General features: G+C 67.0%; 51 protein-coding genes (2 of these 51 cut by a window edge). 28 read left to right on the plus strand and 23 right to left on the minus strand.

Annotated features, from left to right (window positions below):
- On the minus strand, positions 1-1,368 hold the beginning of the coding sequence (recB, locus tag J2X06_RS00285; protein ID WP_310056747.1) for an exodeoxyribonuclease V subunit beta. Its footprint begins 2,256 nt before the window's first position; the window shows 1,368 of its 3,624 coding nt (coding positions 1-1,368); the start codon lies at positions 1,366-1,368; its stop codon lies beyond the left edge, outside the window.
- Positions 1,365-4,673 (minus strand): exodeoxyribonuclease V subunit gamma, encoded by a 3,309-nt coding sequence (gene recC / locus J2X06_RS00290; protein ID WP_310056749.1) that lies wholly within the window; start codon positions 4,671-4,673, stop codon positions 1,365-1,367. Before recC ends, recB begins: the two co-directional genes overlap by 4 nt.
- Positions 4,674-4,914: 241 nt before the next feature.
- On the opposite strand from recC, the gene J2X06_RS00295 reads away from it, so the two are divergent.
- From J2X06_RS00295 to J2X06_RS00320, 6 genes are all read left to right on the plus strand, one after another.
- Positions 4,915-5,703 (plus strand): ABC transporter ATP-binding protein, encoded by a 789-nt coding sequence (locus J2X06_RS00295; protein ID WP_310056751.1) that lies wholly within the window; start codon positions 4,915-4,917, stop codon positions 5,701-5,703.
- Positions 5,703-6,452: an MlaE family lipid ABC transporter permease subunit gene (locus tag J2X06_RS00300; protein WP_310056753.1), complete on the plus strand. Its 750-nt coding sequence runs from the start codon at positions 5,703-5,705 to the stop codon at positions 6,450-6,452. Before J2X06_RS00295 ends, J2X06_RS00300 begins: the two co-directional genes overlap by 1 nt.
- Before the next feature lie 28 nt (positions 6,453-6,480).
- Complete coding sequence (mlaD, locus tag J2X06_RS00305; protein WP_310056756.1) at positions 6,481-7,032, plus strand: outer membrane lipid asymmetry maintenance protein MlaD; 552 nt, start codon at positions 6,481-6,483, stop codon at positions 7,030-7,032.
- Positions 7,029-7,703 (plus strand): MlaC/ttg2D family ABC transporter substrate-binding protein, encoded by a 675-nt coding sequence (locus J2X06_RS00310; protein WP_310056759.1) that lies wholly within the window; start codon positions 7,029-7,031, stop codon positions 7,701-7,703. The genes mlaD and J2X06_RS00310 overlap by 4 nt, the downstream gene beginning before the upstream one ends.
- A 2-nt stretch (positions 7,704-7,705) precedes the next feature.
- Positions 7,706-7,987, plus strand: coding sequence for an STAS domain-containing protein (locus J2X06_RS00315; RefSeq protein WP_310056762.1), 282 nt, complete (start codon positions 7,706-7,708; stop codon positions 7,985-7,987).
- Between the two features lie 242 nt (positions 7,988-8,229).
- A complete protein-coding gene (locus tag J2X06_RS00320) occupies positions 8,230-9,201 on the plus strand; it encodes an MlaA family lipoprotein (protein WP_430539528.1) in 972 nt (323 codons plus the stop codon).
- Between the two features lie 183 nt (positions 9,202-9,384).
- On the opposite strand, the gene rmuC is transcribed toward J2X06_RS00320, so the two are convergent.
- Together rmuC and J2X06_RS00330 are read right to left on the minus strand one after the other, a co-directional pair.
- Positions 9,385-10,755, minus strand: coding sequence for a DNA recombination protein RmuC (gene rmuC / locus J2X06_RS00325; protein WP_310056766.1), 1,371 nt, complete (start codon positions 10,753-10,755; stop codon positions 9,385-9,387).
- Positions 10,756-10,867: 112 nt separating this feature from the next.
- Positions 10,868-12,052, minus strand: coding sequence for a class I SAM-dependent rRNA methyltransferase (locus J2X06_RS00330; protein ID WP_310056768.1), 1,185 nt, complete (start codon positions 12,050-12,052; stop codon positions 10,868-10,870).
- Positions 12,053-12,177: 125 nt separating this feature from the next.
- On the opposite strand from J2X06_RS00330, the gene J2X06_RS00335 reads away from it, so the two are divergent.
- Positions 12,178-12,954 (plus strand): rhomboid family intramembrane serine protease, encoded by a 777-nt coding sequence (locus J2X06_RS00335; RefSeq protein ID WP_310056770.1) that lies wholly within the window; start codon positions 12,178-12,180, stop codon positions 12,952-12,954.
- A 245-nt stretch (positions 12,955-13,199) separates the two neighbouring features.
- On the plus strand, positions 13,200-15,434 hold the full coding sequence (locus J2X06_RS00340) for an NADP-dependent isocitrate dehydrogenase (protein WP_310056772.1): 2,235 nt from the start codon (positions 13,200-13,202) through the stop codon (positions 15,432-15,434).
- Between the two features lie 63 nt (positions 15,435-15,497).
- Here the strand turns inward: J2X06_RS00340 and J2X06_RS00345 are convergent, their stop codons facing one another.
- The 6 genes from J2X06_RS00345 to J2X06_RS00370 form a co-directional block, all read right to left on the minus strand.
- On the minus strand, positions 15,498-15,683 hold the full coding sequence (locus J2X06_RS00345) for a hypothetical protein (protein WP_310056775.1): 186 nt from the start codon (positions 15,681-15,683) through the stop codon (positions 15,498-15,500).
- A gap of 39 nt (positions 15,684-15,722) precedes the next feature.
- Positions 15,723-16,760, minus strand: a complete 1,038-nt coding sequence (locus tag J2X06_RS00350) for a DUF4344 domain-containing metallopeptidase (RefSeq protein WP_310056777.1) — start codon at positions 16,758-16,760, stop codon at positions 15,723-15,725.
- A gap of 96 nt (positions 16,761-16,856) precedes the next feature.
- The gene (locus J2X06_RS00355) at positions 16,857-17,825 is read right to left on the minus strand and encodes a DMT family transporter (protein ID WP_310056779.1); all 969 of its coding nucleotides are present in this window, start codon (positions 17,823-17,825) and stop codon (positions 16,857-16,859) included.
- 59 nt (positions 17,826-17,884) lie between these two features.
- Positions 17,885-18,709, minus strand: a complete 825-nt coding sequence (locus J2X06_RS00360; protein WP_310056782.1) for an AraC family transcriptional regulator — start codon at positions 18,707-18,709, stop codon at positions 17,885-17,887.
- A 135-nt stretch (positions 18,710-18,844) separates the two neighbouring features.
- Entirely contained in the window at positions 18,845-19,066 is a 222-nt protein-coding gene (locus tag J2X06_RS00365; protein ID WP_310056785.1) for a hypothetical protein, read from the minus strand.
- A 224-nt stretch (positions 19,067-19,290) separates the two neighbouring features.
- Positions 19,291-19,503 carry a hypothetical protein gene (locus J2X06_RS00370; RefSeq protein WP_310056788.1) on the minus strand — a complete coding sequence of 71 codons (213 nt, stop codon included), beginning with the start codon at positions 19,501-19,503 and terminating at the stop codon, positions 19,291-19,293.
- Positions 19,504-19,656: 153 nt separating this feature from the next.
- Between J2X06_RS00370 and J2X06_RS00375 the strand changes: the two genes are divergently transcribed.
- The 4 genes from J2X06_RS00375 to J2X06_RS00390 all read left to right on the plus strand — a co-directional run bounded on the left by J2X06_RS00375 (position 19,657) and on the right by J2X06_RS00390 (position 22,998).
- Positions 19,657-20,661 carry a LysR substrate-binding domain-containing protein gene (locus J2X06_RS00375; RefSeq protein WP_310056792.1) on the plus strand — a complete coding sequence of 335 codons (1,005 nt, stop codon included), beginning with the start codon at positions 19,657-19,659 and terminating at the stop codon, positions 20,659-20,661.
- 92 nt (positions 20,662-20,753) lie between these two features.
- The gene (locus tag J2X06_RS00380) at positions 20,754-21,626 is read left to right on the plus strand and encodes a class I SAM-dependent methyltransferase (protein WP_310056796.1); all 873 of its coding nucleotides are present in this window, start codon (positions 20,754-20,756) and stop codon (positions 21,624-21,626) included.
- 75 nt (positions 21,627-21,701) lie between these two features.
- Positions 21,702-22,235, plus strand: a complete 534-nt coding sequence (locus tag J2X06_RS00385; protein ID WP_310056799.1) for a pseudouridine synthase — start codon at positions 21,702-21,704, stop codon at positions 22,233-22,235.
- 187 nt (positions 22,236-22,422) lie between these two features.
- On the plus strand, positions 22,423-22,998 hold the full coding sequence (locus J2X06_RS00390; protein WP_310056802.1) for a DUF4136 domain-containing protein: 576 nt from the start codon (positions 22,423-22,425) through the stop codon (positions 22,996-22,998).
- A gap of 12 nt (positions 22,999-23,010) precedes the next feature.
- Here the strand turns inward: J2X06_RS00390 and J2X06_RS00395 are convergent, their stop codons facing one another.
- Positions 23,011-23,955: a DMT family transporter gene (locus J2X06_RS00395; protein WP_310056804.1), complete on the minus strand. Its 945-nt coding sequence runs from the start codon at positions 23,953-23,955 to the stop codon at positions 23,011-23,013.
- Between the two features lie 79 nt (positions 23,956-24,034).
- Positions 24,035-24,982, minus strand: coding sequence for an aldo/keto reductase (locus J2X06_RS00400; RefSeq protein WP_310056807.1), 948 nt, complete (start codon positions 24,980-24,982; stop codon positions 24,035-24,037).
- Between the two features lie 265 nt (positions 24,983-25,247).
- Here J2X06_RS00400 and J2X06_RS00405 point away from each other — a divergent pair, with 265 nt between their 5' ends.
- Positions 25,248-26,399: a hybrid sensor histidine kinase/response regulator gene (locus J2X06_RS00405; protein WP_310056810.1), complete on the plus strand. Its 1,152-nt coding sequence runs from the start codon at positions 25,248-25,250 to the stop codon at positions 26,397-26,399.
- Here the strand turns inward: J2X06_RS00405 and J2X06_RS00410 are convergent.
- Positions 26,396-26,755, minus strand: coding sequence for a hypothetical protein (locus tag J2X06_RS00410; RefSeq protein ID WP_310056812.1), 360 nt, complete (start codon positions 26,753-26,755; stop codon positions 26,396-26,398). The genes J2X06_RS00405 and J2X06_RS00410 overlap by 4 nt on opposite strands.
- Positions 26,756-26,882: 127 nt before the next feature.
- On the opposite strand from J2X06_RS00410, the gene J2X06_RS00415 reads away from it, so the two are divergent.
- Together J2X06_RS00415 and J2X06_RS00420 are read left to right on the plus strand one after the other, a co-directional pair.
- Positions 26,883-27,548 carry a Fe2+-dependent dioxygenase gene (locus tag J2X06_RS00415; protein ID WP_310056814.1) on the plus strand — a complete coding sequence of 222 codons (666 nt, stop codon included), beginning with the start codon at positions 26,883-26,885 and terminating at the stop codon, positions 27,546-27,548.
- 34 nt (positions 27,549-27,582) lie between these two features.
- The gene (locus tag J2X06_RS00420) at positions 27,583-28,026 is read left to right on the plus strand and encodes a methyltransferase family protein (protein WP_310056816.1); all 444 of its coding nucleotides are present in this window, start codon (positions 27,583-27,585) and stop codon (positions 28,024-28,026) included.
- Positions 28,027-28,065: 39 nt separating this feature from the next.
- Here J2X06_RS00420 and J2X06_RS00425 read toward each other — a convergent pair whose 3' ends face one another.
- Together J2X06_RS00425 and hrpB are read right to left on the minus strand one after the other, a co-directional pair.
- Positions 28,066-29,091 (minus strand): hypothetical protein, encoded by a 1,026-nt coding sequence (locus J2X06_RS00425; protein WP_310056819.1) that lies wholly within the window; start codon positions 29,089-29,091, stop codon positions 28,066-28,068.
- A gap of 192 nt (positions 29,092-29,283) precedes the next feature.
- Positions 29,284-31,833: an ATP-dependent helicase HrpB gene (gene hrpB / locus J2X06_RS00430; RefSeq protein WP_310056821.1), complete on the minus strand. Its 2,550-nt coding sequence runs from the start codon at positions 31,831-31,833 to the stop codon at positions 29,284-29,286.
- A gap of 40 nt (positions 31,834-31,873) precedes the next feature.
- Between hrpB and J2X06_RS00435 the strand changes: the two genes are divergently transcribed.
- Positions 31,874-32,668: a TatD family hydrolase gene (locus tag J2X06_RS00435; protein WP_310056824.1), complete on the plus strand. Its 795-nt coding sequence runs from the start codon at positions 31,874-31,876 to the stop codon at positions 32,666-32,668.
- Between the two features lie 40 nt (positions 32,669-32,708).
- Here J2X06_RS00435 and J2X06_RS00440 read toward each other — a convergent pair whose 3' ends face one another.
- A complete protein-coding gene (locus J2X06_RS00440; protein ID WP_310056828.1) occupies positions 32,709-32,996 on the minus strand; it encodes a hypothetical protein in 288 nt (95 codons plus the stop codon).
- A gap of 177 nt (positions 32,997-33,173) precedes the next feature.
- Between J2X06_RS00440 and J2X06_RS00445 the strand changes: the two genes are divergently transcribed.
- Positions 33,174-35,150: a winged helix-turn-helix domain-containing protein gene (locus tag J2X06_RS00445; protein WP_310056832.1), complete on the plus strand. Its 1,977-nt coding sequence runs from the start codon at positions 33,174-33,176 to the stop codon at positions 35,148-35,150.
- 4 nt (positions 35,151-35,154) lie between these two features.
- On the opposite strand, the gene J2X06_RS00450 is transcribed toward J2X06_RS00445, so the two are convergent.
- Both J2X06_RS00450 and J2X06_RS00455 read right to left on the minus strand, forming a co-directional pair.
- Positions 35,155-35,952 (minus strand): ABC transporter permease, encoded by a 798-nt coding sequence (locus J2X06_RS00450; protein WP_310056835.1) that lies wholly within the window; start codon positions 35,950-35,952, stop codon positions 35,155-35,157.
- Positions 35,953-36,097: 145 nt separating this feature from the next.
- The gene (locus tag J2X06_RS00455) at positions 36,098-37,090 is read right to left on the minus strand and encodes an ABC transporter ATP-binding protein (RefSeq protein ID WP_310056838.1); all 993 of its coding nucleotides are present in this window, start codon (positions 37,088-37,090) and stop codon (positions 36,098-36,100) included.
- An 81-nt stretch (positions 37,091-37,171) separates the two neighbouring features.
- Here J2X06_RS00455 and J2X06_RS00460 point away from each other — a divergent pair, with 81 nt between their 5' ends.
- The 4 genes from J2X06_RS00460 to J2X06_RS00475 all read left to right on the plus strand — a co-directional run bounded on the left by J2X06_RS00460 (position 37,172) and on the right by J2X06_RS00475 (position 41,606).
- Complete coding sequence (locus tag J2X06_RS00460) at positions 37,172-37,960, plus strand: ferredoxin--NADP reductase (RefSeq protein WP_430539469.1); 789 nt, start codon at positions 37,172-37,174, stop codon at positions 37,958-37,960.
- 145 nt (positions 37,961-38,105) lie between these two features.
- Positions 38,106-39,629: an alpha/beta hydrolase gene (locus tag J2X06_RS00465; RefSeq protein WP_310056844.1), complete on the plus strand. Its 1,524-nt coding sequence runs from the start codon at positions 38,106-38,108 to the stop codon at positions 39,627-39,629.
- 28 nt (positions 39,630-39,657) lie between these two features.
- Entirely contained in the window at positions 39,658-40,404 is a 747-nt protein-coding gene (locus J2X06_RS00470) for an ATP-binding cassette domain-containing protein (protein WP_310056847.1), read from the plus strand.
- A 5-nt stretch (positions 40,405-40,409) separates the two neighbouring features.
- Complete coding sequence (locus J2X06_RS00475) at positions 40,410-41,606, plus strand: ABC transporter permease (RefSeq protein ID WP_430539529.1); 1,197 nt, start codon at positions 40,410-40,412, stop codon at positions 41,604-41,606.
- Between the two features lie 230 nt (positions 41,607-41,836).
- Here the strand turns inward: J2X06_RS00475 and J2X06_RS00480 are convergent, their stop codons facing one another.
- The 5 genes from J2X06_RS00480 to rpmH form a co-directional block, all read right to left on the minus strand.
- On the minus strand, positions 41,837-42,874 hold the full coding sequence (locus J2X06_RS00480) for an energy transducer TonB (RefSeq protein ID WP_310056853.1): 1,038 nt from the start codon (positions 42,872-42,874) through the stop codon (positions 41,837-41,839).
- Between the two features lie 152 nt (positions 42,875-43,026).
- A complete protein-coding gene (mnmE, locus tag J2X06_RS00485) occupies positions 43,027-44,367 on the minus strand; it encodes a tRNA uridine-5-carboxymethylaminomethyl(34) synthesis GTPase MnmE (protein WP_310056855.1) in 1,341 nt (446 codons plus the stop codon).
- 112 nt (positions 44,368-44,479) lie between these two features.
- Positions 44,480-46,180, minus strand: a complete 1,701-nt coding sequence (gene yidC, locus J2X06_RS00490; protein WP_310056858.1) for a membrane protein insertase YidC — start codon at positions 46,178-46,180, stop codon at positions 44,480-44,482.
- 15 nt (positions 46,181-46,195) lie between these two features.
- The gene (gene rnpA, locus J2X06_RS00495; RefSeq protein WP_310056861.1) at positions 46,196-46,612 is read right to left on the minus strand and encodes a ribonuclease P protein component; all 417 of its coding nucleotides are present in this window, start codon (positions 46,610-46,612) and stop codon (positions 46,196-46,198) included.
- Positions 46,613-46,666: 54 nt separating this feature from the next.
- On the minus strand, positions 46,667-46,807 hold the full coding sequence (gene rpmH / locus J2X06_RS00500) for a 50S ribosomal protein L34 (RefSeq protein WP_031374044.1): 141 nt from the start codon (positions 46,805-46,807) through the stop codon (positions 46,667-46,669).
- 344 nt (positions 46,808-47,151) lie between these two features.
- On the opposite strand from rpmH, the gene dnaA reads away from it, so the two are divergent.
- The 7 genes from dnaA to J2X06_RS00535 all read left to right on the plus strand — a co-directional run.
- Positions 47,152-48,486 (plus strand): chromosomal replication initiator protein DnaA, encoded by a 1,335-nt coding sequence (gene dnaA, locus J2X06_RS00505; RefSeq protein ID WP_310056864.1) that lies wholly within the window; start codon positions 47,152-47,154, stop codon positions 48,484-48,486.
- A gap of 450 nt (positions 48,487-48,936) precedes the next feature.
- Positions 48,937-50,037 carry a DNA polymerase III subunit beta gene (gene dnaN / locus J2X06_RS00510; RefSeq protein WP_310056866.1) on the plus strand — a complete coding sequence of 367 codons (1,101 nt, stop codon included), beginning with the start codon at positions 48,937-48,939 and terminating at the stop codon, positions 50,035-50,037.
- 106 nt (positions 50,038-50,143) lie between these two features.
- Entirely contained in the window at positions 50,144-51,307 is a 1,164-nt protein-coding gene (recF, locus tag J2X06_RS00515; RefSeq protein WP_310056870.1) for a DNA replication/repair protein RecF, read from the plus strand.
- A gap of 133 nt (positions 51,308-51,440) precedes the next feature.
- A complete protein-coding gene (gene gyrB / locus J2X06_RS00520) occupies positions 51,441-53,933 on the plus strand; it encodes a DNA topoisomerase (ATP-hydrolyzing) subunit B (RefSeq protein ID WP_310056873.1) in 2,493 nt (830 codons plus the stop codon).
- A gap of 156 nt (positions 53,934-54,089) precedes the next feature.
- The gene (locus tag J2X06_RS00525; protein WP_310056876.1) at positions 54,090-54,893 is read left to right on the plus strand and encodes a M48 family metallopeptidase; all 804 of its coding nucleotides are present in this window, start codon (positions 54,090-54,092) and stop codon (positions 54,891-54,893) included.
- A gap of 119 nt (positions 54,894-55,012) precedes the next feature.
- Entirely contained in the window at positions 55,013-56,236 is a 1,224-nt protein-coding gene (locus J2X06_RS00530) for a tetratricopeptide repeat protein (protein ID WP_310056879.1), read from the plus strand.
- Positions 56,237-56,387: 151 nt separating this feature from the next.
- On the plus strand, positions 56,388-56,908 hold the 5' portion of the coding sequence (locus tag J2X06_RS00535; protein WP_310056882.1) for an energy transducer TonB. The gene runs 151 nt beyond the window's last position; the window shows 521 of its 672 coding nt (coding positions 1-521); the start codon lies at positions 56,388-56,390; its stop codon lies off the right edge, out of view.

A 56,908-nucleotide genomic window follows, 5' to 3' on the forward strand; every position in this document is an offset into this window, starting at 1 on the left:
GCGCAGCGCGCGTTCGGCGGCGCCGAGATAAGTGTGGACGTCGCCGCCGCGGAAGCGGTAGATCGCCTGCTTGGGATCGCCGATCAGGAACAGCGCCGGGGCGCCCGCTTCGTCCGCGCCGAACACGCGCTCGAAGATCGCCCACTGGCGCGGATCGGTGTCCTGGAATTCGTCGACCAGCGCGAAGGCGTACTGCGCACGCAGCCGCTGGGCCAGGCGGCCGCCGTGCGGCCCCTCCAGCGCCTGCGCCAGGTTGGCGATGAGATCGTCGAAGGTCTGCTCGCGGCGCAATCGCTTGAGCGCGGCGAGCCTGCGCGTCGCCTCCTCGCGCACGCGATGCACCAGCGCGAGGCGTTGCGCGCCCAGCCAGGACCCTCGCTCGTTCGCGACGGCCACGTAGTGCGCGACCGCGTCGAACAGCGGTGAGACCGGAGTCTTCAACGGCGGACCGCACTTCGCCTTGTTGGTTTTGTCCGCCAGCATCTGCGGCGTCAGGCGGTCGATGCGATCGTGAACCGGTGCCGCGGCAGCGCCAAGTTCGCACCATCGCGCGAGGGCGCACATCAGCTCGGCCGGCAGCCCCTTCTTGTACGTAGTCCCGTTGAGCACCTTCGATTCGATGGCGAAGTCCAGCGCTGCGCAGGCCTCATCGCCATGCAATGCGAAGGCGGCGCGCAGCGCATCGGCGGCGGCGCGCAATCGCGGCAATGGATCGGTCGAGAGCGCGGGCGGCGCAGGTTCTATTCGCGGCGCGTACAGCAGGCGACCGAGGTCGCCGGCCAGCCCTTGTGGCGTCCGCCATTGCGCCTGCAGCAGTTCGGCATCGACAGGATCGGCGCCGAGCGAACGCCACAGATCGGTTGCGATGGCGTCGATCAGTTCGCGTTCGCTGCCGGTCAGCTCGGGCGCGAGCAGCGGCTGCCCTGCTTCGACGGCATGTTCGGCCAGCGCACGCGCGCAGAAGCCGTGGATGGTGAACACCGCCGCCAGGTCCATCTCGCGTGCGGCCTGCCGCAAGCGCCGCGCCAGCGCCAGCGGGTCTTCGTGCCGGGCTTGCCGCGTAATCAGCTCGCGCGTGACGGCCGCTTCGCTGTCGTCGTCGGCGAGCGAGGTCGGCATCAGCGCGACTTCGTTCGCCAGCCGTGCGGCCAGTTCCAGGCGCAGGCGCAGGCGCTCCCGAAGCTCCTGCGTGGCCGCTTCGGTATAGGTCACCGCGAGGATCTGGCCAACCCGCAGGCCGCGCTCGATCACCAGGCGCGTCACCAGCGTCGCGAGGGTGAAGGTCTTGCCGGTGCCCGCGCTGGCCTCGATCAGGCGCACACCGTCCAGCGGCAGGTCGAGGAAGGCGTCCTGCGCGACGGCGCTCATGCGACCTCCCCGGCGTGCACGTCGCTCGCGCGTCCATGCACCACGGCCTCGAACAGGCGCGTCGACAACGTGCGGAAGCGTGCCCCGTCGAGTTCGTCGAGGAACGGATCGCGCCCACGCAGCGCCAGTTGCACGGCCGTCTGGTCCACCTCGCCCCAGCGGCGGTCGTCGCCGAACCATTGCTCACGCGCCGCCTTCCACGCCGCCGCTTCGCCGGATTCGTCGGCGCGCGGTGCGTCGTACCAGAGCCACGCCGACCGTGCCTGCATCGGCAACGGCTCGCGCATGCCTTCACGGTAGAGCGCCAGCAGTTCGCGCAGCGCGGCGCGTGCCTGCGCTTTGGGGATCGCTGGGCGCAGGCGGACGCCAGGGCCTTCGTCCCATTGCGCCAGTTGTGCCAGCGGGCGCGGGTCGCCCAACGCGGACAACACCAGCCAGTCGAGCCCATGCGCGATCTGCGCCGGCCCGTGGAGTGCGTCCAGCCGCATGCGCAGCGCGCCGTGCGGATAAAGGTGGTCGAGGTGCCCGTACAAGCGCACGCCATCGAGGCCGAGCTCGAACGGACGCGTCTCCGCCTCGCCCTGTCGCCACTGCCGCAAAGCCGCCGCGAACGGCTGCACGCCCGCCTTGAGTTCGGCGAGCTGACGCTCGCCCAGCGGGCCGGACGGCAGCACGGCGAGGGCTCGCAGCCGCGCGGCCAGGGCGAGGACATCGCCCTCGACGCACGCGTCGAATACGACCTGCTGCAGGCTCCATCGGTCGAGGCCGCTCGCCGGTGTCGTCAGCGGATCCAGATCGTCGCTGGCCGCGATCTCGTCGGGCAGGCGCAGGCCCATGCGCTGGCGCAGGAACTGTCCGGCCGGATCGGTGAGGAAACGGCGCAGCGCGATCAGCGGCAGCTCCTGCTCCGGTTCCGCTTCGGGCAGCACGTCGGTGAACCAGGGCGCCGGCACGCTGCGCGCGCCGCACAACGCATCGGCCGCGGGGTGCCAGGCTTTCTGGTAGCTGAAATGTCGCGGCTCGTCGGCCATGCCGAACGCGCGGGGCGCGAACGGCTGCAGCGGATGGTGCAGCACGAGTTCGCGGCGCGCTTTGGGCGCGCGATGGTAGTCGCCCGCGGCATCGAGCAGTTCCGACACCAGCACGGACGGTTCACGCGCACTGCCGTCGCGCGGATCGGCGCCGAGCCAACTGACGTAGAACACTTCGCCGGCAGAGGCGAACAACTGCAGGAACAGGAAGCGGTCGTCGTCGCGCAGCGAGCGGTCGCCGAAGCGTCGTGCTTTCGTGGTCAGTTCCAGCGCCATCTTGTTGAGGCCGCCGGCCGGGTCGCGGCGCGGGTAGTCGCCGTCGTTCATGCCGAGCAGGCAGATCACCCGGAACGGCAGCAGGCGCATCGGCACCATCCGCGCGAAGCTGACGCCACCGGTCAGCAGCGGGGCACGCGTGTCGGATTCGGCCAGGGCCTGCTGGAAATATGCGCGGACCACCTCCGCCGGCACGGCGCGTTCGAAGCCGGCTTCGTCGGCGCTGGCCGCGAACGCATCTATCTGGCGACGCAGGCGCTCGATCGCGCGCTGGTCGCCCATGGTGCGCGGATGCTCCGGCAACAGGGCATCGAGCAACGCGAACAACACGTCGCGCCATTGTGCTGGCGCCATCGCGCGGCCGAGCAGGCGTTCGTGGCGCGCGAGCGTGCGCAGCACGCGGATCAGCGCATCCAGCGCATCCAGAGCGCGACCTTCCAGTTCGATCCACGGCGCGACGCCGGCGATGTCGGCGTCATCGGCGCAGGCGTGACCGAGCAACAAGCGGTCCAGCGCGAAGCGCCAGGTGTAGGCGTCGTCCGCGGGCGCGTCGTGCCGCGCGCGGTGATCCGGATCCAGGCCCCAGCGCGCGCCGGCCTCGTGCAGCCACCTTCGCAGTCGTTCCAGGCCCGCAGCGTCCAATCCCGCCGCTTCGGCCAGCGCCGGCGTGGCAAGTAGATCCAGCACTTCGCTCACGCCGAACCGCGAAGTCGGCAAGGCGAGCAGGCGAATGAATACTTCGGCCAGCGGCTCGCCAGCGAGCGGGCTGAGGTCGGCCAGCGCGTACGGAATGTAGTCGCGACTGCCGCCCAGGCCACCGAACACGGCTTCGATGTGCGGACGGTACGGGTCGATGTCCGGCGCCATCACGGCGATCTCGCGCGCCTGCAACGGAGGATCGAAGCGAGGATCGTCCAGCAGCGCGCGCAGGCGGTCATGCAGCACCTGCACCTCGCGCAACCGCGTGTGGCAGGCATGCGCCTGCACGCTGGCGTCGTCGCGCTTTACCTCACTGCGCCAGGGCCGTGGCGCGCGACGGTGCAGCAGGTCGCGCTGCATGCGCCCGAGCAGGGTGTCGCGTTCGGGCGCATCGTCGTCCAGCGCTTCCGGATCGGCGTAGCGTTCGATTTCCTGGGAGGGATGCACGACTTCGTAACCGCCGAGCACCGCCATGAAGTCTCGGCCGGCCGCGCCCCAGTGGGCGAGCAGCGGATTGTCGTCGTCGCCGGTGGCGGCATCGTCGCGCAGGCGCTGCGCGTAGCCCGGCAGGTCGCCCCAATAGCGGTGCGACGGCGTGGGCACATAGAAATGCAACGTGCCCGCGCGCGCCTGCGTGGCGATCACCCGCAGCACGTCGGGCGAGATGTTGAGCGTGGCGAAGGCGAACATCCGCGCCGGCATTCCCGCCGGCAATGGGCCGTCGGGCGCGCCGAAGCGGGAGAGGTAATCGTCGAGGCGTCGCGCACGGTGGTGGCGGCCTGCGGCGACGCGGCGCCACAGTTCGGCCTGCGCATCGGCCGGCTCCTGCCCGGACTCCCAGGCCAGCAGCCAGTCGCGTCGCCAGGCCTGGTACTTCTCGAAAATACCGGCGAGCTCGCCCGACAATGCCCACGGCTTGAGCGGGTCTTCGCCCGACAGGTACTCGCGCAACGGTGCGAAGGCGCGGCCGGTCAGCGCGGACGGCTCGGACAATTGTGCGTACAGCCGCCATTGCAATGCCGCCGCGTCGAGGTCCTCGCTGGCGCCGGGCACGTTGGCGTCGAGCGCATCGCGCACGAACTCGCCGGGCGTCAGGAAGCGCAGGTTGGCGGCGATGCCATGACGCCGCGCCAGCGTCGATTGCAGCCAGCGCCGCATCGCGACCTGCGGGATCAGCACCGTGTCCGGGGTCAGCAGTGGCCGGCCGGGCACGGGCTCGCGCAGCTGCGCCGCGAGCAGCTCGGCCAGCACGTCCAGGGCATTGGAATGGTAGAGACGGAAGTCGGGGCGGCCGGGCATCGCGGCTATCTTGCCGGAGTGCTGTCGCATTCGCCGAGACGCACCTTGTTCCGGACATGCAGCGCACCGTTGCAGGACCGTGACCTCCGTCGTGTCGAGCATACGGGTCCGAACCTGCGACAATGCCGGCCTCGGTTCCCGTTCAGCCGTCCATGGCCAAGCTTCCGGACTTTGTATCCGGCGCCGCCACATACGCCTTGCACGCCCTGGAAGGGAACGCCTGGAAAAGCACGCCCTGCGAATGACGAACGAAAGCCCCATCGTCCGCATCAGCAACCTCCGCCTCGAACGTGGCGGACGCACCGTGCTGAGCGACATCAACCTGGAAGTGCCGCGCGGCCGCATCGTCGCCGTGCTGGGTCCTTCGGGCAGCGGCAAGTCGACGCTGCTGGCGGCATTGACCGGCGAACTGGCGCCGGCCGCGGGCACGGTGGAGGTGCTGGGCCAGTCGGTGCCGCAGCGCCGTCGCGACCTGCTCGAACTGCGCAAGGGCATCGGCGTGCTGCTGCAGGGCAATGGCCTGCTGACCGACCTGACCGCCGCCGAAAACGTCGCGCTGCCGCTGCGCGCCCATACCCGCCTGCCCGACGCGGTGATCCGCCAGCTGGTGCTGATGAAGCTGCACGCCGTCGGCCTGCGCGCCGCCGCCGATGCTTTCCCGCGCGAGTTGTCCGGCGGCATGGCGCGTCGCGTCGCCCTGGCGCGCGCGTTGGCGCTGGACCCGCCGCTGATGATTTACGACGAACCCCTCACCGGCCTGGACCCGATCGCCTCGGGCGTGGTCATGGACCTGATGCGCCGGCTCAACGACACCCTCGGCCTGACCAGCATCGTCGTGACCCACCACGTCCACGAAACACTGCCCGTCGCAGACCAGGCCATCGTCATCGCCAACGGCCGCATCGTCTTCTCGGGCACCCCGTCGCAACTGGAATCCAGTCAGGACCCGCTGGTACACCAGTTCCTGAAAGGCGAACCCGACGGTCCCATTGCCTTCGATGCCGCCCCCCGTGCCCCGGAGGCCGCCTGATGCCCTTTGTCGCCGCGACCCGCTCGCTCGGCCGTGCCGGCCTGTTCTCGCTGTCGGTGTTCCGCGCATCGAAACCGACCCCGGACTTCTTTCGGGAGCTGGTGCGCGAGATCTACAAGATTGGCGCACGTTCGCTGCCAATCATTGCCGTAGGCGGCGCGTTCGTCGGCCTTTCGGTGACGTTGCTGGGTTATCGGGCGCTCGATACCTACGGCGCCTCGGGCCAGGTCAGCGCCATGCTTGGCCTCGGCCTGTACCGCGAACTCGGCCCCGTGCTGACGGCCTTGTTGTTCATCGGCCGCGCCGGCTCCTCGATCGCCGCCGAACTGGGCCTGATGCGCGCCACCGACCAGATCACCGCGCTCGGCCTGATGGCGATCGACCCGGTCGGCAAGGCCGTCGCACCGCGCTTCTGGGCGGCTGTGATCAGCATGCCGCTGCTGACCGGCTTCTTCTGCAGCCTGGCCATCAGCGCCAGCTATTTCGAGTCCGTGCACGTGATAGGCCTGGACTCGGGCACGTTCTGGCAGGTATTGAAGGACAGCGTCGATTTCGTCGACGACTTTTTGATGTGCTTCGTCAAATCTGCCGTGTTCGGCGGCACCGCGGCGCTGGTCGCCGCCTATGTCGGCTTCCATGCCGAGCCGACCATCGAGGGCACCTCGGTCGCGACCACCCGTGCGGTGGTGAACGCGTCGCTGCTGGTGCTGATGTTCAATTTCGTGATGTCGGCCTTCCTGTTCCAGTGAAGCGCCGGCCTGATTCCATGGTGACCCGATGAGTATCCGCGCCCCCCGTATCGAATTCGCCGTCGGCGCCTTCCTGCTGCTGGCCTTGGCCTCGCTGCTGGTGCTGGCCCTGGCCTCCACCAACGGGCGCTGGGGAGTCTCCGGCGATACCTACGAATTGACGGCACGTTTCTCGACGATCGGCGCACTTCGGCCGAATGCTCCGATCAAAATCGGTGGCGTGGCGATCGGACATGTCGCCAAGATCGACGTGGATCCCGTCAAGTTCGATACCGTTGTCACCCTGGCGGTGAACAAACGCTACAACACGCTTCCTTCGGATACCGCCGCGGGCATCTTCACCAGCGGCCTGCTGGGCGAGAGCTATGTCGGCCTGACCCCCGGCGGCGACCCGGAAGCCCTCAAGCCCGGCGACGAGATCTACCTGACCCAATCAGCCGTCGACCTGATCCAGCTGGTCGGCAAATACATGTTCAGCGGCGGTGGCGCAAAGCCCGCCGACAATGCCGCCCAGCCCGCCGACGTCCCGGCTTACCTCCAGGACGAGGCTTCCCCCACGGACGAGACCAAGAAACCATGAAGCGCACCCTGAACAGCACGCTGTCCATCGTCATTGCTTCGGCCCTGCTGGTGGCTGCTCCGGCCGCCGTGCTGGCGCAGCAGGCCGCGCCGGCCGCCGCCACTACCCCCGCGGCGACGGGCACGCCGAGCCAGCTGGTGCTGAGCAACAGCACCCGCATCCTCGCCACGCTGGAATCGCGCCGCGCCGAGTTCACCAAGGACCGCGCCGCGCTGCGCCAGTTCGTCGCAAGCGAGTTCAACAACATCTTCGACCGCGATTATTCCGCCCGCCTTGTGCTGGGCGTGCATGGCCGCGGCGCCTCCGAGGCGGACATCAAGGTGTTCGCCGACGCGCTCGCCGACAGCCTGATGCAGCGTTACGGCTCCTCGCTGCTGGACCTCAACACCAAGCTCAAGGTGCGCGTGAAATCGGAAACCCCGCTTCGCGGCGGCGCCATCGTCAAGGTGTCCAGCGAGTACCTGCGCCAGGGCGCCGAGCCGGTGCCGGTCGACTACCTGATGCGCAAGGTCGGCACGCAGTGGAAGGTGTTCGACGTGATGGTCGAGGGCGTGAGCTTCGTGCAGACCTTCCGCAACCAGTTCGACACGCCGCTCAAGCAGAAGTCGATCCCGCAGGTGGCCGCCGACATCAAGGCCGGCAAGCTGCAGGCCCAGGCCAGCACCAACTGACCATGGCCAACGCGACGGTCCGCCAGGACGGTGACACCCTCGTGTTCGGTGGCGCGCTCGAGCGCGCCGCTGTCGCGGCCCTCTGGCCGCAATTGCGCTCGCCCGGCAACGGCCTGCGCCGGCTGGACCTGAGCGCGGTCAGCTCGGTCGACAGCGCCGGCCTGGCGTTGCTGGCCGAGTTGTGCGAGCGCGTCGGCATCACCGACGTCATCGGCACGCCTTCGGGCCTGGCCGAGCTGCGCACCGCCTACCGCCTCGATCCGCGCCTGGCTTTCGCCAGCTGATTGCGGACACAGCGTTCCGCGCGCGGCCATTCGCGCGCGGGCGCCCCATGCCCCGGGCACCTTAAACTGTGACGATGCGCCTTTACGCCCCCCTGCTCGCTTCCGTGCTCCTAGCGTTGCCCCTGGCCGGTCACGCGCAGATCCTCGTGCGTCCGTTGTCGGCGCAGCAGCGCATCGAGCTGGACAAATGCCTGAAGGAAGCCGGCGAGGACCGCGAAGCCGCGCGCGCCTGCTGGCGCAAGATGGAAGACGCCGAGCCGGACACGACCATCCCCGAGCAGCCTCAGGTGCCGCCGACGGAACAGCCGCCGGCCACCGAGCCCGCACCGGTAACCGAGCCACCGCCGGCCACGACGGAACCGAAGCAGGAGGGCGAGCCGACGCCCACCGAGTCCGGGACCCCGCCACCGCCGCAGGAAGACCAGCGCACGCAGGCCGAGCAGGACTTCGACGCACTCTACGGTGACGCCTACGGCGATCCGAACCTGCCGACGCCGGCTGCGGCATCGCCTGTCTACGATCCCTGGGAGCGCTACAACCGGCAGATGCACCGCTTCAACAACGCGATCGACCGTGGCGTCGCGCGTCCGCTCGCACGCGGCTACGTGAAGGTGGTGCCGCGTCCGCTCCGGTTGGGCGTCAGCAATTTCTTCAACAACCTCGGCCAGCCGGTGTCGGCGGTCAACGCGCTGTTGCAGGGCAAGCCGAAGCAGGCCGGGCAGTCGCTCGGCCGCTTCCTGTTGAACTCCACGCTGGGCATTGGCGGCATCTTTGATCCGGCCTCTGACGCCAAGCTGCCCAACAAGGGCGAGGACTTCGGCCAGACCCTGGGCTACTGGGGCTGGAAGAACTCGCGCTATTTCGAACTGCCGCTGTTCGGCCCGCGCACGTTGCGCGACACCTTCGGCATGGTCGGCGATGCGCCGCTGAGCCCGTTGCGTCAGGTCGAGTCCGACAGCACGCGCATCCCGCTGCAGGGCCTGCAGCTGGTCGACGTGCGCGCGCAGCTGCTGGCCACCGACAGCTTCCGCGAAGGTGCCGAGGACGATTACGCGCTGGTGCGCGATGCCTGGATCCAGCGCCGCGACTACCAGATCTTCGGCGATCGCATGAAGAACCAGGAAGAGATGCTGCCGGATTACCTGCAGGACGACAGCAACCCGCAGGTGCCGGTGGACGCGATGCCGGTGATGCCGCCGGAGGGCGGCCGCTAGGCACCGCGACGATAGAGAAGCCGCACGACGATCAGACGGCCATCTCTCTCTCCTGCCTCCGGGAGAGGGTTGGCGTGAGGGGGCAAGCGCCGAAGGCGTGAGTGCTTTTGCTGGTCTCCGCGTCGGGTAACCGCCCCTCTCCGACAACGCAAGAGCCCCGCCGGATGGCACAACAGCCGGCGATCAATCCTCGCCGACGTCCTCGAAGTCCGCTCCGAGCAGCCGCTGGCTGTCCTCGACCGGCAACGCCTCGACCTCACGCAGCTTGCGCGTCAGCACGCGCGTGCGCCGGCCGGTGTCCTCGAGCTTGTTGCTGGCCTCGTCGAGCTTCTTCTTGACGCCGTCGAGCGCGGTCCCGAACTTGGTGAACTCGGTCTTGACCGCGCCCAGCGTCTGCCAGACCTCGCTGGAACGCTGCTCGATGGCGAGCGTGCGGAAGCCCATCTGGAAACTGGTCATCAGCGCCAGCAGTGTCGTCGGCCCGGCCACGGCGATGCGCTGGTCGCGCTGCAGCGCCTCGACCAGACCCGGCCGGCGCAGCACCTCGGCGTACAGGCCTTCGGTCGGCAGGAACAGGATCGCGAACTCGGTGGTATGCGGTACCGCGACGTACTTCTCGCGGATGCGTGCTGCCTCCAGTCGCACCCGGCGTTCCAGCGCATCGCCGGCAGCGCGCGCCAGCTCCGGTTCGCCACGCTCCTGCGCGTCGAGCAGGCGCTCGTAGTCCTCGCGCGGGAACTTGGCGTCGATCGGCAGCCACACCGGCGCCTCGCCGGTGGAGCCGGGAAAGCGCACCGCGAATTCGACACGCTCGCTGCTGCCGGGCACCGTTGCCACGTTGGCCGCGTACTGGTCCGGCGCGAACACCTGCTCAAGCAGGCCCGCCAGCTGCACTTCGCCGAATATGCCGCGCGACTTCACGTTGGTCAGGACGCGCTGCAGGCCGCCGACATCGGACGCCAGCTTGTTCATGTCGCCCAGGCCCTGGTGCACCTGCGCCAGCATCTGGGTGACGTTGCCGAAACTCTCGGTCAGGCGCGTTTCCAGCGTGGCGTGCAGTTTCTCGTCGACGGTGGCGCGCATCTGTTCGAGCTTGGCCGCGTTGTCGGCCTGCAGTTCGCGCAGCTTGCTTTCGAGCGTGGCGCGCATCTCGCCCAGGCGCGTCTCGTTGTTGCGCGTCAGCTCGCCAATGCGGGTGTCCATGGCCGTGGCGAAGTCGCGCAGTGCCAGCACGGTCTCGCTGCGGGCCTTGCGCGCATCCTCGGTCAGCGCTTCGCGCAGGTCTTCCAGGCGCTGGTCGGTGCGCACCGCGGCTTCATTGAGGCGGGTGGCGAAGCCGTCAATGCGATGCTCCTGCTGCAACGACAACCCATCGATCTGCTGGCGCAGTTCGCTGCGTCCCTCGCGCTGTTCGTCGCGCAGGGCCTGCTCGATGCGCAGGCGAACTCCCTCCAGCGCGGATTCGGGCTTGCGCGAGAACAGCACGAGCAACAACGCGATCGCGATACCGACCGCGACGAGCAGGACGATGAGGAGCAGGGAAGAAAGGGCCATGCGACCAGTGTAACGGCGACGATCTCGCCCATTGCGACGGCTCGGTTGTCACTGCGGCCGGGCCGGGTTGCCCGGCGCAGGCCTGAAAGCCTGCGCCGGTTCTGGGCGACGATCAGTCCAGCACGCGGCAGAACGCGGCCTTCAGGTAGCGCGACTCCTGCACCTGCGCCAGCCACGGGTGGTCTGCGCCGGCGCCGGCGACCTTAAGCACCTGCACGGTGCGGCCGGCGTAGTAGGCGGCGCGGCGCAGCATGTCGAGGAACTGCTCCTCGCTGACCAGGCCGGTGCAGGAGAACGTCGCGAACAGCCCGCCCGGCTTGACCACGCCGAGCGCGAGCTTGTTCATGTCGAGGTACTTCTTCAGCGCGTTGATAACCTGCTCGCGGTCGCGCGTCATCTTGGCCGGGTCGAGGATGACCACGTCGTACTGGTCGCCGCGGATGCCGGCATCGCGCAGCCAAGGGAAGATGTCGGCCTGGATGAAACGCGGACGCACGTTGTTGAGGCGGGCGTTGCCCTTGGCGATCTCGATCACGTCGGCATCGATGTCCACGCCGATGACCTCTTCGGCACCGCGCATCGCCGAGTACACGGCAAAGCCGCCGGTGTTGCAGCACAGGTCGAGCACGCGCTTGCCTTCGACCTGCTGCGACAGCCACTGCCGGTTCTCGCGCTGGTCGGCGAAGAAGCCGGTCTTGTGCGCGCCGGCCGGATCGGCGCGGAACTTCACGCCATATTCGGTGATGACGGCCGGCTGCACGGGCTCGGTGCCGCGGAAGTCGAAGCTTTCCTGCTTCTGCACGTGCTCGTCGGCGAAGCTGTAGAAACGGCAGCCGGGGAACTGCGCCTTCAGCGCGTCGTAGATCCACTCGCGGTGGCGGAACGCACCGGCGCTGAAGAACTCCACCACCAGCAGGTCGCCGTAGCGGTCCACGACCAGGCCGGAAATGCCGTCGCCTTCGCTGTGCACGACGCGCCAGGCATCGGAGACCTCGTCGAGCTTGAGCACCTGCCGGCGCAGCGACACCGCCTCGGCGATCTTGCGCGCGAACCACGCGGCATCGACCTCGACGTCCGGATCGGTTTCCAGGATGCGCACGGCGATGCGCGAGTGGCCGTTGTAGAAGCCGCGACCGATCCAATCGCCCTCCACGCCGATGACGTCGACGATCGTGCCGGGCTTGGGCCGCTGCACGGGCTTGTCGACAAGGCGCTGGAAGATCCAGGGATGGGTGGATTTCCAGGCGTTCTTGAGGTGTACGGTGGGGTAGGGCGTGCTGGCAAAAGACGTATTCATCGCCGCATTTTACGCGGTACGGGTGTGCGGCAGGCCGCGATCGCCCTGCCAGGCCCATCCATGGGACGCATTGGCCCACGCGAAACCGCCTTGCAAAGCTCTTTCGGGGCAACAATGTCGGTCCCATGCACCTGCCCATTCCCGAAGCCGTCCCAGACACGCCGGAACAGCGCAAGGCGGACAAGCACCGCTGGTTGCGCGCCTTCAACCTCAGCCTGGCCTTCGTGCTGGTGATGACGGCCGTGTTCAGCGCACAGGGCCACTTCGACGTGGCGTCCTGGACCGTGCAGCCCTGGTCGGTGGCGGGCTTGCTCGGTGTGTTGGCCTCGCCCCTGCTGCACGGCTCCTTCGAGCACCTGGCCGCCAATGCCATCGCCCTGCTGATGCTCGGCACGCTGGCCGGCGGCCTGTACCCGCGCGCCACGCTGTGGGCGCTGCCGCTGTTGTGGCTCGGCTCGGGCCTGGGCGCCTGGCTGCTGGGCGACGAGGGTTCGCGTCATCTCGGCGCCAGCGGCGTCACCCATGGCCTGATGTTCCTGGTGTTCGTGCTCGGCGTTCTGCGCCGCGATCGCGCCTCGGTCGCGGCGGCGATGCTCGTATTCATGTTCTACGGCGGCATGCTGCTGACGATCCTGCCGCGCGAAGTCGGCGTGTCGTGGCAGGCGCACATGGGCGGCGCCATCGGCGCCGTGCTCGCGGCCTGGCTGTTCTGGCGAGCCGACCCGCTGCCGCCGCGCAAGCGCTACAGCTGGGAGGACGAGGAAGAATCGGTATCGCCCATCGACGACGAGTTGGAGCCCCCTGCGCCGCGCGAAGTGCCTGTGCTGTGGAATCGACCCAACCGCCCGGACAGCGGCGGACACGGCGTGGTGTTGCGATTCCCACCGCGACAGGACCGCTAGAGAATCGCTGCGGCCGACTCTCACTCGGAAAGTCTTCCGCCAGCTGCCCCCGTACCCCGAAACACCATGCGCCCGCGCACGGCCGCGCTTTTGCCCGCCCCGGCCGAAACCGCGACAATACCGAGGTTTCGTCCCCGCCCGACCTGCCATCGCGATAGCCGCGACGGCAAGACGGTGACGCCTCGAGCCGCGGGGCCAAATCGTCCCCGCCATTCCCAGCACCCGCCAAGCGAGTCCACGCCGAGATGTCCAACGCCCCCACGATCCTCTACACCCTGACCGACGAAGCGCCGTTCCTGGCCACGGCCTCGCTGCTGCCGATCGTCCAGGCCTACGCCGCCACTGCCGGCATCGCCGTGGATACGCGCGACATCTCGCTGGCCGGACGCATCCTGTCGCATTTCCCCGACTTCCTGCGCGATGACCAGAAAATCGGCGATCACCTGGCCGAGCTCGGCCAGCTGGCCACCACGCCCGACGCCAACATCATCAAGCTGCCCAACATCAGCGCTTCGGTGCCGCAGCTGAAGGCCGCCATTGCCGAACTGCAGGCCCAAGGCTTCGCGCTGCCGGACTACCCGGAAGAACCGCGCGGCGAGCGCGAGAACGAGATCAAGGCGCGCTACGACCGCACCAAGGGCAGCGCCGTGAACCCGGTGCTGCGCGAAGGCAACTCCGACCGTCGCGCGCCGGCATCGGTGAAGGCCTACGCCCGCAAGCATCCGCACAAGATGGGCGCGTGGAACCCCGACTCCAGGTCGAGCGTCGCCCACATGGACGGCGGCGACTTCTACGGAAGCGAGCAGTCGGCGCAGATCGCGCAGGCCGGCACCGTCTCCATCGAACTGGTCGGCGCCGACGGCCGTCGCAACATGCTCAAGACCGGCGTGAAAGTGAAGGCCGGCGAGCTGATCGACGCGGCGGTGATGAGCGCCAAGGCGCTGTCCGCCTTCGTCGATGCGCAGATCGATGACGCGCGCGCGCAGGGCGTGCTGTTCTCGCTGCACCTGAAGGCGACGATGATGAAGGTCTCCGACCCGATCATGTTCGGCCTAGTGGTGCGCCGCTTCTACCGCGACACCCTGGCCCGGCACGCAGCCGCGCTGGAACAGGCAGGCTTCGACGCCAACAACGGCATCGGCGACCTGTACGCCCGCCTGTCGTCGCTGCCGGCCGACGTCGCCGCACAGATCGAGGCCGACATCGTCCTGGAGTACACGCGCCGTCCGGGCGTGGCGATGGTCAATTCCGACAAGGGCATCACCAACCTGCACGTGCCCAGCGACGTCATCGTCGACGCGTCGATGCCGGCGATGATCCGCGACAGCGGCTGCATGTGGAACACCGATGGCAGGCTGCAGGACACCAAGGCGGTGATCCCGGACCGCTGCTATGCCGGCATCTACCAGGCGGTCATCGACGACTGCAAGGCAAACGGCGCGTTCGACCCGGCGACGATGGGCTCGGTGCCCAACGTCGGCCTGATGGCGCAGAAGGCCGAGGAATACGGTAGCCACGACAAGACCTTCCAGATTCCCGCCGCCGGCACCGTGCGCGTGATCGACGAGGCCGGCAACGTGCTGATGGAGCACGCGGTCGAAGCCGGCGACATCTGGCGCATGTGCCAGACCAAGGACGCGCCGATCCAGGACTGGGTCAAGCTCGCCGTGAACCGTGCGCGTCTGTCGCACACGCCGGCGGTGTTCTGGCTGGACAGCGCGCGCGCGCACGACCGTAACGTGATCGCCAAGGTCGAGCGTTACCTGAAGGACCACGATACCAACGGCCTGGACATCCGCATCCTCGCACCGGTCGAGGCGATGAAGTTCTCGCTGGAGCGCATCCGCCAGGGCCTGGACACGATCTCGGTCACCGGCAACGTATTGCGCGATTACCTGACCGACCTGTTCCCGATCATGGAGCTGGGCACCAGCGCCAAGATGCTGTCGGTCGTGCCGCTGATGAACGGCGGCGGTCTGTTCGAGACCGGCGCCGGCGGTTCGGCGCCCAAGCACGTGCAGCAGTTCGTGCAGGAGGACTACCTGCGCTGGGATTCGCTGGGCGAGTTCCTGGCGCTGGCGGCCTCGCTCGAGCACCTGTCCGAGTACACCGGCAACGCCCGCGCCAAGGTGCTGGCCGACACGCTGGACGCGGCCAATGCCAAGTTCCTGGACAACGACAAGTCGCCTTCGCGCAAGGTCGGCGGCATCGACAACCGCGGCAGCCACTTCTACCTCGCCATGTACTGGGCGCAGGCGCTGGCCGAGCAGATCGACGATGCGGCATTGAAGGCGAAGTTCGCGCCGCTCGCGCAGGCGCTGACCGCCAACGAGGCGAAGATCGTCGAGGAACTGAACGCGGTGCAGGGCAAGCCCGTCGATATCGGAGGCTACTACCACCCCGACCTGGGCCAGGTGTCGAAGGCGATGCGGCCGAGCGCGACGTTCAATGCGGCGCTGGCGGGTCTTTCGGCGGACTGATCGACGCGCAAGCGCAGAAACGAAAGGCCCGGCTGATGCAGGGCCTTTTTTAATCCGGATTTCCTATCTGGAGCGGAAGCCCCAGAGGCTCAGCCCGCCCGCCACGAGCAAGCCGACCCATGAAACCCACATGGGAACGGTGGTTGAACCAACCAGCACGGGAACATGGAGCGCCAGTCGTGCAACGTGGGCAAGCGCGACGATGCCGAAGATCGAAGCAGCGACTGTGCTGAAGGTCGTACGGGACATCTCACTTCTCCGGTTTAAAGAAGTTGGTCGTGCCTGGCATCAGCGCACGTAAGGAATCCCGGCGTTGCGCTCGCGATCCCGTTTGCGCTGTTCGAACAGGCGGTTGGCCTTTTCCTCGGTCATCTCGAACTTCGGCGCCACGTAGGGCAGTAGCAGGCGCAACCACGAGCGACTGATGCGACGCGCTTCCTCCGGACATCCCTTCGCCCGCGCTTCCGGCAGGTCGCCATCGGTGACGATGCTCAGGTAACGCGCCGGATCGCTGCCATAAAGCAGGCACTGCAGGTTGAAATAGCGCTGCTCGCCGAGCGCGTGCTGGTCGGCGTAGGCGTCGAGGTTGTACTCGCCAGTGCTGCGCGCCAGGAACCAGTTGGATGCCATGCGCAGGTTCTCCGTCACCACGCCGGTGGACTCGTCCATGCCGGCGAAACGCTGCATCAGCGTCGTGGCGAGCTGGTCGACCGCGTCTTCCTCGCGCCCGGTGATCGGGATCTCGAGCAGGTTGATCAGTGCATGCCCGGTTTCGTGCAGCACGATGAAGCGAACGTTGGCGTCCAGGTAGCGCTGCGCGTAGCCCTCGCCTTCGCCGTTCGACTTGGCCATCTCCTGGCCGCGCTCGAGCAGCGTCTGCATCGTCTCGTAGCACATCACCACTTCGCCGCGCTCCGGCGAGTAGAACGCATTGACCTCATCGCACTCGGCGGTCACGTACTTGATCGGCTTGGGCAACATCAGCATGCCGTCGATCGCATGGACTTCCGGCAACTTGCGCAGCAGGTCGCCGTCGTGGGCCATCGTGTAGAACGGCTCCAGCTCCGGCTTCTTCGGCTTCACGTACTCATAGCCGAACTGCACGCCGCCGGGCTTGCTCTCGGAATTGGCGACCTTGCTGAAGACGACGGGCTTCAGCGCCTCCAGCTCCGCCGCAACGGCTTTCTCGGCCTCCGCCCGGCCTTCAGCCCGGGCGATGGACAGCTCCACCGCACGACGCTTCTGCGCGATCAGCGAGTAGCCGAAGGCGCCGCTCACCGCACCCAGGGCCAGCGACAACAGGATGATCAGGACTCTCTGCGACATGCGCTTCCCCATGCGCTGACCGGACTCACCGGATGAAAGCCCGCGCCATGTGGGGATCGTAGCGGCTCCACCGTGAAGGCGGAACCGCCACCACATTCATGCGCCGTGGACCTCTACCGCGACCGGCTCCGGGCGGATTCGCATCGCCCACAGGACGCCGGCGATGAGCAGCGCGACGCCCAGCAGCGTCAGCGGCCCGGGCATGCGACCGCGCAGCATGAAGGCGTAGGTGAGCGCGGCCAGCGTTTCGAACACGATCAACTGGCCCACCAGCGCGGTCGGTAACCGCTGGCTGGATTCATTCCAGCACAAAGTGCCCAACCAGGACGCGAACAGACCGATGGTCGCCATCAGCGCGATGAAGAACCCGGGCCTGGGCCCGAACGGCATCGCGAAATCGGACCCGCTCGCCAGCATTCCGATCCACAACAAGGCGTAGCCGAGCAACGCCATCGGCAGCGTCGCCACGCCCTGTGCGGTCGCCCACGTGCGGGGGCTTCGGTCGGGATGGGCGCGCAACCAGTCGGCGTTGCGCAGCGGGTACCAGGTCCAGCATGCGACGGCGATCACCGCCAGCGCGGCGCCTTGCAGGTACCGGGTCGGATCGGACCCGGGAGCAGCGCGCAGCGCCTGCAATTCGACCTGATTGACGCAGCCGATGCCGGCGGCGATCAATAGCAGCGATGGCAGCAGCCGCAGCCAGGGCAGGCGCCCATCACGACGGTGGTTGCGCAGGTTTGCGGTCACCGCGATCACCACCGGCAGCGTGCCGATGATCATCGTCGGCAGCGGACCGCCCGCGCGCTGGATCGCGCCGGCCAGGCACAGGTAGTAGAGCAGGTTGCCGATCGCGGCGAGCTTGAGCGCCTCGATCCAGTCCGCGCGCCCGAGCCGGCGCAGCGCGGCGCGGTCCATCCATGCCAGCGGTAGTGCGATCAGCCCGAAAGCCAGATACCGGCCGACAGACTGAAGCGCCGCCGGATATTCCGGCAGCAGCAACGGTCCGACGAATACCAGGCCCCACATCAGGCCGGCGGCGAGCGCGTAAAGGGTTCCGATCCACATGCCCACAGCTTGAGCCGTCACGCGAGCTGCGTCTTGAACCAGATTGCGATCGCCCGGATTCAGCCGCGCAGTTGTCGCCGATATCGCGCCGGCGTCACCCCGTAGCGACGCGCGAAGGCGCGGGTGAGGTGCGCCTGGTCGCTCATTCCGGTCGCGGCGGCGACCTGCGCCGGCGCCTCGCCATCGGCCAACAGGCGCTTGGCTTCGAACAAGCGCAGCGCCATCAGCATCTGCTGCGGCGTGACGTGATGCTGCGCCTGGAAACTGCGCAGGAAGTGGAACGGACTGAGCCCCGCCACCTCCGCCAGTTGCTCCAGCGTCAGGCGCTGCGCCAGGTTCGTGCGCAGGTAGTCGATCACGCGTCCGAAACGCGGCATGCCTTCGCCCGCGGCTGGCATGGCCACGCGCGCCTGGCTGCGAAACTCCTGCAGCAACGTCAACAAAAGGCTGTCGAACGCAAGCGGTTCGTGCGCCAGCCACATGCGATCGAGCAGCGTGCTGACGCGCCGTGCACGGGCAATGTCGTGATGCACGGCGTCGCTGAACTGCCAACCGCGCCCCCCGGTAACGGCCTCGACGACGTCGGCGTCGATGTAGGCCATGCGATAGCGCCAGCCGCCCTCGGTTTCGGCACGTCCCGTGTGCAGCACATCGGGGTTCATCATCACCAGCGAATCCGGTGGCGCCAGATGCTCGCTGCCGCGATAGCGGAACCGCTCCACGCCGGATTCGATCGCGCCCAGGCCATAGGCTTCGTGGGTATGCGGGTCGAAGGCGTGGCGGACGATGTGCGCGCGGTACAACTCGATGCCGTCGCGGTGGGCAGGCCGCCGGAACTGCGCCACGTCCTGCGGATGCTCGAATTTTTCCGGAACGACTTGCATGGCGCGATCATGACATGGCGCCGCAGGCCGCCATGTGGAGGATGTCATGGTGCGAAGCGACGAAGGCCCGCCATCCGCGGACCCCCGTCACTCCCGCCTGCGACGCCACTTGATGGGAGGCGCCGAGGTAAAGCGTCATGCGGCGTAGGGCAGCGGGTACGGTGCGATGGCCAGGTACGCATCCGGGTCTTCGCCGGCGATCTCGTCGTCGCCGTGCAGCATCGCCGTGGAGAGGGCGAATGACCGCCTGGACTCGACGCGACGGCCATACCGCGGCGCGAACGATGGCTGACCGAAGGCGAAGTCGTGGGCCTGGCGGTCCGCCTCTTGCAGGAACTGGCTCTTGAACAACTGCATGACTGACTCCTGTGGGGGGATGGAGTCGCCGTCCTGGCGGTCACTGCGTCCTTAGGGTTGTGCACGTTAGTGGCGAGTTGTGACCACGGCATGGCAGCGCGCTGATCCGGCGTGCGCTATCGCGGTGTGGTTTTGCTTTCCCAACGCGGGCTTTCTCGAAGCGGGCTGCGTTCGCCGTCACGCGAACTTCGCGCTGCGCCTGCGATCAGGCGCAGCGCGTGAAATCAGACGCAACCACCCGCCGTGCACTCGGCATTGCGATTCGACGCAGAACCGGCGTCCTTCACCTCGCCCTTGGCATGGCCCAGATGAGGGAAGAACTCGTCCGACGCGGCGCGATTGCCGTAGCCGCGGGTGTAGCGGTCATCGTCCTCGTCGAACAGGTGCGGATCGGCCAGATAACCCTGCAGGAAAAGGAGATTGGTGAAGATGTTCATGGCTTGCTCCAGTGCGGTGGATGTCTATATCGCGTGGACAACTTCCTTGCGTGGGATGCAAGATAGACCCGCAGCCGAGGCTGAAAAAGCGACACTTTTGCAAGCCAGCGTTCAATCTGATTCAAGTCTTGGTCGTCGATCCAAGGACCCGCGATGAGCCGCCCGCCACTGCATGCCCTGCTTGGTTTCGCCACCGCCGCGCGGCTGGGCAACCTGACGCGCGCGGCCGAAGCGATGCACCTCACCGTCAGTGCGCTGAGCCATCAGATCCGCGCCATTGAAGAGCGGCTTGGCCAGTGCCTGTTCGAGCGCGGGGCGCGGGGCGTCAAGCTGACGGAGGAAGGCCGCGTGCTGTACGACAGCATCAAGCCTCACCTGGACGCGATCGAGCTGGCGCTTACGCCGCGCCAGCGACGCCGCGACGATGCGCTGGCGATCACGCTGATGCCTTCTTTCGCGTCCAGCTGGCTGGTGCCGCGGTTGCCGCGACTGCTGGCCGCGCATCCGCAACTGGAGATCAGCCTGCAATCCAATGTCGGCGTGATCGATTTCCAGCGCGAGGCCGCCCTCGATGCCGGCATCCGCTTCGGGCCGGGGCATTGGCCCGGACTGCAGGCCGTGCACCTGTTCGACGATTGGGTCATTCCCACCGCCAGTCCCGCGCTGATCGAACGGCTCGGCAAACCCACGCTGGCCAACCTCGGCGAATTCCCGTTGCTCGGCGCGCCCGGCGGCCGCTGGAGCGAGTGGTTCGCACGATTCGGCGGAACCACGCCGGAGCGTTTCGTCGCGATCTTCGATGATTCCGAGAACCTCCATCGCGCCGCCGCCGAAGGCATGGGCGTCGTGCTCGGTCGCATGACGCTGGCGCGTCCGTTGATCGACGCCGGTCACCTGGTGGCGCTGTTCGACGAAAAGCTCAAGGCCGAGTACGCGCATTACCTGGTCTATCCGCCGCGTTCGCAGCACCACCGCGGCCTGGCGGTGTTTCGCGAGTGGCTGTTGGAAGAAGCACACGCCTACCAGGCCGAGGCGGCCCAGGTCCCAACCGGCAAACCGGCGCGGCGAGCGACGCCGGCCAAGGGCAAGGCCATCACTCGCCAGACAAGCGCTCGCAAGACAAGCACTCGAAAGTCCAGCGCGCGCAAGCGACCGTGACCGCCGTCCGTGGTGGATGCCGTCAGTTGCGGTTAGGCTGGCGCCCCCGACTGCGGGCCCGCCGCCTGCCGCCATCGCCTGGAGACCGTCGAATGAAACGCCTGCTGCTCGTCGCCCTGGTTCCCGTCATGCTGGCTGCCTGCGTCAGCGCCCCGTCCAACGAAGAAGCCAGCACGGCTGCCTCCGCCCAGCCTGCCCCGGCTACCTCGGGCAGGATGGCCTCCGGACTCGAAACTTCGATACAGGGTGCGTGGCGCGACCCGAAGAACGTCGCGCGCGACCAGTACCGGCATCCGCGCGAGACGCTGTCGTTCTTCGGCATCGCACCGACCGATACGATCATCGAGATCACGCCCGGTGGCGGCTGGTATGCCGAGATCCTGGCGCCGTACGTGAAGGACCACGGCCACTACATCGCCGCGGTTCCGGATGATGCTATCGCCGGCCAGCCCCAATACCGCTACGACCTCAACAAGACGCTGCGCGCGAAGTTCGCCGGCAATGCCGCCGTGTACGGCACGCCGGAAGTGCGCGTGTTCAACCCGAAGGTGCCAGCCTTCGGCAAGCCCGGTTCGGCCAATGCGGTATTGACCTTCCGCAACGCCCACAACTGGGTCGACGAGGGCACCGCCGAGGCCTACTTCAAGGCGTTCTACGATGTGCTCACGCCCGGCGGCACGCTCGGCGTGGTCGATCACCGCGCCAAGCCCGGCACCGACCTGGAGAAGATGAAGGAGTCGGGCTATCTGACCGAGGAGCTGGTGATCCGCCTCGCCAAGGGCGCCGGCTTCCTGCTGGAGGCCAAGAGCGAGGTCAATGCCAACCCGAAGGACACGGCCGATCATCCCAACGGCGTGTGGACGCTGCCGCCGGTGAACCGTCACGACGCGGCCGACGATGCCAAGTACAAGGCGATCGGCGAGAGCGACCGCATGACGCTGCGGTTCCGCAAGCCGGCTGCCTGATCGGCTCGCCTGACTGGCTACGGGACCGGCGCCACGCTGCGCCGGTCCTACCGGCACCGTCCGACGCAACTACCGATGCTCGTTGCTTTCAACAAGCCCTATGGCGTGCTCTGCCAGTTCACCGACCGCAGCACGCCGCCACGGCGCACGCTGGCCGGTTTCGGGCTGCCACCGGATGTATATGCGGCCGGCCGGCTCGACTACGACAGCGAAGGCCTGTTGCTGCTGACCGACGACGGCGCGATGGCGCATCGACTGACCGATCCGCGCCACAAGCAGCCCAAGACCTACTGGGTGCAGGTCGAAGGCGATCCCGATGACGGACAAGTCGCGGCACTGCGCCGCGGGGTCACGCTCAACGATGGACCGACGCGACCGGCCAAGGTGCAGCGCATCGACACACCGGCTTTGTGGCCGCGCGATCCGCCGGTGCGCTTTCGCAAGACCGTGCCGGACGCCTGGCTGGAAGTGATCATCAGCGAAGGCCGCAACCGCCAGGTGCGGCGCATGACGGCGGCCGTCGGCTTGCCTACGCTGCGGCTGGTGCGCGTGGCAGTGGGCGGCCATCGCCTCGATGAACTGCCGCCGGGGCAATGGCGGGTGGTCTAGTTCGCCAGGCCCCAAACAGTGGTGGATGCCGTTGAACGTCGTTGAGGTTCACCCGTACGGAGCAGGCCGGGTCATCGGCCTGACCAGACTGAATGTTTCAGTAAGCCCTTCATCGCTTTCCCCTCACCCCGTGAACCCAGGCGTATGCGGGCGTATGCTTACGGTGCTGCCATTGCGGGAGCCGGCCATGAAGCACTCACTATTGGTCCTTGTCGCAGCCACGGTACTGACCGGCTGTGCCACTACGCCCGCGGTTTTCACCGACTTCGATCCCGGCGTAAGTTTCGATCAATACCGCACCTATCGCTGGACGCAGAAGCCGACGGGCTTCTCGCCGCTGGCGGAGCAGCGCCTGGTCGACGCCGTGGATGCCAAGCTGCGCGAGCGCGGCTGGACTCAGTCGACCAATCCCCAGGTCAACCTGACCGGCAGCATCCTCACCGAAACCCGTTATCGGATGGACACCTACAACGATCCGATGTGGGGTGGCTGGGGTTGGGGTGGCTGGGGCGGCGGCTGTTGCTGGGGCCCGGGCTGGGGCTGGGGTGGTGGCTACTACTCCACGACCACCATGCGCAGCTACACCTACGGCACCCTCGTGCTCGACATGTTCGACGCGCAGACACAGCGCCCGATCTGGCGCGGCATCGCCATGGGCACGGTCCCCGATTCGCCCATCGCCCAGACCAACAACATGCAGGTCAGCATCGACAAGATGTTTGCCCAGTTTCCGCCGACGGCTGTAGCGGCGCAGGTTCCCTGACTGACGTCGGCGTTACTTTGCTTCCGCCGTAGCCGCCACCGGCACCGAGTTCGCTCCCGGCCGCGTCAGCAGCAGCACGCCGCCCAGCACTACCGAAGTGCCGATCAGCTGCACCGGCGTGATCGCCTCGCCCAGCAGCCACGCGCCGAGGAACACCAGCGATACCGGCCCGACCACCGACATCTGCGCCGCCATGCCCGCACCGAGGCGGGCCACCGCGCCCATCGTGAACGTCACCGGCAGGAACGTGCAGAACACGGCGTTGATCAGCGCCAGCCAGTACACCGGCGCAGGCAACTCCAGAAGCCGCGCCGGTTCGCGTAACAGCAGGTAGTGGATGACGGTCGCCGCCGTCGACACGCACATGGCGTACGCGACCAGGCGCAACGAGCCGATGCGCTTGATCAGATGTCCCGACATCGCCAGGTACAGCGCATAGCTCAGTGCCGCCAGCAGCACCAGGGCGCTGCCGAACAGCACGTGGTCGCCCTGCACGCGCAGGTTCTCGACGAACACCAGCGCGACGCCCGAGTAGCTCACCGCCAGCGCGATCCATTCACGCCGCGCCACCTTGCGGCCGAACGCGAACACACCGATCAGCAGCACGAAGGTGGGATTGAGGAACAGGATCAGCCGCTCCAGCGATACCGGCACGTATTCCAGGCCCCAGAAATCGAACAGGCTCGACAGGTAGTAGCCGAGCACGCCCAGTATCAGGATCAGGCCGAAATCACGGCGGGTCATCGGTTCGCGCCCCGGCCGCCTGGATTCGTGGATGCCCAGCGCCACGAACAATGGCAGCGACAACAGCATCCGCAAAGCCAGCACGTCGAGTGCATCGATGCCGTGGCGATATTGGAACTTGGCGAGGATCGCCTTGGCCGAAAACATCACCGCACCGGTCGCGGCCAGGGTGAAGCCGAGCCGCCGCGCGGCGGTATCGTGGGGATGGGTCACGGGCACAGGATGTAAGGCGAGTGCGCTCAATGATAGCGACGGCCGACGCGACGCCCTGTGCGGATGTCAGCTGCAACGTTCATTCGGCGCTGGCGGCGTCGAGCTGCTGCAGGTCAGGCGCGGACAAGGACAGGCGCGCTGCGAGGAGGAGTTCCTGCAGTTGCGCCACGCTGGTCGCACTGGCGATCGGTGCGGTGACCGACGGGCGCGCCATCAGCCAGGCCAGCGCCACCTGCGCAGGCGTTGCGCGGTGGGTGGCGGCGATATCGTCCAGCGCCTGCAGGATCCGCATCCCGCGCGGGTTGAGGTAGCGGCCGATGGCGCCGGCGCGCGCCGCGCTCTTGCCGACGTCCCCGGCGCTGCGGTATTTGCCGCTGAGATAGCCGCTGGCCAACGAGTAATAGCCAATCACGCCGACTTCGCGGGCACGCACCAGTGGCTCGAGCGCGGTCTCGAAACCGGCGCGGTCGCAGAGGTTGTATTCCGGCTGCAGGCTCTCGTAGCGCGGCAGGCCCAGCCGCTCGGACGTGTCCAGCGCCTCGGCCAGCCGATCGGCGCTGTAGTTGGAGGCGCCGATCACGCGGACCTTGCCCTGCTCGATGAGCCGCGCGAACGCGCCCAGGCTATCGGCCAACGGCACAGCCGGATCGTCCGCATGCGCCTGGTACAGGTCGATCACGTCTGTCTGCAGGCGTTGCAGCGACTCCTCCACTGCCAACCGGATATTGGCCGGCGCCAGGCCGGGGCGCTGCGCCCACTTGCCGACCTTGGTCGCCAAAGTGACCCGGTCGCGTTTGCCGCTGCGCCGGAACCACCGGCCGAGGATGCTCTCCGACTCGCCGCCCCGATTGCCCGGCACCCAATGTGAATAGGAATCCGCTGTGTCGACGAGATCGAAACCGGCGTCGACAAACGCATCGAGCAGGGCGAACGACGTGGACTCGTCCGCGCTCCAGCCGAACACGTTGCCGCCGAAGGCCAGTGGCGCGACGGTGATAGAGGAGCGGCCCAGGGGTTTGCGATTCATGCGGACATCCTTATGCGGTTTGCAGTAGCGGCAGGGGACGGCGTGGCCTGGTCGCTGAATGCGCGCATCGCGTCGCGAATCCATTACTTCCGGCCTAATTCGCATGCTCCTGGATGTGGTCATTTCCAACCAGACCCCACCACCCGTCGCATTCATGCGAAAACCGGTGCCCGCGGAAGTGCGATTCTGTTAACGTTTTCACGACGGCAGCAGGCCGCCGGGACGCCACAGGGTGGGTGACGTCCTCACGGGGACTACAGGACGTATGAGCGCAACGGCACCCTCGACATTGTCGGGCAGGATCCTCCTCGTCGACGACCAGTCGGCCAACCTGCGTGTGGTCGGCACTTTGCTGACGCGCCAGGGCTACGAGGTGATCACCGCGGCCAACGGCGACGAGGCGCTGCAGCGCTACGCCGAAATCCTTCCCGACCTGATTCTGCTCGACATGATGATGCCGGGCATGGATGGCTTTGAAGTGCTGGCGGCGCTCCGGGCCCACGAGATCCCGCTACGCGCGCCGGTGGTGTTCGTCACCGCCGCGCAGGACCGCGATCTGCTGCTGCGGGCCTTCGATGCCGGCGTGGTCGACTACGTGACCAAGCCCTTCCTGCCCGAGGAGCTGCTGGCGCGCGTCAACACCCACATAGGCCTGAAGCTCACCCGCGACCGGCTCGAACGCGTCGCGCGCGAGCGCGAGCAACTGGTCAGTCTGGTCGCGCACGACCTCAAGAACCCGTTGAGCAGCGTGCTGTTCGCCAGCGAGTTGCTGCGCAGTGACAACTGCAAGCGCGAGCGGGTGCCGCGCTACCTGGAAATGATTCACGAGAGCGCGACCGACGCGCTCGGTTATATCCGCCACTACCTGGAGACCCGCGCCGGCCTGGCCAACGGCAATGGCAAGCGCGCCAGCGCCAGTCTTGGCGACACCATCGACTGGCTGGTACAGCGTTACGAGTACCAGCTCGATGCACGCGGCATTTCCGTGCGTCTGGCCCCGCCGCCGGCCGGGGCGCAGGTGGCGATCGACCCGCGCGTCCTGCGCCAGGTTTCCGAGAACCTGGTGACCAATGCCATCAAGTACGCCCCCGGTTGCGAACTGCTGATCGCCGGTCGCAGCGGTGGTCCAGGCTACTGGCAGCTGATCTTCGCCGACCGCGGTCCGGGCATCCCCGGCAACCGCCAGCGCGAACTGTTCAAGCCATTCGTGCGCCTGCACGACGGCGACCCCGATGGGCTGTCGAATGGGCTGGGCCTGTCGCTGGCCAAGCAGATCATCGTCAATTCCGGCGGCCAACTTTGGTACGAGCAGCGCAAGCACGGCGGCTCACGCTTCATTATCGAACTTCCCGAAGCGGCGTCCGATGCGATGGCCGGAACGTCGGAAACGGACGAGCCGGCCAAAACCGGAGGCTAGTCGCTGGCCTGCGTCGTGCGGTGACGCGGCTGCCGGGGCGCCCGGGTGGCGCGGCGGGCTTCCACGCGCCGGGCGTTGCCTTCGATCGCCTCTCCGTTTTCGCGTTGGACCTTTTTGCGGTGGGCGGCGTACCAGAGCAGTCCGGCGCCGGCCACGGAGGCGGCTACCAGCACCGGGTGACGACGCAGCAAACCACCGGCGACGCGCACGCCGCCTTTGATTGCGCCCAACTTGACCCCGGTCTCCAGCCATTTGCCGGCGCTATGCCCCACCGTCGGCACGGCATGCCTGAGGTTGTCTCCCATCACGCTGGCCAGTTCCAGGGCGCGCTCGGGCAGCGAAGTCAGTCTGGTCATCGTGTCGGATCCTCGCGGTGGGAATGCAGGTCAGTGTCGACTCGGCGGTGTTGAGCCGGTGTGAGCGGTTGCCCGCTCGCGCCTGAATGCCGATCATGACCACATCGCCTTTGCCCTGCGTGCCGACATGATCCGCGTGCTGCCCAATGTGCTCACCGCTTCCGAACTGCAGGCGGTCCGCGAACTGCTGCCGCAGGTGCGCTTCGGCGACGGCCGCATCACCAACCCAGATTCTTCGGTCAAACAGAACCTGCAGGCGCCGCAGGAGGACCCGGCCAACGCCCGCATCGCCCAGATCGCGCGCGAGGCGCTGGTCCGTTATGCCGACGTGCGCACGTTCGCGCATCCGCGCAGCATGGCGCGCACGACGGTGGTGCGCTACGAACCGGGCATGAACTACGGATGGCACGTCGACGAAGCCATGTTTCCATCGACGCCGCCGATGCGCAGCGATCTGTCGTGCACGGTGTTCCTCAATTCGCCGGCCGATTACGACGGTGGCGAGCTGACCATCCAGCTCGGAGCGCAGGAGCTGTCGTACAAGCTGGAAGCCGGCAGTGCGATCCTGTACCCGTCGACCACCATCCACCGCGTCAGCCCGGTCACGCGTGGCGTGCGCCTGGCTGCGATCACGTGGCTGCAAAGCTGGGTAGCCGATTCCAACCAGCGCGAACTGCTGGTGCAGATCGAGGAAGCCCGTGCACTGGCGGCCAGCGGCGGCGACCCGGCGCGGTTGCAAGTGTTGCTGGAGTCGCTGCGGACCAATCTGTTCCGGATGTGGGCCGATACCTGAGTCCCGAAAGCGAGTGAGCGAGCCAGCCGGTCGCATGTTCGCCCGCGCCGTCTTCGCGTTTCTCGCCTTGCCCGGGGTCGTGGCCTTCCTCGTTCCCGTCGCCTGGCTCTGGATGGCGGATCGGCCGGCCGCGCAGCCCATCGGGTTGCTGCCGCTGGTGCTCGGCATGGCGGGACTGCTGTGCTGCGTGCGCGACTTCTACGTGTCCGGCGAGGGGACCTTGGCGCCCTGGGCCCCGCCCAAGCGGCTGGTCGTGAGCGGCCTCTATCGATTCAGTCGTAACCCGATGTATGTCTCGGTCGCGCTGATCCTGCTCGGATGGGCGATCACGTTCGCCTCCGGGGGACTGCTGGCCTACGCATTGGTCGTGATGGTGGCGTTCCACGTGCGGGTCGTGCGCGGCGAAGAGCCCTGGCTTGCGCGAACCTTCGGCGAAGATTGGGTGCGGTACGCCCGCCGCGTTCGTCGCTGGTTGTAGCGCGCGGGTGTTCCTCAGGCGTTCGCGATCGGGTCGGCGTTATGCGAAGACCGCAGCCCGCAACCCAGGATGGCGATGCACAAACGCCTCCACGAACTCTTCGCCTTCGGCGACTTCCTTTCCGTAGCGTTGCGTGGCCAGTTCCAGATCGTGGGCCCGGTCCTGGCGGCCGTATCCGTGCGTCTGCGCTTTCGAATATCGGCCCCATGCCGATGACGCCAGCGCGTCGGTCACGCCGGCCGGATCGAGCTGCAGATGTGCCGCTGCGCGCCGCAGCTCCCGCTCTGGATCGGCCAGCAGCTCCTCGAAATCCATGCGCAGTACGCGCGCTCCGTGCTCGCCCTGTGCGATCGCGCCGAAACGCAGGCGCTCGGCCAGCCAACCCATTGCGCACTGTTGCGGCAATGTCAGGCCATGCAATGCAATGCCGTCGGCGCATCCGCGCGCATGCAGGTCGCGCAGGCGTTCGGCGGCGGCATTGGCCGCGTCGTGCACCGAACCCGGGGACTTCAGCAAGGTCGCCAGGTAAGGCCGCAACGGCATGTCGAGCAGGATCGCGCGCATCGTCGGCTGTTGCGAAAGCAGTGGATCGATCAAACCGTTGCAGCTGCTGGTGGCCTTGACCACGCTGCGCCTGTGCGGGGCCAGCGGTTGCGACCAGCGCGACCACAGCGCCAGCAGCAGGCGCGGTGCCTCGGTCGGCGACAGTCGCGATTCCGGCAGATCCAACCATGGCCAGGCTTCGGCCAGCGAGCGCAGCGGCAAAGGCTCGCGCAGCCCCTGCACTTCAGTCCAACTGTCGAGCAGACGGCTGAGCAGGGTCGAGCCGCAATGGCCGATATGGAAGATCGCATCGGCCGCGACAGAAGCGCCCGTCGGGTTGGTTGCCGGCAACGAGTCCCACGGCATCCAGCCACCCTCGGCTTGCGGCGGCAGCGCGCGGTCGTCGAGGAACGCGGCCTCGTGCCGCTGCGCGGCGTCCAGGCGCAGCCACAGGATGCGTCGCCCGACCGTGTCGAGCTTGAAGGGCAGGAACTGCGGGTCTTCGGGCGGCGAGAGGGTCATGCAAGGCGTGGATGCTGACGCAGGCTGGAGTGTACCGGCTGATTTCGCCGCTTCGCTCTTGTAGCCGGTAGCCTCAAGTTCCTCGCGGCTTCGCCTGATGCGTAGCGGAGGCGCTCCGCGCCGCGGCATGGTGTCCGCCGATGGTATGTCGCTGCCGCCGCCGCGCGTGGTGTCGCATGAGAGCCATGGACCTCAAGTCCCCCGCGGCTTCGCCCGATGCGTGGCTGAGGCCGTCCAAGGGTCATCGGGCCAGGGATGCTTGGGATACCGCCCCTTCATTTCCTTCTTCACTTCCGGATAGGTGCGGTCCCAGAAGCCCTTGAGGTCCTGGGTGATCTGCAGTGGCTTTCCACCCGGCGACAACAGATGCAGCGTCAATGGCACGCGACCGTCGGCAATGCGCGGCGTGTCGGCCAGGCCGAACAGTTCCTGCAGCTTCACCGCCAGCACCGGCGCGACCGGCGTGTCGGCCTCCTCGTCGAAGGCATAGTCGATGCGCCGCTCCATTCCAGACGGGACGGTGATGCGCGTTGGCGCCAGAGCGTCGATCTTCTGCCGCATCGACCAGTCCAGGGTCATGCGGATGGCCTCGCCGAGTTCCTGCTCGCCCAGCGCGTCCAGTCGGGTCTTGCCGGTCAGCGCCGGCTTCAGCCAATCGTCCAGCGTCGCCATCAGCGCACTGTCCGACAGGTCCGGCAAGGCCCTGTCGCCCTGCGCCAGCTCCGGCATCCACGCGCGCAGGCAGCGCACACGGGCGCGCCACTGCACCAGCGATTCGGTCCAGGGCAACGCATCCAGCCCCAGTTGCCGCAACGCATCGACCAGCGCGTCGGCGAAGCGGGCCGGGTCGGGCTTGGCCAGCGACCGGCTGTCGATGACGATGCGGTCGTAACGGGTTTCGCGCACGGCCGCGATGCCACGAGCCTGCATGTCCCAGACCACGCGATCTTCGGTGACGAATCTTCCGGGGAATTCGCGGCGCAGGCGCTGCTCGTCGAGTGGCGCCGCGCGCAGCACGCGCGCGTCGCGCGGGTCGTCGCGCAGTTCGCTGATGACGATCCACGGCTCGCCGTACAGCGCGCTGTCGTCGAACAGTTTCGCGCTGCGTCCGTTGGCCAGCTGGTAGCGGTAAGGATCGCTTGGATGCTGGCGCGCGATGCGATCGGGGAATGCGTGCAGCAGCACGTCGCCGAGCAGGTGCGGCGGCGCGTCGGACGGCGGCGCGCCATCCAGGCGCAGGCGACGGCGCCATTGCCGCGCCGCCTGATCGACCGCGGCCAGCGACGAGCGCGAGGCGTCCGGCGCAACGCGACCGACGCGGAATACGGCGAGCGCCTGCCAGCGCTCGGACAGTGCATCGCTGCGAGAGCGCAGTGGATCACGCGCTTCCACCAAAGCCGCCAGATCGCAGGCCAACGCGCGCTCGGCGACGTTGTCCGGCGCCAGCAGCATCGCTGCCAGCCGTGGGTGCGTGCCCAGCGCCAGCATCCTGCGACCGAGCGTCGTGATATCCCAATGCCGCGTGCCGCCAGCCTGTCGCAGGGTCAGAGCTCCCAGCCGTTGCAACAACTCCCGCGCCGCCGCCAGCGCCCCCGGCGGCGGGGCGTCGACGAAACGCAGATTGGCGTCGCCCCACGCCGCCAATTCCAGCGCCAGGGCGGCCAGTTCGACCTGCGCGATCTCGGGGCGACGTTGCGGTTCCAGCCGCTGCGACTCCGGCCACAGGCGGTATGCCGCCCCTTCGGCGACGCGACCGGCACGGCCGGCGCGCTGATCGGCCGACGCCTGCGCGATTCCGACAACGTCGAGCCGTGCGAAACCACTGTTGGGGTCGTAGCGCGGCTCGCGCGCCAGACCCGAGTCGATCACCACACGCACGCCGGGCAACGTCACGCTCGACTCGGCGACGTTGGTAGAGAGCACGACGCGGCGATGGCCGTCGGGATCGGGCTGCAGCACGCGCGACTGCTGCTCGACGGGTAACTCGCCGTGCAGCATTAATACGTCGACGGCGCGGGCGGCCTCGCTGTTGTCCAGCACCGATTGCGTGCGGGCGATTTCGCGTTGGCCCGGCAGGAACACCAGCACATCGCCGGGATGCTGCGTCAGCGCCTGTTCCACCGCGCGACGTGTCTGGTGCTCCAGCGCTTCGTCCCGTCGCGACGGGAAGTGGGAGATCGACACCGGGTAGCTACGCCCGGCGCTGCTCAGGCGCGGCGCGTCGAGAAACGCGGCCAGGCGCTCGCCGTCCAGCGTGGCCGACATCACCACGATGCGCAGGTCTTCGCGCAGTCCGGCCTGCACGTCCAGTGCCAGCGCCAGGCCAAGGTCCGCCGCCAGGTGGCGTTCGTGGAACTCGTCGAACAGCAGCGCACCGACGCCCTCCAGCATCGGATCGTCCTGCAGCATGCGGGTGAGGATGCCTTCGGTGACGACCTCGACGCGCGTGGCCGCCGATACCTTGTTCTCGAACCGGATGCGGTAGCCGATGGTTTCGCCGACGTTTTCGCCGCGTTGGCGCGCCATGAAGTGGGCGGCCGCGCGCGCGGCCACGCGTCGCGGCTCGAGCATCACGATCTTCTGCCCGGCCAGCCAGGGCTCGTCCAGCAAGGCCGGCGGCACCTGCGTGGTCTTGCCGGCGCCGGGCGGCGCTTCCAGCACCAGGCGCGGATGCGTGGCGAGGCTGGCGCGGATCTGCGGCAGCAGCGGATCGATGGGAAAGGTGTCGGCGGGGCGGTTCACGCGCGACAGTCTAAAGCCCTCGCTCGGCTAAACTTCACCGATGCAACTGATCGACATCGGCGCCAACCTCACCCACGACTCCTTCGACCACGACCGCGACGCGGTGCTTGCGCGTGCGCGCGACGCCGGCGTCGCGCAGATGGTGATCACCGGCGCCAGCCGCGAGCACTCGCCGATGGCGCTGAAGCTCGCCAGCAAGCACCCGGGCGAATTGTTCGCCACCGCCGGCGTGCATCCGCACCACGCCAGCGAGTACACCGCCGAGTGCGACGCCGAGATGCGGGAGCTGCACCGGCACGCCGAAGTGGTGGCGGTCGGCGAGTGCGGGCTGGACTACTTCCGCGACTTCTCGCCGCGACCGGCGCAGCGCCGCGCCTTCGAACTGCAACTGCAGATCGCGGTCGACACCAGGAAGCCGCTGTTCCTGCACCAGCGCGACGCGCACGCCGACTTCATGGCGATGATGAACAACTTCGACGGCCGGCTCGGCCCGGCGGTGGTGCACTGCTTCACCGGCACGCGCCAGGAGCTGTTCGACTACCTCGACCGCGACTGGTACATCGGCATCACCGGCTGGCTGTGCGACGAGCGGCGCGGACAGCACCTGCGCGAACTGGTGCCGCACATCCCCGCCAACCGCCTGATGATAGAGACCGACGCGCCGTACCTGCTGCCGCGCACGATCAAGCCGGCGCCGGCGCACCGTCGCAACGAGCCGATGTTCCTGGCCCACATCGTCGAGGAACTGGCGCGCGACCGCGGCGAGGACGCGGCAACCGCGGCGGCCAACAGCACCGACGCCGCGCGCACGTTCTTCCGCCTGCCGACGCGCTGACGGGCTGCTCGCTCGCGTCTGCCGGCCTTCGCGGCAGCATTCAGCGCTTGGCGATGCGGTCGCTGTCCTGATCCGGGGACGGCTCGATCACGAGCTGGAACTGCCCTCCGCGTTGCTCGCACAGACGCTGGACCTCCACCATCAGTCGCGTGCGCCTGTCGTAGGCCTGGCTGAAGTTGTCCGCGCCGGTGAGGCCTGCGACCTCCTGCTGACTGGGCATTTGCAGATGGTTGCAGTCCACGTAGACGGTGGCCTGGTGCGGTGGCGATGCGAGTGCCGCCGCGGGCAACAGCGCGGCTAAGGCAATCAGGGAAATCCTGGCGTTCATGATCCGGCTCCTGGCGTTTCGGGTCGTTCCCGGTAACGCCAGATTCGCGCCGTGCCCGCGACTCAGTCTTGAGGCTCTTCTGATGGGTCGATGAGGGCTGTGTCGAAAGCTTGGGAAAACCTTAGGCCGCGTCATCGGCCGGCCCGCGTTTTCGTTAATGGCCCCTACCGCCAAATGATGAACCCGCCCCCTACCACCGTGCTCAGCTTCGACGATATCGTCCTCGACCTCGCCGGCCGACGGCTTCTGCGCGCCGGCCAGCCGCAACCCCTGGAGCCCAAGGCGTTCGCCGTGCTGAGCCTGCTCGCAGGCTCGCCCGGTCGCGTGTTTTCGCGCGACGAGATCCTCGACGCCGTGTGGGGCCACCGCCATGTCACGCCGGGCGTGCTGAACCGGATCATGACCCTGCTGCGTCACGCGCTGGGCGAGGATGCGCACACACCGCGCTACCTGCACACGGTGCATGGGGTTGGCTACCGGTTCGACCTGCCGCAAGCGGGTTCGGACGCCGTGCCCGGCGAGGTCATGGAACCCGTCACGCAAGCGCCCTCGCCCGTCACCGGGGAATCCGGCATCGACGCTCCAGTGCGGCCACGCGCCGAGCGCGATGCTGCATTTCCGCGACCGGGGCGGTCATGGCTGCTGTTTGGCGCCCTGGCGTTGGCAGTGCTGGTCGCGTTCGCCGGCTGGCGGCTTCTGATTCGCAATGAAGATGCCCGGTCGCCTGCCGCGACCGCGGCGTCGGCTGCGCCGGTGCTGGCGGTATTGCCGCTGCGCGCCACCGGCGACGACCCGCGCGGACAAGCCTTTGCCGATGGCCTGAGCGAGGAGCTGATCGGCCAGCTCTCGCGCATCGACGGCCTGCGCGTGAATTCGCGCACCTCATCGTTCCAGTTCCGGGATACGAAACTTTCGCTGGGCGAGATCGCCCAGCGCCTTCACGCGACCCACGTGCTCGAAGGCGGCGTGCGCCAGGAGGGCGATCGCCTGCGCGTCAACCTGCGCCTGGTCGAGGCAGGCAGCGACCGCACCTTGTGGGCGCAGGATTTCGATCGCGAGCTGCGCGACATCTTCGTCCTGCAACAGAACATCGCCTACGCCATCGCCAACGCGCTGCAGTTGCACCTGGGGCGCTCGATTGCGCCGACGCGCGAGGATCCGGCGCTATACCGGCGCTATCTGCTCGCGCGCAATCCCATCCGCAACAATCTCGACGCCGGCTCGATGCTGGCGGCCGAAGCCGAGTTGCGTGAGCTGCTGCGGGAGCATCCCGACTACGCCCGGGCCTGGGGCGGTCTGGCGACGATGCTGTGGGCGCGATCGCTGGCGCCGGCGCTCGGTCGCGATGAAGCGCGTGCCGAGGCGGAGGCGGCGGCCGCGCGCGCTCTGAAGCTCGATCCGCAGCAACCCGATGCGCACGCGGTGCTCGCACGTCGAGCATGTCGTCTGCAGCAATGGAACGAGTGCGTGACACTGTCACGACGCGCCATCGAACTGGCACCGTCGGACCCGCTGTTCCGTGGCTGGCACGCGCACACCCTTGCGACGATGGGTTATGTCGACCGGGCGTTGAGTGAAGTCGACGAGGCGCTGGTCGTGGCTCCGTTCGACCCCGGCCTGCATTTCTGGCGCGGTCGCCTGCTCGATACGCTGGGTCGCCACGACCAGGCCCTGCAGCATCTGAAGCTGGCCGATCCCGGGCGCGCGCAGACCGCGCTGTTTTTCAATGCGGTATGGCGCAGGGACTACGACGAAGCCCGTCGGCTCGTCCTGTCGCTTCCCAACGAAGTGCCGTGGCGCGCGTCCGAACTTGCCGCGGTCGCCGCGCTTCAGGACCCACGCAAGTGGCCGGCCGTGATGCCGGCGATCGAAGTCTCCGAACGCCACCCGCTGTACGGACAGGTGCGCTACGACTTCACGCGCCTGCTGTTGCCGGTACGCGACTACCCGCGCGACATCGAAGGACTCGATGGCGTGCAGCGCGCCGGCTATGCCTCGTACCAGTGGGTGTTCTGGCAACCCGAATCACGCGCGTTGCGCCAGGATCCCGCGTTCCAGGCCTATCTGCGGCGCAGCGGCCTGATGGCCTACTGGCAGGAGCACGGCTGGCCGCCGCCATGCCGCGCCGACAACGGCGCGGCGCGCTGCGACTGAGGTCTCAGCTGCGCAGCCCGACCCCGCGCTTGAGCAGCCACAGACCGAGCGATCCCAGCGCCACCACGAACGCGAGCATCAATCCGTACGCCACCCACAGCGGCACGTCGCTGATGCCAAGCAGCCCGTAGCGGAACGCGTTGACCATGTAGAAGATCGGGTTCGCGTGGGTCATCGCCTCCGCCCACGGCGGCAGCAACTTCACCGAATAGAACACGCCGCCCAGGTAGGTCAGCGGCGTCAGGATGAAGGTCGGCACGATCGCGATGTCGTCGAACTTCTTTGCGTATACCGCGTTGACGAACCCGGCCAGCGAGAAGATCGTCGCGCCCAGCAGCACAGTGGTCAGCGTCACCAGCGGATGCGGCATGCTCACCCGGGTGAACAGCATCGAGATCAGCAGCACTATGGTGCCGACCATCAGGCCGCGCAGCACGGCGCCGGCGACATAGCCGGTCAGGATCACCCAGTGCGGCATCGGGCTGACCAGCAGCTCCTCGACGTGGCGGCCGAACTTGGCGCCGAAGAAGCTCGAGGAGATGTTGCCGTAGCTGTTCTGGATCACGCTCATCATCACCAGGCCCGGCACGATGAAGTCCATGTAGGCGATGCCGTCCATCGAGCCGACGCGCGAGCCGATCAGGCCGCCGAAGATCAGGAAGTACAGCGACATCGTGATCGCCGGCGGCACCAGGGTCTGCCCCCAGATGCGCAGGATGCGGGTGATCTCGCGGCGCACGATGGTGCCCAGCGCGACCAAGTTGCGCTGCAGGTCGGTCTGTTCGTTGGCGATGACGCTCATGTGCTCTTGCCTTTTCTTGCTCCTCCCCTTGCGCGCAGCGCATGGGAGGTTGGGAGGGGATTGCTCTGGCTTTCACTCACTTGTGGAGGAGCGGTAGCACCCCTCCCCAGCCCTCCCTGCGCTGCGCGCAAGGAGGGGTTAACTGCTACGCGACCTGCTCGGGCGGCGTCTGCGCGGTGCTGTCCTGCGCGTTCTCGCCGGTCAGGCGCACGAACAGCTCCTCGAGCCGGTTGGACTTGGTGCGCATCGAACGCACGCGGATGCCGGCATCGTTGAGGCTGGCGAAGACGCGGTTGAGGTCCATCGCGCGTGGCATTTCGATGTCGAGCGTATGGTCGTCGTTGGCCACCAGCGTGGTGCCTTCGATCACGGGCAGCGTCGCAGGCAACTGGCCGTCGATGTCGAGCAGGAATCCTTCGACGTCGAGCTTGGCCAGCAGCGCCTTCATCGGGCCCTGCTCGACGATGCGGCCGCGGTCGATGATCGCCAGGTTGCGGCACAGGCTCTCGGCTTCTTCCAGGTAGTGCGTGGTCAGGATGATCGTGGTGCCGGCTGCGTTGATCTCCTTGAGCGTCTTCCACATGCCACGGCGGATCTCGATGTCCACGCCCGCCGTGGGCTCGTCGAGGATCAGCAGGCGCGGTTGGGTCATCATCGCCCGCGCGATCATCAGCCGGCGCTTCATCCCGCCCGAGAGCGTGCGGCTCATCATCGCGGCCTTCTCCCACAGCTGCGCGCGCTTGAGCTCGACCTCGGCCCGGCGCAGCGCCTCTTCGCGCGGCACGCCGTAGAAGCCGGCGTAGTTGACCAGGATGTCGAGCGGCTTCTCGAACATGTTGAAGTTCAGCTCCTGCGGCACCAGGCCGATCAGGCGCATGGCGGCCTCGCGCTGGCGCGCCAGGTCGACGCCGAAGATCGACACCGACCCTGCCGACAGGTTGACCAGCGAGCTGACGATGCCGATCAGGGTCGACTTGCCGGCGCCGTTGGGTCCGAGCAGCGCGAAGAAGTCGCCGGGCGCGACATCGAGCGAGACGCCCTTGAGCGCCTGCACGCGGGTGTCGTAGGTCTTGCGCAGATCGCGCACGGACAGGGCGGGGATGGGGGCGGCTACGGGAGCCGCGGCGGTCTGATTCATGTCGGGGAAGCCTGGCGCCGCGGGCCGCGCGGCCATCATCGGGTCGATACCGTTAGTATAGGCGGCCTCGTGGCGGCACTTGTGGCCACGCACTGTTGCAGCCTTGTCGGTACTCCCGTGGCCATCCAGCACTTCCCCCTCAAACTCGTTTCCCGTCGCATGCTCGCCCCGACCGTGGGCCACTACACCTTCGTGCGCGACGACGGCCAGCCGCTGGACTACATCCCGGGCCAGTTCATCCAGGTCCATTTCCAGTACGGCGATGGCACCGCGACCAAGCGCAGCTATTCGTTGGCGACGATCCACGACCACGCGCTGGGCCCGGGCGAAGCCGTCGAGATCGCCGTCAGCTACGTGCCCGGCGGCGCGGCAACAGCGTTGTTCGAGGGCCTGGATATCGGCGGTACGGTCGACGCCAGCGGTCCGTTCGGCCGCTTTTGCCTGATGCCCGCCGATTCGAACAAGCGCTATCTGCTGATCGGCACCGGCACCGGCGTGACGCCTTACCGCGCCATGCTGCCGCAGCTGGAGACGCTGATGCGCCAGCGCGGCGTCGAGGTGGTGCTGCTGTTCGGTTCGCGCACACCCACGGAACTGCTGTACGGCGACGAATTCCGCGCTTTCGCGGACAAGCACTCCAACTTCCGCTTCGTGCCGTGCTTCTCGCGCGAGCTGCCCGACAATCCGCACCAGGACGTCCGCCAGGGGTACGTGCAACAGCACCTGGCCGAGTTCGCACCTGACCTGGCGCACGACATCGCCTACCTGTGCGGCAACCCGAACATGGTCGACGCCTGTTTCGACACGCTCAAGGGCTTCGGCCTGCCGGTGCCGCAGATCCGCCGCGAGAAGTACGTCAGCAGCAAGTAAGTCGTGCCCATGACCGCGCTTCCTGCGCGTGGCGCCCCGCTTCCGAAGCGGGGCCGCTGACCACGCCCCCTCATCGGTCACGTTTTTCCCGACGCTCCCGTCTGTCATGCTTGAAGGCGCTTTGCCTTATGGACGAGAGGAAGTCATGCGCAATACCCGTTTATGGATCACCGCACTGGCGGCGGCCTGCCTGCTGTCGTCCTGCAAGGACGATGGCACCCGCGCTGCAGCGGATGGCGATGCAGCTGTGCGCAAGTTCGGCGCGATCGCGTTCGAACCGTGCACGCTGGCGAGCCCGATGGCGCCGACGAGCATCGACGCACAGTGCGCCAAGTTCGACGTCGCCGAAAATCCGGCGCAACCCACGGGCCGCAAGATCAAGCTGAGCATCGCCTGGTTGCCCGCCAGGGACCAGGGCGGCGGCACGACCGATCCGGTCTTCTTCCTCGCCGGTGGTCCCGGCCAGGCGGCGACCGAGTACGCCGCCCAAGTCGACATGGCGCTGCGTGATGTCCGCAAGCAGCGCGACATCGTGCTGATCGACCAGCGCGGCACCGGCAAGCTGAGCCCGCTGCTGTGTCGCGACCATGCGGGCAAGGAGCTGTCCTTGCCCGAGACCGTCGAGGCCGACGCCGAGGCGATCGCCGGGTTTGCCGGCCGCTGCGCGCAGGCCCTGACCGGAAAGGCCGATCCGCGTTTCTATACGACCACCGAGGCGGTGCACGACCTGGAGACGGTGCGGCGCGCATTGGGCGTCGACCAGATCAACCTGGTCGGCGTGTCGTACGGCACCCGCGTCGCCCAGCAGTACGCGGCCCGGCATCCGCAGCACACGCGTGCAATCGTGCTGGACGGCGTCGCGCCCAATACGCTGGTGGTCGGCGCCGAGTTCGCCCGCACTTTCGAGCGAGCCCTGGACCTGCAGGTTGCCCAATGCCAGCAACTGCCCAGTTGCCGCAAGCGCTATCCGCAGGACCTGCGCGCGCAACTGCGTGGGTTGAAGACGCGGCTGAAAGCATCGCCGGTCGAAGTGGAGTACCGCGATCCGTCCTCGGGCGTGATCCGGCGCGACACGCTCACCGGCGACACCGTCGTCGGCCTCACGCAGATCTTTTCGTATATGCCGCAGATGGCGTCGCTGCTTCCGGTCGTGATCGACGAAGCGGACCACGGCCGTTATGCACCGCTGATGGCCCTGGCACAGATGATGACGCGCGAGATGGGCGGGCAGATGAATCGTGCCATGCAATGGTCGGTGATCTGCAGCGAGGACGCCGACCGTTATCGCGCCGATCCGGCCGATGCCGATACCGTCCTGGGCGCGGACGTGGCCGACGCGTTCTTTGCCGCATGCCGGAACTGGCCACACGGCCAGCGCCCGATCGATTTCAACAAGCCACTGCAGTCGCAGGTGCCAGCTCTGCTGCTGTCAGGCGAGATCGATCCGGTGACGCCGCCTCCGTACGGCGAATCGGTGCTGAAGGGTTTGCCGAACGGGCGCCACCTGGTGCTGCGTGGACAGGGCCACAACGTCAGCGGCGTGGGCTGCCTGCCCAAGCTGGTCGGCCAGTTCCTCGAGACGACCGACGCTCGCAAGCTCGACGCCAAATGCCTGGACGCAATCGGCTACGTGCCGCCGTTCACCGGCTTCAACGGATGGGAACCGTGAGCCTCGCGCTCCGACAAGGACAGATTCCATGATCATCGCGAACGACTTGCACAAGAGCTTCAAAACCAAGAGCGGCACCGTACGCGCCGTCGACGGCGTCAACTTCGAGGCGCGCGACGGCGAGATCACCGGACTGCTCGGTCCCAACGGCGCCGGCAAGACCACCACGTTGCGCATGCTCTACACGCTGATGAAACCCGATGCCGGCCAGATACTGGTCGACGGCGTCGATGCATCGCGCGATCCCGCCGCGGTGCGTCGCGCCCTCGGCGTGTTGCCCGACGCGCGCGGTGTGTACAAGCGCCTGACCGCGCGCGAGAACATCGCCTACTTCGGCGAGCTGCATGGGTTGTCGAGCGACGTCATCGCACAACGCACATCGGTGCTTTCGACCGCGCTGCAGATGGACGACATCCTCGATCGCCAGACCGAGGGATTCTCGCAGGGACAGCGCACCAAGACTGCGATCGCACGCGCCCTGGTGCATGACCCGAAGAACGTCATCCTCGACGAGCCCACCAACGGTCTCGACGTGATGACCACGCGCGCGATGCGCGGCTTCCTTCAGCAGCTGCGCTCGGAGGGGCGCTGCGTGATCTTCTCCAGCCACATCATGCAGGAGGTCGCCGCGCTGTGTGACCGCATCGTGATCATCGCCCAGGGACGCGTGGTCGCTGCCGGCACCGCCGACGAACTGCGCGCGCAGACCGGAGAGACCAACCTGGAGGATGCCTTCGTGAAGGCCATCGGCTCCGAGGAGGGCCTGCAGGCATGACGCACATGAACTACAAGCATCCCAATGCGTTCGCGACCGCCTGGTCGGTGTTGCGCAAGGAACTGCGCGACATCTCGCGCGATCGCCGCACGTTGGCTCTGGCATTGCTGCTGGGCCCGCTGCTGTACCCGGTCCTGATGATCGGCATCGGCAAGCTGGCCGAAAGTCGCGCCAGGACGCAGCTCGACCAGGTGCTGGACGTTCCGACGATCGGGATCGAACGCGCACCGAACCTGGTGGCGTTCCTGGCGACGCAGGGCATCAAGGCCACGGCCGCGCCAGCCAATCTCGACGCGGCTATCGCCAGCCAGGACGTCGATGTCGGCCTGCGTATCGATGCGAATTACGCCAGGGATTGGCGCGAAGGGCGACCGGCCCTGGTCGAGGTCGTGCAGGACAGCACGCGTCGCAACACCGATATTCCCAGTGCACGCGTGCGAGCAGCGCTGTCGGCGTATCGCGATCAGGTCGGCGCGTTGCGGTTGCTCGCACGCGGCATCGACCCTTCGGTGACGCGCGCACTCAATGTCGGCAGTCGCGACCTGGCCACCGAGGATGCCAAGCGCGGCCTGATGATGTCGTCGATCCTGCCGTACCTGCTGATCCTGATGTCGTTCCTCGGCGGCGCCTACCTGATCATGGACGCCACTGCCGGTGAACGCGAACGCCAATCGCTGGAGCCGTTGCTGGCCACGCCGGCGAAGCGCGGCGCGATAGTCAGCGGCAAGATCGCGGCGGCGTGCGTGCTGGGACTGACGTCGCTGCTGCTGACGTTGCTGGCGTTCAAGCTCAGCGCGCAGATGGCCGGTGGCACCGCGAAGATGATGGACGTGCGCTTCGCGGCGATCGGCAGGATGCTGCTGATCCTCCTGCCGATGCTGTTCATCGGCACGACACTGCTGACGTACCTGTCAGCCGCCGCCAAGAGCATGAAGGAGGCGCAGAGCCACATGACATGGCTGATGTTGCTGCCGATGCTCCCGACCATCGCGCTGGCGGTGAATCCGATCAAGACGCAGCTGTGGCAGTTCGCGGTGCCGTTCCTGGCGCAGAACCAACTGCTGCTGAAGGTGATCCGAGGCGAGGCGATCACCCCGCAGGTGTGGGCGATCTACCTGGCGGCAGGCTTCGGCGTGGCGGCGTTGCTGTGGTACGCGGCGGTGCGGCGTTATCACCAGGAGCGGTTGGCGATTTCGGGGTGAATCATTTTTTGGTCAGTGTCGTTGCCTTGAGCGTTCGACAGCAACAGCAACGGCGACCGCAAAATGGATCCCGGCTTTCGCTGGGATGACGGTCCGGCGGTAGCGTGATAAGCCTGGCCATCCGATCTTAAATATCCAATACCGCGTAAAACAAAAAGCCCGGCAGTGCCGGGCTTTTTGCGTTCAGTGCGAACGGTTCAATCGATACGAGCCGATGGCTCGGCTGAGGCTTAACCGCCCGGATTGAAGCTGATCGTGCGACGCGTGGTGACCGGCGCAGGCACTGGCTGGAAGCGCCACTTGCGCACAGCGTTGACGGCTTCGCGATCGAAGATGCGCGCCGGGTTGGACCGCACCACACGCGCCGCCGTGACCGAGCCGTCGCTGGCGACGGTGAACTCGACCTGCACCTCGCCCGACTGGTTCGCACGCAGCGCTTCCGGCGGGTAACGCGGAGCCGGCGTCGACACCGCACGCAGGTCAGCGCTGGACGCGGCGGAAGCCGGAACGGCTGCGGCCTGCTGGCGCTGGGCCGCTGCACGCTGGTCGGCGGCGGCCTTGTCGGCGGCCGCCTTGTCCGATGCGACCTTGTCCGCAGCGGCCTTGTCGGCAGCCTGCTTGTCAGCCGACTCCTTGGCTGCCAGCTGCTTGGCGGCCTGGTCCTGCTGCTTCTTCTGGTCTTCCAGGCGCTTCTTTTCGAGCTCGGCCTGCTTCTTGGCCTGTTCCTCGGCAGTGAGCGCCTGCTGCTCGGCACGCTTGGTGACGGCCGCCTGCTGGGCGGTGATGCTCGCCTTCAGGCGCGCCAGCGCCGGATGCTGCGCATCGGCCTTCTCGAGCAGGGCCGCCAGGCGCTGCGCTTCGGCGAAGTCCTCGCGATTGACGCTCTGCTCGGTGGCGATGACGGTCATCGGCAGAAGGTCGGTCAGTGCGCTGGCCACGGCGGCGTCCCCCGGCGCCTTGTCGCGCAGCGCCAGGTAGTACTCCACGGCGTTGTCGCCGACAGGCGCATACAGGCGGTTCTCGCTGTAGGCCTTGCTGCCCGCTTCGCGCAGCTGGTCGGCGGTCAATGCCGAAACCTTGGCCGAAACGGCGGTGTCCGCGGTCACGGCCGGAGCAGCGGCTGTGGGAGCGGTAGTGGTTGCCGCTTCCGGTGCGGCCTCCTGCTTGCTGCAGGCCACCAGCGCACAGCCCAAGGCCAGCGCGGCGGTAAATTTCGAGACGGCAGACAACCGACGCACAGGCCGGCCGTTGGAATACACGACGGTCATTGGCAAAACTCCCCTGAAGTGCGCCAGAACGGGCACACGGCTACTAGGACGCGACAGGACGTGACTTTTGTCAAGTCGGATCTGTATGAACAGCCCATTTTCAAGCATCGAAGACGCCGGGTGGCGAGCGGAGATCGTCAACGGCGCCGGCGTCATTTGCCAATGCAGAAGCTGGCGAAGATATGTCCGAGCAGGTCGTCCGCCCGCACCTTGCCGGTGATCTCGCCGAGCTGGTCGTGGGCCAGGCGCAGGGCCTCGGCGGCCAGGTCGAGGGCTTCGTGGTCGAGGTGCACGCGGGCTGCCGCAAGCTCCGCCTGTGCCTGCACCAGGGCATCGACATGACGGGCTCGGGCCGTGAATTCGCCTTCTCCGCCGGCCGCTTCGCCACCGGCGAGGTGGCGCAGATGGCGGTGCAGTTCCTCCAGGCCCTGCCCGGTATGGGCGGAGACGTGGACCACGTCGGGGGCGGGCACGGGGGCGGCCGGCAGCAGGTCCACCTTGTTATGCAACCACAGGCGCGCCGGCACGCCGGCGATGGCATCGGCCACGGCCACCGCGCCGCCCTCCGGGTCGCGCGCATCCAGCACCACGATCGCCAGGTCGGCGCGCTCCAGTTCGCCGCGTGCGCGACGCATGCCCTCGCGCTCGATCGCGTCGCCGCCTTCGCGCAAGCCGGCGGTGTCCACCAGCGTCAGTTCGACGCCGTCGATGCGCACGACTTCATGCAACAGGTCGCGGGTGGTGCCGGCGATGTCGGTGACGATGGCGCGGTCGCGACCGGCCAGGGCGTTGAGCAGCGAACTCTTGCCGGCATTGGGAGGCCCCACGATCACCGCGTGCAGGCCCTCGCGCAGCCGGCGGCCGCGTTCTGCCGCACGCAACAGTTCGTCCAGCGCCGCGGCGGTCGCAGCCAGTCGCGCACGCAGCTGGGCGCCGCCGAGCGTGTCGATGGGTTCATCGGCGAAATCGATCGCCGCCTCGACGTGGACGCGGATCGCCAGCAGCTCATCCGCCAGTGCTTCAACGCGGCGCGAGAACTCACCATCAAGGGCGCGCCGTGCTGCGCGTGCTGCGCGGCTATCGGCGGCGGCGATCAGATCGGCGACCGCCTCGGCCTGGGCGAGGTCAAGACGACCTTCCAGGAACGCACGTTCGCTGAACTCACCGGGCCGGGCGCGGCGCGCGCCCAGTGCGACACAGCGGGTCACCAGTTCCTGCAGCACCGCCGGACTACCGTGCGCTTGCAGCTCGAGCACGTCCTCGCCGGTGTAGCTGGCCGGCGCGGCGAAGTACAGGGCGATGCCGTCATCGATGGTCTCGCCATGCTCGTCGCGAAAGCGCACATGGTGGGCGTGACGCGGCTTCAACGCGCGGCCACACAGCGCCTGGCCGATAGCGCGCGAGCGGGGACCCGACAGGCGCACGATGCCGACGCCGCCGGCGCCGGGTGCCGTGGCTATGGCTGCGATGGTGTCGCGGGCCGGAATGGTCATGCGGCTATGTTCGCAGAAGGCGGGGACGTGGCGTGCTGCCCATCGTGTGGTCTCCAGAAACGACGAAGCCCGCCGGGCGGCGGGCTTCGGGGCTGGATCATCTCAGCGCAGCTCAGACCTTGACCGGCTCCTCGCTGTAGCGCTTGATCATCCACCACTGCTGCAGCAGGCCCAACGCGCCGTTGGTGACCCAGTACAGCACCAGGCCGGCCGGGAAGAAGGCGAACATCACGCCGAACACCAGCGGCATGAACTGCATCATCTTCGCCTGCATGGGGTCCATGCCGGTGGTCGGGTTGAGCTTCTGCGTGAACCACATCACCGCGACGTTGATCAGGGGCAGCACGAAGAACGGATCGCGCGAGGTCAGGTCGGTGATCCAGCCGATCCACGGCGCGTGACGCAGCTCGACCGACTCCGACAGCATCCAGTACAGCGCCAGGAACACCGGCATCTGCAACAGGATCGGGAGGCAGCCGCCGACGGGGTTGATCTTCTCCTTCTTGTACAGCTCCATCATCGCCATCTGCAGCTTCTGCTTGTCGTCGCCGTAGCGCTCCTTCAGCTGCGCCATGCGCGGCTGGAACTTGCGCATCTTCGCCATCGACTTGTACTGCGCGGCAGACAGCGGAAACATGGCGAGCTTGATCAGCAGCACCAGGCCGACGATGGACCAGCCCCAGTTGCCGACCAGGCGGTAGATCTGCTCGAGCACCCAGAACAGCCATCCGGCCAGCGTCGCCATCAGGCTGTAGCTGCTGAAATCGACGGCGCGGTCGAGGCCCGGCACGTTCTGGGCGTCGATGGCTTTGACCAGCTTCGGGCCGACCCACAGGCGAGCTTCGGTGCTGGCCTTCGCACCCGGAGCGACGTTGACGCCCGGGCCGAGTTCGCGGATGAGGTATTGCGTGCCGCCGGCGCCGGTTGGCGTCGCGAGAGAGAAAGTGCTGGTGTCGTTCGAGCCTGGAATCCACGCGGAGAAGAAGTGGTGCTGGAGCATGCCAATCCAGCCGCCCGTGACCTGCTTGTCGAGCGTACCGTCGTCGACGAAGTCGTCGTACTTGCGCTTCTCGTATTTGTCGGCCGCGCTGTACCAGGCAGCGCCCTGGAAGCTGTACTGCTCGGCGCTCATCGGGCCTTTCTTCACGAGCGCACGCGGCACGCGGCTGAACTGCCGGTAGACGTAGCCCTGCCACGGCGCGCTGCCGGCGTTGACCACTTCGTCGCGCACCCTCACCACATAGTTGCCGCGGTCGAACGTGTAGGTGCGACGGATGGTCACGCCATTGGCGCCGGTCCACACGAACGGCACGTCGATCTTCTGGGCGCCGTCGGCGAGTTTGAATTCGGTGGCGTTGCCTTCGACGCGGAAGCCCTGCTCGTGGCTCGGCGCGGCGCCGCCCTGGCTGACCCAGCCGCTCTGAGCGACGAAGTAGTGGGCCGCCTCGTCGTCGAACAGGCGCACCGGCGCGCTGTTGGCATCGGCGGTGCTCGGATACTTCAGCAGATCTGCGCGGTGCAGCTCACCGCCCTCCAGGGTGACCTTGAGTACGTCGGTGGTGACGGTGACGGTCGGGGTGTTTCCGGGATTCGACGTGGCGGCAGGACCCACCTGCTCCATCGGGACGCCGGGTACGCTCGGCGCTCCGGCGACGCTGGGTACGGAACCGTTGCCGTTGCCAGGCACCTGGGCGGTCGCGGCGACGGTCGGAGCCGGCGCCTGGGCGGCACTCTTCTCCTTGCCCCACTCCATCCACAGCAGGGTCGCCACCATCAGCCAGGCGATAATCAGGAAAACACGGGTCTGGTTCATGGGCGACAGGCAGGCTCAGCCGGAGCACGCGTCCGGCGTGGATGGGGGAATGCGGGCGGCCGGCATTGTGCCGGCCGGAGCAGATGCGGGCAACGCGCCGGCACGGCGCAACAGACCCTGGAGTGCCTCGCCAAGTTCCGCGCCGGAACGGCGCGCGGCTTCGGGGCGCGCGACAATGACATAGTCGCCCGCAGCCAGGTCCTTGCGAAGGTGTCGGAAGGTTTCACGCAACGCGCGCTTGATGCGGTTGCGGCCGACGGCATGCGGATCGACTTTGCGCGATACGGCCAGACCCAGGCGTGGTTCGCCTTCGCCGGATTGCCAATGCAAAGCGAGCACGGGCAGCGCCACGCGCCGGCCGTGCTGGAAGATGCGATCGAAGTCTGAGCGCGCGCGAACCCGCGCGGTGCGCGGGAATCGGGGCGACGTCATGGCTCGGTGCCGGCGTGAGCCGGTGATCGGCCGCGCGGAGCGCGGCCGGAACGCTTAGGCGCAGAGACGCTTGCGGCCCTTGGCGCGACGACGGGCAAGAATCTTGCGGCCGTCGGCGGTAGCCATGCGGGCACGGAAGCCGTGGTCGCGCTTGCGCTTGAGGTTGCTGGGCTGATAGGTGCGCTTGGTGGCCATGGTCCGGCTCTGCGTAAACGAATGACAAGACCGGCGATTCTAGCGGTTGCATGCGGACCGGGTCAACCGGCGCTTTGCCAGACCCTTGGTCTTCCCCAATGACCCTGGCGTCGGCCCCTGTCCATCCTGGCCGGTCGCGCTTCCGGCGAGGGCCCGCAGGCTGTGGACTAACTTGTAGAGCGGCCTGTGGACAAGTCCTGTTCCGCGCCCGGTCGCGGTGATAGTCTGGCCTACCCCCAGACCACGTCCCCCCGCGATGCGCGCATCGTGTGGCGGCCGCTTTGTCTGCCGCGCCCACGGGCAGGCAGGCTGCAACATACAGAAAGAAGAAGACCGAACAAACAATGGAAGCCTGGCCCCGCTGCCTCGAACGCCTTGAAGCCGAATACCCGGCCGAAGACGTGCATACCTGGCTCAAGCCCCTGCAGGCCGCGCAGCGCGACGACACCACGGTGCTTTACGCCCCCAATGCCTTCGTCGTGGAGCACGTCCGCGAGCGCTACCTGTCCCGCATCTGCGAACTGTTGGCGTATTTCGCCGGCAGTAGCGAAGTCAGCCTCGAGATCGGCTCGCTGCCCCGCGCGGCCAAGCCCACGGCGAGCGAGGCCGCGATGCCCCGACCGGTTGCCGTCGCCGGCGCCAACGCCGAGGCGTTCCAGGGCAATCTCGACAACCATTACACGTTCGAAAATTTCGTCGAAGGCCGCAGCAACCAGCTCGGTCGCGCGGCGGCCTTGCAGGCCGCCCAGAAGCCCGGCGAGCGCGCCCACAACCCGCTGCTTCTGTATGGCGGCACCGGATTGGGCAAGACCCACCTGATGTTCGCGGCCGGCAACGCGATGCGCGCCAGCAACCCGGGCATGCGGGTGATGTACCTGCGCTCGGAACAGTTCTTCAGCGCGATGATGAAAGCGCTGCAGGAAAAGGCCATGGACCAGTTCAAACGCCAGTTCCAGCAGGTCGACGCGCTGCTGATCGACGACATCCAGTTCTTCGCCGGCAAGGACCGCACCCAGGAAGAGTTCTTCCACACCTTCAATGCGCTGTTCGACGGCAAGCAGCAGATCATCCTGACCTGCGACCGCTACCCGCGTGAAGTCGAAGGCCTGGAGCCGCGCCTGAAGTCACGCCTGGCCTGGGGCCTGTCGGTGGCGATCGAGCCGCCGGACTTCGAGACGCGCGCGCAGATCGTGCTGTCGAAGGCTCGCGAGCGCGGCGCCAACATTCCCGAGGAAGTCGCGTTCCTGTTGGCCAAGAAGATGCGCAGCAACGTGCGCGATCTGGAAGGCGCGCTCAATACCCTCGCCGCCCGCGCCAACTTCACCGGCCGCGCGATCACGCCGGAGTTCGCCCAGGAAACCTTGCGCGACCTGCTGCGCGCCCAGCAGCAAGCCATCGGCATCCCCAACATCCAGAAGACCGTGGCAGACTACTACGGGCTCCAGATCAAGGACTTGCTGTCGAAACGGCGGACGCGTTCACTGGCCCGCCCGCGGCAGATGGCGATGGCCTTGACCAAGGAACTGACCGAACACAGCCTGCCGGAAATCGGCGATGCCTTCGCCGGGCGCGACCACACCACGGTGTTGCACGCCTGCCGGCAGATCCGCACGTTGATGGAAACCGACGGCAAGTTGCGCGAGGACTGGGACAAGCTGATCCGCAAGCTCAGCGAGTAACAAGCTCAACGAGAACGCGGACCGCTCCGGCGATCATGCGAACTCGAGGGGAGCAACAGAGAGGACGCAAAAAAGGTGACGTCAGGTTTGGCGGCCGCATCGCCTGAACCCGACAACCTCAGCTTGATCCGACAGGGCATGTCACCGGTGTGGGGGTAGCGTAAACGCCCGATTAGGGTCCCCGCAAAGGACAAAAATGGGGACGGTTACCGTACAAACTGTGGACAAGTCATCGCCCGGCGCTGGCCTGCCAAATTATCCACAGGTTGTCAGAACCCTCCGAGGCATGTTTCACCAGGGTTTCAGGTAACGAAAAAGTCTTGTAAAACAAAGACCTATTTCAGTTTTCCCGGGTTTTTGGCTACTCCATCACCACCATGCTTTTGATTTATTCCACTCTTTTGTATTGGGCGACCACGCCCACATCGAACCGGGGTTAAAGGGGTCCGCATGCGTTTCAGCCTGCAACGCGAAGTGTTTCTGAAGCCGTTGGCGCAAGTCGTCAATGTCGTAGAACGCCGGCAGACCCTGCCGGTCCTGGCCAACCTGCTGGTCCAGGTGAAAGACGGCCAACTATCCCTGACCGGTACCGACCTGGAAGTCGAGATGGTCTCGCGGATCCTTGTCGAGGACGCGCAGGACGGCGAAACCACGATTCCGGCCCGCAAGCTGTTCGAGATCGTTCGCGCCCTGCCCGACGGCAGCAAGGTGACCGTCAGCCAGACGGCGGAAAAGATCACGGTGCAGGCAGGACGCTCCCGCTTCACGCTCGCCAGCCTGCCGGCCAACGATTTCCCGTCGATCGACGAAGTCGAGGCCACCGAGCGTGTGCGCGTGCCGGAAGCGGCATTGAAGGAGTTGATCGAACGCACCGCTTTCGCGATGGCCCAACAGGACGTTCGCTATTACCTCAATGGCCTGCTATTCGACCTGCGCGAAAACAGCCTGCGTTGTGTGGCCACCGACGGTCACCGTCTGGCGCTGTGCGAGGCGGCCTACGAAGGCGGATTCCAGACCAAGCGCCAGATCATCGTGCCGCGTAAGGGCGTGCAGGAACTGCAGCGCCTGCTGGAAGGCGGCGAGCGCGAGGTGGAGCTGGAGATGGGCCGCGGCCACATCCGGGTCAAACGCGACGATGTGACCTTTACCAGCAAGCTGATTGATGGCCGGTTCCCTGACTACGAAGCAGTGATTCCGATCGGGGCGGATCGTGAGGTGCGGATCGAACGCGAGGTTCTGCGCGCAGCGCTGCAGCGTGCCGCGATCCTCTCCAACGAGAAGTACCGGGGCGTCCGGGTCGAGGTTTCGCCGGGTCAGCTGAAGATCAGCGCCCATAACCCCGAGCAGGAAGAGGCTCAGGAAGAAGTCGAGGCCGACACCAAGGTCGACGACCTGGCCATCGGCTTCAACGTCAACTACCTACTCGATGCGTTGACCGCGTTGCGGGACGAGCACGTAGTGCTGCAGTTGCGGGATTCCAACTCTTCCGCGCTGGTCCGGGAAGCGGCAAACGATCGCTGCCGCCATGTGGTGATGCCACTTCGGCTGTGATGTTCCACGTGGAACAGTAATTCAGAGCGCCCGGCAACGCCGGGCGTTTTCTTTTGGCGAGCTCCCAGCCGTGAGTGGGTCTTGCGGGCCCCGGTAGACTGGTGGGATGCACGTAACACGACTCGACATCCGATGCCTTAGGCGCTTCGCCGAGGTTCGCCTGGATCCCGCGCCCGGTCTCAACCTCATTACTGGCGACAACGGCGCCGGCAAGACCAGTGTGCTCGAAGCCTTGCACCTGATGGCCTATGGCCGGAGTTTTCGCGGGCGCGTGCGCGACGGGCTGATTCGGGTGGGAGATCAGGCGTTGGAGGTCTTTGTGGAGTGGCAGGAGGTCGTCTCTGCAGGCCTTTTGCAAGACTCGGCGCCGACTGAGCGCGGGGCGATGCGACGACGACGCGCCGGATTGCGGCACAGCGGGCAAGGCTGGTCGGGGCGGTTGGATGGCCAGGATGTCAATCACCTGGGGGAGTTGTGCGCGGCACTGGCGGTGGTGAGCTTCGAACCGGGTAGCCACGCTCTGATCACCGGCGGTAGCGAGTCCCGTCGTCGGTACCTTGATTGGGGATTGTTCCACGTGGAACCTGACTTCCTGGCGCTGTGGCGGCGTTTCGCTCGTGCCCTGAAGCAACGAAACGCCCTGCTCAAGCGGCACGCCCGCGACGGACAGCTCGATGCCTGGGACCATGAACTGGCCGCGGCCGGTGAACCGCTGGGCCGTTACCGGCAGCTCTATCTGGAAGCGCTGCAACCGCATGTGGCCGATCTGGTGAAGGACCTCGCACCGGCTTTGGGCCGGGTAACGCTGGAATACCAACCAGGCTGGCGGCGGGACCAACTGTCGCTGTCCGACGCCCTGCTCGTCGCGCGGGATCGGGATCAGGTGGCCGGACACACCTCTGTAGGGCCGCATCGCGCCGATTGGAGGCTGGAGTTCAGCGGGATCCCCGGCCGGGAGGCGCTTTCGCGGGGCCAGGCCAAGCTCACGGCCTTGTCAGCGTTACTGGGGCAGGCCGAACATCAGGCCCAAGTCCGTGGCGAGTGGCCGGTGGTGGCGCTGGACGATCTGGCGTCGGAACTCGATCGATCGCACCAACGACGGGTGCTGGATCGTTTGGTGGCCAGTGGCGCCCAGGTTCTGATTTCCGGAACCGAGGTGCCGGCTGGATTGCCCCAATTGGAGACCTCGTATCGGAGGTTCCACGTGGAACAAGGTGTCGTAGGCGAGTTTGTCGACATCAGCTCCAGTGTGGCAATGCCGGCCAGGTGAACTCGCCAACAATTGCGCCAATCACTACGGCCCGGCCCGGCAGACCCGCCTGTTATACTGTTCAACACCTATAGCTAATGTGTTAGACGCGCCCGGCCAGCCCGGAACCGCGTCACGGAGCCCGTTGCCGCCAATGATCCAGACCGAGCACGATCCCTCGCAGAGCCAGGAAGGCACGAACCCGTCGGCCGCCGCCACCCCCTCCACCTACGACTCCAGCAAGATCACCGTCCTGCGTGGTCTGGAGGCTGTGCGCAAGCGTCCGGGCATGTACATCGGCGACGTGCACGACGGCACCGGCTTGCACCACATGGTGTTCGAGGTGGTCGACAACTCGATCGACGAGGCCCTCGCCGGCCACGCCACCGAGGTCAACGTGATCCTGCATGAGGACGGCTCGGTCTCCGTGTCGGACAACGGCCGCGGCATCCCGGTCGACATCCACAAGGAAGAAGGCGTTTCGGCGGCCGAGGTGATCCTCACCGTGCTGCACGCGGGCGGCAAGTTCGACGACAACAGCTACAAGGTTTCCGGGGGTCTGCACGGCGTCGGCGTGTCGGTGGTCAACGCCCTGTCCGAGCACCTGTGGCTGGATATCTGGCGCGACGGCCACCACCACCAGCAGGAATACTCGCTAGGCGAGCCGTTGTACCCGCTCAAGCAACTGGAAGATTCGAACAAGCGCGGCACCACCCTGCGCTTCAAGCCGTCGGTCGACATCTTCACCGACGTCGAGTTCCACTACGACATCCTCGCCCGTCGCCTGCGCGAGCTGTCGTTCCTGAATTCCGGCGTGCGCATCACCCTGACCGACCAGCGTCTTCAGGACGGCGGCGGCGAAGGCAAGCGCGACGTGTTCGAATACGAAGGCGGCATCCGCTCCTTCGTCGAGCATCTGGCGCAGCTCAAGAATCCGCTGCACCCGAATGTAATCTCAGTATCTGGTGAGATGAATGGCATCACCGTGGACGTCGCCCTGCAGTGGACCGACGCCTACCAGGAAACGATGTTCTGCTTCACCAACAACATCCCGCAGAAGGATGGCGGCACTCACCTGATCGGTTTCCGCGCCGCGCTCACCCGCACGCTGACGAACTACATCGAGCAGAACGGTATCGCCAAGCAGGCCAAGGTCGCGCTGTCCGGCGACGACATGCGCGAAGGCATGATCGCGGTGCTGTCGGTGAAGGTGCCCGACCCGAGCTTCTCCTCGCAGACCAAGGAAAAGCTGGTCAGCTCGGAAGTGCGTCCGGTCGTGGAGCAGACGTTCGGTGCGCGCCTGGAGGAATTCCTGCAGGAACATCCGCACGAGGCGCGCGCGATCGCCGGAAAGATCGTCGATGCGGCGCGCGCCCGCGAGGCCGCGCGCAAGGCGCGCGACCTGACCCGCCGCAAAGGCGCGCTCGATATCGCCGGACTGCCGGGCAAGCTGGCCGACTGCCAGGAAAAAGACCCGGCACTGTCGGAACTGTTCATCGTCGAGGGTGACTCGGCAGGCGGCTCGGCCAAACAGGGCCGTAACCGCAAGACCCAGGCGATTCTCCCGCTCAAGGGCAAGATCCTCAACGTCGAACGCGCGCGCTTCGACCGCATGCTCGGCAGCGCCGAAGTCGGCACGCTGATCACCGCACTCGGCACCGGCATCGGCAAAGACGAGTACAACCCGGACAAACTGCGCTACCACCGCATCATCCTGATGACCGACGCCGACGTCGACGGCAGCCATATCCGCACGTTGCTGCTGACGTTCTTCTATCGGCAGATGCCGGAGCTGATCGAGCGCGGCCACGTCTACATCGGCCTGCCGCCGCTGTACAAGATCAAGCAGGGCAAGAACGAGCTGTACCTCAAGGACGATGCAGCGCTCGATGCCTATCTGGCCAATAGCGCGGTCGAGGGCGCCTCGCTTCTGCCAGCCGCCAACGAACCGGCCATCGATGGCGCGCAACTGGAGAAGCTGCTGCTCGCCTACGCCGGCGCACGCGAGTCGATCGCCCGCAACTCCTACCGCTACGATCCGAACGTGCTCCAGGCGCTGATTGATTCGATTCCGCTCGATGCCGCGGCCCTGGCCGACCACGAGGGTCTGCGACGCGAATTCGACGCGCTGGAAAGCCGGCTCAACCGCACCGGCCTGGGCAAGCCGCGCTACAAGCTCGAACTGCATGAGGGCGGCGAATTGCGGCAGGCCGCGCTGCTGGTTAAGCGCATGCACATGGGCGAAGAACTGACCCAGGTGTTGCCGCTGTCCGCGTTCGAAAGCGGCGAACTGCGAGCGCTGCGTGAGACCGCCGCGTTGCTGCATGGCCTGGTCCGCGAAGGCGCGCAGATCGTGCGCGGCAACCGTGCCCAACCGGTGGCGAGTTTCGCCGAGGCGCAGGCCTGGTTGCTCGAAGAGGCCAAGAAGGGCCGCCAGATCCAGCGCTTCAAGGGTCTGGGTGAGATGAACCCCGAGCAGCTGTGGGACACCACGGTGAACCCGGAAACTCGCCGGCTGTTGCGGGTGCGCATCGAGGATGCCGTCGCCGCCGACCAGATCTTCTCGACGCTGATGGGCGACGTGGTCGAACCGCGCCGCGCGTTTATCGAGGACAACGCCCTCAAGGTCGCCAACCTCGACGTGTAGTGTGGGCCTTGGCTCGCCGCGGCACCGGCAAGCATGGATGGCGGGCCTCCCGGCCCGCCATCCAATGCCCCCTCGGGTCTGGGTTCTATGTCGCATTGACGATGCATTAATCCGGCGCGGGCTAAAAACGCGTATCTGAATCCGGGATTCCCACGAATGAAGCCACTTCTGCTCGGGCTCTCCATGGCCGCCGTGCTGGCCGCGTGCGCCACCGCCACTTCCCCGACTGGCCGCAAGCAGTACGTCGGCGCCGTGTCCCAGGCGCAGCTGGACCAGTTGGGGGCCCAGGAATTCGCCAAGGCCAAGCAGCAAATGCAGCTCAGCAACGACCCGCGACAGAACGCCTACGTGCGTTGTGTGGTCGACGACCTGACCCGTGAATTGCCGCCGGGATGGCAGGCGCAGTGGGAAACCGCCCTGTTCGTCGACGATTCGCCCAATGCCTTTGCGTTGCCGGGAGGCAAGGTGGGCGTCAACACCGGCATCTTCTCGGTGGCCCGCAACCAGGACCAGCTCGCCGCCGTGATCGCCCATGAGATCGGGCACGTCGTATCGCGTCACCACGATGAGCGCATCACCCGCCAGCAGGGCACCAATACCCTGCTCGGCATCGGCAGTGCCATCCTCGGCTCGACCTATGGTTCCGGTGCCGGCAACGCCGCCGGCCAGATCGGCGGCGCCGCCGCCCAGACCTTCTACCTGCTCCCAAATTCACGCGAGCAGGAGAGCGAGGCCGATATTGTTGGGCAGAAGCTGGCCGCCGAAGCCGGCTTTGATCCTCGGCAGGCCGTGAACCTCTGGCAGAACATGATCGCCGCCGGTGGCAGCCGGCCGCCGCAATGGCTTTCGACGCACCCGGACCCGCAGTCGCGCATCGCCGAACTCAGTGGCCGCGCCGCGGCGCTCGTGCCGGTTTACGAACAGGCACGGGCCTCCGGCCATACGCCAAAGTGTGGATGAAACCGCCGCATTCGACACAGTGAACCCGTATCGGACTTTCCCGCGTTCTGATAGCGTGACGGCCCTTTCGCCCCATACAGCTTGTCGCCTGGCGTGACAGCAGATTTCGAGGTGTGCACATGAACAAGTCTTCCACCCGCAACCGCTCACTGCTGGCTGCCGCCATCGGCGCCGTGCTGGCGTTCGGCGCGTTGAGTCAGGTGCACGCGCAGGCGTCCCAACGCGCGCAGGAGCGTCGCGAGCGCGAGGCGCAGAAGGGGCAGGAAAAATCCTCCAAGAGCGCAGCGGCGAACCAGTTCCCGAATGCGACGCGCCAGGAGCCCGAGGCCAAGGCATCGGCCAAGGTCACGCCGAAGCTGCAGAAAATGATGAAGCTCTACGACGACGACAAGGGCGCCGAAGCCCGCGTGATCGCCGACGAGATTCTCGCCAATCCCGCCGCCAACGCCTACGACAAGTCCTTCTCCGCGCAGATCGCCGGGCAGATCGCCTATGAGGCCGACGACACCGCTGGCGCGCTGCGTTACTGGAACCAGGCGATCGAGTCCAACGGTCTGGACAACAATGCCCATTTCGGCACGATGTTCACCGTGGCCCAGGTGCTGCTGCAGGAAGACAAGTACGCCGAGTCGCTGGCGATGATCGACCGCTTCCTGAAGGAATCGGGCAGCCATACGCCGGAGCAGCTGATCGTCAAGGGCAATGCCCTTTACCGCCTGGAACGCTATCCGGAAGCCGCCGCCGTGCTGAAGCAGGCCATCGAAGCCAGCCCCCAGCCCAAGTCGGAGTGGCAGCAGTTGCTGATGGCCGCCTACGCCGAAAGCGGCCAAGGCGCCGAAGCGTCCAAGATGGCCGAAGCCGTTGCCGCCAAGAACCCGAACGACAAGCGTGCCCAGCTCAACCTGGCTGTCGTCTACCAGCAGAACGACATGTACGACAAGTCGGCGGCCGTGATGGAGAAGCTTCGCGCTTCGGGCCAGCTGACCGAGGACAAGGAATACCGCCAGCTCTACGCCTCCTACCTGAATATGGACGGCAAGGAGAAGGAAGCCATTGCGGTGATCAACGACGGGATGCAGAAGGGCATCCTGAAGCCGGATTACCAAACCTATCTGGCCCTCGCGCAGGCGTATTATTTCTCCGATCAGATGGCTCCGGCGATTGACGCCTACAAGAAGGCGGCACCGCTGAGCCCCGATGGCGAGACCTACCTCAACCTCGCCCGTGTGCTGTGGCAGGAAGACCGCATTCCCGAGGCCAAGGAAGCCGCAAAGCAGGCGATCGCCAAGGGCGTGAAGAAGCCCGACGACGCCAAGAAGATTCTGGCATTGCCGGCGAAATAACCGGCGTCACGGAATTGCTGCAACCGGCTTGGAACACCACGTCCGGTTTGGTATATCCTAGGAGGTTCCCGCGACCACGTTCCGGCCGCGGGGATCGTTTGACGGCCCCGCGGCGCCCTGGCGTCCGGAGACACTTCCCGAGCTACGGCGCATGACGCAAGACTTCGAAATCCATAAGAAAGATGACGACCGCGAAGGGCTGAACTGGGCGCGCATCGCCGGTATTACCATGGCGATCGCCGTGCATGCCGCGGCGCTGCTGCTGTTGCTGGCTCCGATGGCGCCCCCGGCGCAGGAACAGGCTGAAGAAGAAGTCACCTTCGTCAACATTATCAAACCGCCGCCGCCGCCGCCCCCCCCGCCGCCGCCGCCGCCGGAGCCCCCCAAAGAGCTCACGCCGCCGAAGACGCTGACCCCGCCGCGCCCGACGCCGGTTCCGCCGCCGCCGGAGGAGCCGCCGATCGTGGTCGACGAGCCGTCGCCGGTTGACGTGGCCGCCCCGCCGCCGTCGCCCCCGTCGCCGCCCGCCGCGGTGGCCGACATCGGCTCCAGCGTGGACCCCTCGTCCAAGCGCCTGAATCCCCCCAAGTACCCGCCGACCGAAGCCCGCCAGGGCGTGGGTGGCACGGTAGTGCTGATCATCACCATCGACGGCCAGGGCAACGTGCTCAA

Origin of the sequence: Lysobacter niastensis (genome assembly GCF_031457115.1) — a bacterium.
Lineage (GTDB): Bacteria > Pseudomonadota > Gammaproteobacteria > Xanthomonadales > Xanthomonadaceae > Lysobacter_J > Lysobacter_J niastensis_A.

Coding starts and splice junctions, on each gene's coding strand:
- J2X06_RS00445 (WP_310056832.1), top strand. CDS start 33,174: ATGAACCCGCCCCCTACCACCGTGCTCAGCTTCGACGATATCGTCCTC.
- J2X06_RS00410 (WP_310056812.1), bottom strand. CDS start 26,755: ATGACCAGACTGACTTCGCTGCCCGAGCGCGCCCTGGAACTGGCCAGC.
- J2X06_RS00400 (WP_310056807.1), bottom strand. CDS start 24,982: ATGAATCGCAAACCCCTGGGCCGCTCCTCTATCACCGTCGCGCCACTG.
- J2X06_RS00475 (WP_430539529.1), top strand. CDS start 40,410: ATGAACTACAAGCATCCCAATGCGTTCGCGACCGCCTGGTCGGTGTTG.
- J2X06_RS00360 (WP_310056782.1), bottom strand. CDS start 18,709: ATGCAAGTCGTTCCGGAAAAATTCGAGCATCCGCAGGACGTGGCGCAG.
- J2X06_RS00330 (WP_310056768.1), bottom strand. CDS start 12,052: ATGAATACGTCTTTTGCCAGCACGCCCTACCCCACCGTACACCTCAAG.
- J2X06_RS00440 (WP_310056828.1), bottom strand. CDS start 32,996: ATGAACGCCAGGATTTCCCTGATTGCCTTAGCCGCGCTGTTGCCCGCG.
- J2X06_RS00390 (WP_310056802.1), top strand. CDS start 22,423: ATGAAGCACTCACTATTGGTCCTTGTCGCAGCCACGGTACTGACCGGC.
- J2X06_RS00455 (WP_310056838.1), bottom strand. CDS start 37,090: ATGAATCAGACCGCCGCGGCTCCCGTAGCCGCCCCCATCCCCGCCCTG.
- gyrB (WP_310056873.1), top strand. CDS start 51,441: ATGATCCAGACCGAGCACGATCCCTCGCAGAGCCAGGAAGGCACGAAC.
- J2X06_RS00385 (WP_310056799.1), top strand. CDS start 21,702: ATGCTCGTTGCTTTCAACAAGCCCTATGGCGTGCTCTGCCAGTTCACC.
- J2X06_RS00480 (WP_310056853.1), bottom strand. CDS start 42,874: ATGACCGTCGTGTATTCCAACGGCCGGCCTGTGCGTCGGTTGTCTGCC.
- rmuC (WP_310056766.1), bottom strand. CDS start 10,755: ATGGCCCTTTCTTCCCTGCTCCTCATCGTCCTGCTCGTCGCGGTCGGT.
- J2X06_RS00295 (WP_310056751.1), top strand. CDS start 4,915: ATGACGAACGAAAGCCCCATCGTCCGCATCAGCAACCTCCGCCTCGAA.
- J2X06_RS00435 (WP_310056824.1), top strand. CDS start 31,874: ATGCAACTGATCGACATCGGCGCCAACCTCACCCACGACTCCTTCGAC.
- J2X06_RS00530 (WP_310056879.1), top strand. CDS start 55,013: ATGAACAAGTCTTCCACCCGCAACCGCTCACTGCTGGCTGCCGCCATC.
- J2X06_RS00355 (WP_310056779.1), bottom strand. CDS start 17,825: ATGTGGATCGGAACCCTTTACGCGCTCGCCGCCGGCCTGATGTGGGGC.
- J2X06_RS00320 (WP_430539528.1), top strand. CDS start 8,230: ATGGAAGACGCCGAGCCGGACACGACCATCCCCGAGCAGCCTCAGGTG.
- J2X06_RS00415 (WP_310056814.1), top strand. CDS start 26,883: ATGATCCGCGTGCTGCCCAATGTGCTCACCGCTTCCGAACTGCAGGCG.
- J2X06_RS00380 (WP_310056796.1), top strand. CDS start 20,754: ATGAAACGCCTGCTGCTCGTCGCCCTGGTTCCCGTCATGCTGGCTGCC.
- J2X06_RS00420 (WP_310056816.1), top strand. CDS start 27,583: ATGTTCGCCCGCGCCGTCTTCGCGTTTCTCGCCTTGCCCGGGGTCGTG.
- J2X06_RS00345 (WP_310056775.1), bottom strand. CDS start 15,683: ATGTCCCGTACGACCTTCAGCACAGTCGCTGCTTCGATCTTCGGCATC.
- recC (WP_310056749.1), bottom strand. CDS start 4,673: ATGCCCGGCCGCCCCGACTTCCGTCTCTACCATTCCAATGCCCTGGAC.
- rpmH (WP_031374044.1), bottom strand. CDS start 46,807: ATGGCCACCAAGCGCACCTATCAGCCCAGCAACCTCAAGCGCAAGCGC.
- J2X06_RS00450 (WP_310056835.1), bottom strand. CDS start 35,952: ATGAGCGTCATCGCCAACGAACAGACCGACCTGCAGCGCAACTTGGTC.
- J2X06_RS00335 (WP_310056770.1), top strand. CDS start 12,178: ATGCACCTGCCCATTCCCGAAGCCGTCCCAGACACGCCGGAACAGCGC.
- J2X06_RS00465 (WP_310056844.1), top strand. CDS start 38,106: ATGCGCAATACCCGTTTATGGATCACCGCACTGGCGGCGGCCTGCCTG.
- recF (WP_310056870.1), top strand. CDS start 50,144: ATGCACGTAACACGACTCGACATCCGATGCCTTAGGCGCTTCGCCGAG.
- yidC (WP_310056858.1), bottom strand. CDS start 46,180: ATGAACCAGACCCGTGTTTTCCTGATTATCGCCTGGCTGATGGTGGCG.
- J2X06_RS00365 (WP_310056785.1), bottom strand. CDS start 19,066: ATGCAGTTGTTCAAGAGCCAGTTCCTGCAAGAGGCGGACCGCCAGGCC.
- J2X06_RS00405 (WP_310056810.1), top strand. CDS start 25,248: ATGAGCGCAACGGCACCCTCGACATTGTCGGGCAGGATCCTCCTCGTC.
- J2X06_RS00525 (WP_310056876.1), top strand. CDS start 54,090: ATGAAGCCACTTCTGCTCGGGCTCTCCATGGCCGCCGTGCTGGCCGCG.
- dnaA (WP_310056864.1), top strand. CDS start 47,152: ATGGAAGCCTGGCCCCGCTGCCTCGAACGCCTTGAAGCCGAATACCCG.
- mlaD (WP_310056756.1), top strand. CDS start 6,481: ATGAGTATCCGCGCCCCCCGTATCGAATTCGCCGTCGGCGCCTTCCTG.
- rnpA (WP_310056861.1), bottom strand. CDS start 46,612: ATGACGTCGCCCCGATTCCCGCGCACCGCGCGGGTTCGCGCGCGCTCA.
- J2X06_RS00300 (WP_310056753.1), top strand. CDS start 5,703: ATGCCCTTTGTCGCCGCGACCCGCTCGCTCGGCCGTGCCGGCCTGTTC.
- J2X06_RS00350 (WP_310056777.1), bottom strand. CDS start 16,760: ATGTCGCAGAGAGTCCTGATCATCCTGTTGTCGCTGGCCCTGGGTGCG.
- J2X06_RS00370 (WP_310056788.1), bottom strand. CDS start 19,503: ATGAACATCTTCACCAATCTCCTTTTCCTGCAGGGTTATCTGGCCGAT.
- J2X06_RS00310 (WP_310056759.1), top strand. CDS start 7,029: ATGAAGCGCACCCTGAACAGCACGCTGTCCATCGTCATTGCTTCGGCC.
- J2X06_RS00470 (WP_310056847.1), top strand. CDS start 39,658: ATGATCATCGCGAACGACTTGCACAAGAGCTTCAAAACCAAGAGCGGC.
- dnaN (WP_310056866.1), top strand. CDS start 48,937: ATGCGTTTCAGCCTGCAACGCGAAGTGTTTCTGAAGCCGTTGGCGCAA.
- J2X06_RS00315 (WP_310056762.1), top strand. CDS start 7,706: ATGGCCAACGCGACGGTCCGCCAGGACGGTGACACCCTCGTGTTCGGT.
- mnmE (WP_310056855.1), bottom strand. CDS start 44,367: ATGACCATTCCGGCCCGCGACACCATCGCAGCCATAGCCACGGCACCC.
- J2X06_RS00340 (WP_310056772.1), top strand. CDS start 13,200: ATGTCCAACGCCCCCACGATCCTCTACACCCTGACCGACGAAGCGCCG.
- J2X06_RS00375 (WP_310056792.1), top strand. CDS start 19,657: ATGAGCCGCCCGCCACTGCATGCCCTGCTTGGTTTCGCCACCGCCGCG.
- J2X06_RS00425 (WP_310056819.1), bottom strand. CDS start 29,091: ATGACCCTCTCGCCGCCCGAAGACCCGCAGTTCCTGCCCTTCAAGCTC.